This is a genomic window from Agrobacterium tumefaciens str. B6, from assembly GCF_001541315.1.
Taxonomy (GTDB): domain Bacteria; phylum Pseudomonadota; class Alphaproteobacteria; order Rhizobiales; family Rhizobiaceae; genus Agrobacterium; species Agrobacterium radiobacter.
This window is the reverse complement of sequence record NZ_LMVK01000011.1, coordinates 1-57,671: the sequence shown is the minus strand read 5'-3', so window position 1 is coordinate 57,671 and position 57,671 is coordinate 1. Positions and strand designations below refer to the sequence as shown.

49 protein-coding genes and 2 pseudogenes (1 of these 51 running past the window's edge) are annotated in these 57,671 nt (G+C 58.9%); 36 read left to right on the top strand and 15 right to left on the bottom strand.

Annotation, left to right across the window (positions count from 1 at the left end; all coding sequences use genetic code 11):
• The 15 genes from ASB65_RS09830 to ASB65_RS09760 all read left to right on the top strand — a co-directional run.
• Positions 1 to 123, top strand: the final stretch of a protein-coding gene (locus ASB65_RS09830) for a nitrilase-related carbon-nitrogen hydrolase (protein ID WP_060723843.1). 1,629 nt of this gene lie to the left of the window's left edge; only the last 123 of its 1,752 coding nucleotides appear in the window; its start codon lies beyond the left edge, outside the window; it ends in the stop codon at positions 121 to 123.
• 11 nt (positions 124 to 134) lie between these two features.
• A complete protein-coding gene (locus ASB65_RS09825) occupies positions 135 to 1,289 on the top strand; it encodes an iron-containing alcohol dehydrogenase (RefSeq protein WP_060723842.1) in 1,155 nt (384 codons plus the stop codon).
• Between the two features lie 421 nt (positions 1,290 to 1,710).
• A complete protein-coding gene (locus ASB65_RS09820; RefSeq protein WP_060723841.1) occupies positions 1,711 to 3,294 on the top strand; it encodes an ABC transporter substrate-binding protein in 1,584 nt (527 codons plus the stop codon).
• Positions 3,295 to 3,369: 75 nt separating this feature from the next.
• A complete protein-coding gene (locus ASB65_RS09815) occupies positions 3,370 to 4,350 on the top strand; it encodes an ABC transporter permease (protein ID WP_060723840.1) in 981 nt (326 codons plus the stop codon).
• Entirely contained in the window at positions 4,350 to 5,267 is a 918-nt protein-coding gene (locus ASB65_RS09810; RefSeq protein WP_060723839.1) for an ABC transporter permease, read from the top strand. Before ASB65_RS09815 ends, ASB65_RS09810 begins: the two co-directional genes overlap by 1 nt.
• Entirely contained in the window at positions 5,267 to 7,105 is a 1,839-nt protein-coding gene (locus tag ASB65_RS09805; protein WP_060723838.1) for an ABC transporter ATP-binding protein, read from the top strand. The genes ASB65_RS09810 and ASB65_RS09805 overlap by 1 nt, the downstream gene beginning before the upstream one ends.
• Positions 7,106 to 7,165: 60 nt before the next feature.
• Positions 7,166 to 7,927 (top strand): DeoR/GlpR family DNA-binding transcription regulator, encoded by a 762-nt coding sequence (locus ASB65_RS09800; protein ID WP_003509648.1) that lies wholly within the window; start codon positions 7,166 to 7,168, stop codon positions 7,925 to 7,927.
• Positions 7,920 to 9,209 (top strand): Zn-dependent hydrolase, encoded by a 1,290-nt coding sequence (locus ASB65_RS09795; RefSeq protein ID WP_060723837.1) that lies wholly within the window; start codon positions 7,920 to 7,922, stop codon positions 9,207 to 9,209. Before ASB65_RS09800 ends, ASB65_RS09795 begins: the two co-directional genes overlap by 8 nt.
• Positions 9,206 to 10,171 carry a phosphotransferase family protein gene (locus ASB65_RS09790; protein WP_065695362.1) on the top strand — a complete coding sequence of 322 codons (966 nt, stop codon included), beginning with the start codon at positions 9,206 to 9,208 and terminating at the stop codon, positions 10,169 to 10,171. Before ASB65_RS09795 ends, ASB65_RS09790 begins: the two co-directional genes overlap by 4 nt.
• A 49-nt stretch (positions 10,172 to 10,220) precedes the next feature.
• A complete protein-coding gene (locus ASB65_RS09785) occupies positions 10,221 to 11,156 on the top strand; it encodes a choline/ethanolamine kinase family protein (protein ID WP_003509644.1) in 936 nt (311 codons plus the stop codon).
• The gene (gene hisN / locus ASB65_RS09780) at positions 11,156 to 11,944 is read left to right on the top strand and encodes a histidinol-phosphatase (protein ID WP_060723835.1); all 789 of its coding nucleotides are present in this window, start codon (positions 11,156 to 11,158) and stop codon (positions 11,942 to 11,944) included. Before ASB65_RS09785 ends, hisN begins: the two co-directional genes overlap by 1 nt.
• Before the next feature lie 8 nt (positions 11,945 to 11,952).
• A complete protein-coding gene (locus ASB65_RS09775; protein WP_060723834.1) occupies positions 11,953 to 13,344 on the top strand; it encodes an ethanolamine ammonia-lyase subunit EutB in 1,392 nt (463 codons plus the stop codon).
• Between the two features lies 1 nt (position 13,345).
• Positions 13,346 to 14,152, top strand: a complete 807-nt coding sequence (gene eutC / locus ASB65_RS09770) for an ethanolamine ammonia-lyase subunit EutC (protein ID WP_080868580.1) — start codon at positions 13,346 to 13,348, stop codon at positions 14,150 to 14,152.
• 270 nt (positions 14,153 to 14,422) lie between these two features.
• Positions 14,423 to 16,006 carry a Na+/H+ antiporter gene (locus ASB65_RS09765; protein WP_060723833.1) on the top strand — a complete coding sequence of 528 codons (1,584 nt, stop codon included), beginning with the start codon at positions 14,423 to 14,425 and terminating at the stop codon, positions 16,004 to 16,006.
• A 251-nt stretch (positions 16,007 to 16,257) separates the two neighbouring features.
• Complete coding sequence (locus ASB65_RS09760; RefSeq protein ID WP_060723832.1) at positions 16,258 to 17,322, top strand: class I SAM-dependent methyltransferase; 1,065 nt, start codon at positions 16,258 to 16,260, stop codon at positions 17,320 to 17,322.
• A gap of 102 nt (positions 17,323 to 17,424) precedes the next feature.
• Here the strand turns inward: ASB65_RS09760 and ASB65_RS09755 are convergent, their stop codons facing one another.
• The 11 genes and pseudogenes from ASB65_RS09755 to ASB65_RS09705 all read right to left on the bottom strand — a co-directional run.
• Positions 17,425 to 17,670, bottom strand: coding sequence for a hypothetical protein (locus ASB65_RS09755; RefSeq protein WP_003509633.1), 246 nt, complete (start codon positions 17,668 to 17,670; stop codon positions 17,425 to 17,427).
• 43 nt (positions 17,671 to 17,713) lie between these two features.
• Complete coding sequence (locus tag ASB65_RS09750; RefSeq protein ID WP_003509631.1) at positions 17,714 to 18,061, bottom strand: cupin domain-containing protein; 348 nt, start codon at positions 18,059 to 18,061, stop codon at positions 17,714 to 17,716.
• 55 nt (positions 18,062 to 18,116) lie between these two features.
• Positions 18,117 to 19,442 carry an NAD(P)/FAD-dependent oxidoreductase gene (locus tag ASB65_RS09745; protein ID WP_003509630.1) on the bottom strand — a complete coding sequence of 442 codons (1,326 nt, stop codon included), beginning with the start codon at positions 19,440 to 19,442 and terminating at the stop codon, positions 18,117 to 18,119.
• Between the two features lie 12 nt (positions 19,443 to 19,454).
• Positions 19,455 to 20,345 carry an ABC transporter permease gene (locus ASB65_RS09740; RefSeq protein WP_003509628.1) on the bottom strand — a complete coding sequence of 297 codons (891 nt, stop codon included), beginning with the start codon at positions 20,343 to 20,345 and terminating at the stop codon, positions 19,455 to 19,457.
• A 41-nt stretch (positions 20,346 to 20,386) separates the two neighbouring features.
• The gene (locus tag ASB65_RS09735) at positions 20,387 to 21,337 is read right to left on the bottom strand and encodes an ABC transporter permease (RefSeq protein WP_060723831.1); all 951 of its coding nucleotides are present in this window, start codon (positions 21,335 to 21,337) and stop codon (positions 20,387 to 20,389) included.
• 129 nt (positions 21,338 to 21,466) lie between these two features.
• Positions 21,467 to 23,128, bottom strand: coding sequence for a peptide ABC transporter substrate-binding protein (locus ASB65_RS09730; protein WP_060723830.1), 1,662 nt, complete (start codon positions 23,126 to 23,128; stop codon positions 21,467 to 21,469).
• 137 nt (positions 23,129 to 23,265) lie between these two features.
• Positions 23,266 to 24,597: an NAD(P)/FAD-dependent oxidoreductase gene (locus ASB65_RS09725; protein ID WP_003509622.1), complete on the bottom strand. Its 1,332-nt coding sequence runs from the start codon at positions 24,595 to 24,597 to the stop codon at positions 23,266 to 23,268.
• Position 24,598: 1 nt separating this feature from the next.
• Entirely contained in the window at positions 24,599 to 25,312 is a 714-nt protein-coding gene (locus tag ASB65_RS09720; protein ID WP_060723829.1) for an SDR family NAD(P)-dependent oxidoreductase, read from the bottom strand.
• Positions 25,309 to 25,794: a MarR family winged helix-turn-helix transcriptional regulator gene (locus tag ASB65_RS09715; protein WP_060723828.1), complete on the bottom strand. Its 486-nt coding sequence runs from the start codon at positions 25,792 to 25,794 to the stop codon at positions 25,309 to 25,311. The genes ASB65_RS09720 and ASB65_RS09715 overlap by 4 nt, the downstream gene beginning before the upstream one ends.
• A gap of 301 nt (positions 25,795 to 26,095) precedes the next feature.
• Positions 26,096 to 27,733 carry an ABC transporter ATP-binding protein gene (locus tag ASB65_RS09710; protein ID WP_060723827.1) on the bottom strand — a complete coding sequence of 546 codons (1,638 nt, stop codon included), beginning with the start codon at positions 27,731 to 27,733 and terminating at the stop codon, positions 26,096 to 26,098.
• A gap of 150 nt (positions 27,734 to 27,883) precedes the next feature.
• Positions 27,884 to 28,150, bottom strand: a pseudogene (locus tag ASB65_RS09705) (6-phosphogluconate dehydrogenase (decarboxylating)); the annotation flags it as partial.
• A 413-nt stretch (positions 28,151 to 28,563) separates the two neighbouring features.
• On the opposite strand from ASB65_RS09705, the gene ASB65_RS09700 reads away from it, so the two are divergent.
• The 11 genes from ASB65_RS09700 (at position 28,564) to ASB65_RS09650 (ending at position 42,755) form a co-directional block, all read left to right on the top strand.
• A complete protein-coding gene (locus tag ASB65_RS09700) occupies positions 28,564 to 30,333 on the top strand; it encodes a diguanylate cyclase (RefSeq protein WP_060723825.1) in 1,770 nt (589 codons plus the stop codon).
• Between the two features lie 398 nt (positions 30,334 to 30,731).
• Positions 30,732 to 31,940, top strand: coding sequence for an MFS transporter (locus ASB65_RS09695; RefSeq protein ID WP_060723824.1), 1,209 nt, complete (start codon positions 30,732 to 30,734; stop codon positions 31,938 to 31,940).
• 369 nt (positions 31,941 to 32,309) lie between these two features.
• Positions 32,310 to 32,819 carry a cytochrome P460 family protein gene (locus ASB65_RS09690; protein ID WP_003508332.1) on the top strand — a complete coding sequence of 170 codons (510 nt, stop codon included), beginning with the start codon at positions 32,310 to 32,312 and terminating at the stop codon, positions 32,817 to 32,819.
• Positions 32,820 to 32,991: 172 nt separating this feature from the next.
• Entirely contained in the window at positions 32,992 to 34,740 is a 1,749-nt protein-coding gene (locus tag ASB65_RS09685) for a cytochrome c biogenesis protein DipZ (protein ID WP_060723881.1), read from the top strand.
• A 46-nt stretch (positions 34,741 to 34,786) separates the two neighbouring features.
• On the top strand, positions 34,787 to 35,545 hold the full coding sequence (locus tag ASB65_RS09680; RefSeq protein ID WP_060723823.1) for an alpha/beta hydrolase: 759 nt from the start codon (positions 34,787 to 34,789) through the stop codon (positions 35,543 to 35,545).
• A 201-nt stretch (positions 35,546 to 35,746) separates the two neighbouring features.
• Positions 35,747 to 36,793, top strand: coding sequence for an alpha/beta fold hydrolase (locus ASB65_RS09675; protein WP_060723822.1), 1,047 nt, complete (start codon positions 35,747 to 35,749; stop codon positions 36,791 to 36,793).
• Positions 36,794 to 36,887: 94 nt separating this feature from the next.
• Positions 36,888 to 37,628 (top strand): response regulator, encoded by a 741-nt coding sequence (locus ASB65_RS09670; protein ID WP_060723821.1) that lies wholly within the window; start codon positions 36,888 to 36,890, stop codon positions 37,626 to 37,628.
• Positions 37,625 to 38,941, top strand: coding sequence for an ATP-binding protein (locus tag ASB65_RS09665; protein WP_060723820.1), 1,317 nt, complete (start codon positions 37,625 to 37,627; stop codon positions 38,939 to 38,941). The genes ASB65_RS09670 and ASB65_RS09665 overlap by 4 nt, the downstream gene beginning before the upstream one ends.
• A 149-nt stretch (positions 38,942 to 39,090) precedes the next feature.
• A complete protein-coding gene (locus tag ASB65_RS09660) occupies positions 39,091 to 39,507 on the top strand; it encodes an organic hydroperoxide resistance protein (RefSeq protein ID WP_060723819.1) in 417 nt (138 codons plus the stop codon).
• Positions 39,508 to 39,817: 310 nt separating this feature from the next.
• Positions 39,818 to 41,236 (top strand): aldehyde dehydrogenase family protein, encoded by a 1,419-nt coding sequence (locus ASB65_RS09655; RefSeq protein WP_003508316.1) that lies wholly within the window; start codon positions 39,818 to 39,820, stop codon positions 41,234 to 41,236.
• Positions 41,237 to 41,432: 196 nt separating this feature from the next.
• Positions 41,433 to 42,755, top strand: a complete 1,323-nt coding sequence (locus tag ASB65_RS09650) for an epoxide hydrolase family protein (protein WP_060723880.1) — start codon at positions 41,433 to 41,435, stop codon at positions 42,753 to 42,755.
• Between the two features lie 153 nt (positions 42,756 to 42,908).
• Here ASB65_RS09650 and ASB65_RS09645 read toward each other — a convergent pair whose 3' ends face one another.
• The 4 genes from ASB65_RS09645 to ASB65_RS09635 form a co-directional block, all read right to left on the bottom strand.
• Positions 42,909 to 43,112, bottom strand: a complete 204-nt coding sequence (locus tag ASB65_RS09645) for a hypothetical protein (protein ID WP_003508314.1) — start codon at positions 43,110 to 43,112, stop codon at positions 42,909 to 42,911.
• 151 nt (positions 43,113 to 43,263) lie between these two features.
• A complete protein-coding gene (locus ASB65_RS28685) occupies positions 43,264 to 43,434 on the bottom strand; it encodes a hypothetical protein (RefSeq protein WP_162993044.1) in 171 nt (56 codons plus the stop codon).
• Positions 43,435 to 43,501: 67 nt separating this feature from the next.
• Complete coding sequence (locus ASB65_RS09640; RefSeq protein ID WP_060723818.1) at positions 43,502 to 44,482, bottom strand: alpha/beta fold hydrolase; 981 nt, start codon at positions 44,480 to 44,482, stop codon at positions 43,502 to 43,504.
• A 19-nt stretch (positions 44,483 to 44,501) separates the two neighbouring features.
• On the bottom strand, positions 44,502 to 45,020 hold the full coding sequence (locus ASB65_RS09635; RefSeq protein ID WP_060723817.1) for a Dps family protein: 519 nt from the start codon (positions 45,018 to 45,020) through the stop codon (positions 44,502 to 44,504).
• 415 nt (positions 45,021 to 45,435) lie between these two features.
• Here ASB65_RS09635 and ASB65_RS09630 point away from each other — a divergent pair, with 415 nt between their 5' ends.
• The 10 genes and pseudogenes from ASB65_RS09630 to ASB65_RS09585 form a co-directional block, all read left to right on the top strand.
• Complete coding sequence (locus tag ASB65_RS09630) at positions 45,436 to 47,730, top strand: FdhF/YdeP family oxidoreductase (RefSeq protein WP_060723816.1); 2,295 nt, start codon at positions 45,436 to 45,438, stop codon at positions 47,728 to 47,730.
• Positions 47,731 to 47,980: 250 nt separating this feature from the next.
• The gene (locus tag ASB65_RS09625; RefSeq protein ID WP_060723815.1) at positions 47,981 to 49,561 is read left to right on the top strand and encodes an ATP-binding protein; all 1,581 of its coding nucleotides are present in this window, start codon (positions 47,981 to 47,983) and stop codon (positions 49,559 to 49,561) included.
• Complete coding sequence (locus ASB65_RS09620) at positions 49,554 to 50,210, top strand: response regulator transcription factor (RefSeq protein WP_060723814.1); 657 nt, start codon at positions 49,554 to 49,556, stop codon at positions 50,208 to 50,210. Before ASB65_RS09625 ends, ASB65_RS09620 begins: the two co-directional genes overlap by 8 nt.
• A 66-nt stretch (positions 50,211 to 50,276) precedes the next feature.
• Entirely contained in the window at positions 50,277 to 50,651 is a 375-nt protein-coding gene (locus ASB65_RS09615) for a response regulator transcription factor (RefSeq protein ID WP_003508307.1), read from the top strand.
• 312 nt (positions 50,652 to 50,963) lie between these two features.
• Entirely contained in the window at positions 50,964 to 51,431 is a 468-nt protein-coding gene (locus tag ASB65_RS09610; RefSeq protein WP_060723813.1) for a hypothetical protein, read from the top strand.
• Position 51,432: 1 nt separating this feature from the next.
• Complete coding sequence (locus ASB65_RS09605) at positions 51,433 to 52,680, top strand: oxalate decarboxylase family bicupin (protein ID WP_060723812.1); 1,248 nt, start codon at positions 51,433 to 51,435, stop codon at positions 52,678 to 52,680.
• 110 nt (positions 52,681 to 52,790) lie between these two features.
• A complete protein-coding gene (locus tag ASB65_RS09600; protein ID WP_003508280.1) occupies positions 52,791 to 53,903 on the top strand; it encodes an FAD binding domain-containing protein in 1,113 nt (370 codons plus the stop codon).
• Between the two features lie 94 nt (positions 53,904 to 53,997).
• Entirely contained in the window at positions 53,998 to 54,807 is an 810-nt protein-coding gene (locus ASB65_RS09595) for a cyclase family protein (RefSeq protein WP_060723811.1), read from the top strand.
• A gap of 741 nt (positions 54,808 to 55,548) precedes the next feature.
• Positions 55,549 to 57,426, top strand: a complete 1,878-nt coding sequence (locus tag ASB65_RS09590) for a TRAP transporter large permease subunit (protein WP_003508278.1) — start codon at positions 55,549 to 55,551, stop codon at positions 57,424 to 57,426.
• A 65-nt stretch (positions 57,427 to 57,491) separates the two neighbouring features.
• Positions 57,492 to 57,671: pseudogene (locus ASB65_RS09585) on the top strand (hypothetical protein); the annotation flags it as partial.

Genomic DNA, 57,671 nt, shown 5'->3' with positions numbered 1-57,671 from the left:
GCTGCTGTCGTCGATACCACCAATCTCGACACGCCCTATCCGACAAACATCGTCAGGCGAAAGGACCTTGTCGTCATGCGTCAGCCGCATCATTATCAGCCTCTGGTCAAATGGCACCAGTGAAAGGCGGCCCGATGTCCTCATTCACCTTCACAACCGTCCCGCAGATCATCGCGGGACCGGGCTCCATCGCACGGATTTCGGAGCTTCGCGCCCTGCTCGGGTCGCGGGTTCTGGTGGTTTCGGACGACGGGGTCGTGAAGGCAGGGCTCGCTCAGCCGGCCCTCGCCCACCTTGCGGAAACCGGCGCTGAAACGTCAATCTTCGCCGGCGTTATCGCCGACCCACCGGAAGCCATCATTCACGCCGCCCTGGCGCAGGCGATCGAATTTGGCGTTACAGGCGTGCTGGGCATCGGCGGCGGCTCATCACTCGATGTCGCCAAGCTCGTCGCCCTTCTCGCCAGAAGTGGCGAAGCACTTGAGGATATTTACGGCGTTGGCAAGGTGACGGGTGGCCGTCTGCCGCTGGTGCTTGTGCCGACAACAGCGGGGACCGGATCGGAAGTCACGCCCATTTCCATCGTTACCACCGGGGCAGATCAAAAACAGGGGGTTGTATCACCGGTCCTGCTGCCGGACGCCGCTGTTCTCGACGCGAACCTGACGATCGGTCTTCCGCCGGCTGTGACCGCAGCGACGGGGATTGACGCGATGGTCCACGCCATAGAAGCGTTTACGTCCGCCAGTGCAAACAACAATGTGGTTTCCCGCGTTCTTGCAAAGGAAGCTCTCCGTCTTCTCGGGGCAAACATCACAATAGCGGTTGAGAACGGAGCCGATCTCGCCGCCAGACAGTCGATGTTGCTAGGTTCCATGTTGGCCGGGCAGGCCTTTGCCAATTCGCCCGTCGCGGCCGTACATGCTCTCGCCTATCCGATCGGCGGCCGCTACCACGTTCCCCACGGTCTTTCCAACAGCCTGGTACTGCCGCACGTGTTGCGCTTCAATGCACCAGCGTGCGGCGATTCTTATGCGGAACTGGCACCGTACCTTTTTGCGCATCTCCAATCTGCCGACCAGATGGAGCGTCTATCCGGATTCATCGAAGGACTCGCGATGCTGCCCGCGCGCCTTAATCTTCCTGTACGGCTGAGGGATGTCGGAATTCCAAAGGAGGGAATTCCTCTGCTGGCTGAAAACGCAATGGAGCAGACCCGCCTGCTGGTCAACAATCCGCGCGAGATGTCGCTATCGGATGTTGCCGGCATCTACGAGGATGCTTGGTAACACCGCTAAACGCCACCGTAACCCGCACAAAAATCTGCATGCAGCAAGACGTGCTGCTCGGCATTGCCCCGAAAACTGCCTGTTCGCTTTGAATAGGGCCTGTATAAAAACGAAGTCTTCACCCAAGCTCCAGAAGCACCCCCGCCTGCAGGCGCCGGTGATCTTTGTCCCGCGTGCCGTCTGGCCACGGGCAGCAAGGATCAGTGTCTCTAAAGGGGAACAGCCACGCTAGCGCTTTCAGCGGTCGCGCCTGTCGACTAATTCTTTCTCAATCGACCAATAAATGGTCAAATCCCACAAATCACACTGACCACAAGCTGGGTTTTGACGGAAAAATCGAATTGGCACGCCTTTTGCTTATGACTGATTTGACCGTTTTGACTGATTTGACGGTTTGCTCAAAATAGAAAAGGGGAACTCGATGGGTTCAGAATTCAGTCGCCGCCGCTTCCTTCAAGGCTCTGTTGGCGCCGCCGCCGTCGCCGGCTATATGCAGATCAATCCTGACTTTTTCATTTCGTCGGCTTTTGCACAGGCTGGCAAGACGATGACCTTCCTGTCGGCTGAAAACATCACCGGCAACTGGGACCCGACCGCTCACACCACACTGTCGCAGAAGAACATCGAAGGTTTCGTGATGGGTTTCCTCACCCGCACGCCAATGAAGCTCGACGACCCAGGTGCGGTCGTCTACGAATTGGCAACCGACATCAAGCTGCTTGATCCGCACCGTCTTCAGATCAAACTGCGCGAAGGCATCGTGTTCCATGACGGCAAGCCGTTCAAGGCGGAAGATGTCAAGGCAACCTTTGAATATGGTTCGCGGGCGGACCGGCCGGCACAGTGGTATCCCGGCCCCACCGAAACCCTGAGCATCGAAACACCTGATGACTTCACCGTCATCATCGACACATCGAAGGGCGGCTATCCGGCCCACCTCTTCATCTTCCTCGCATCCTTCCTGCCGATCATGTCAGCCAAGGATATAGCCGGCGGACCCGGTGGACCACTCTCCCAGCGGCTCAACGGGACCGGCCCGTTCAAGTTTGTCGAACAGCGCGGCAACGACACCGTGATGGAGGCCTATGACGGCTATTTTAAAGGCAAACCCGCCATTCCCGGCATCAACTTCACCTTCACCGGTGACTCCACCACCCGAATGCTGTCGTTGATGAATGGTCAGGCTGCGATTGTCGAGCGGCTGGAGCCGGAACAGGTGGACTCGATCAAGGACAATCCAGCGATATTCATCAACAAGGTCGTTTCGGTCGAAAACAAGTATCTGTGGTTCCGCTGCTCGAAACCACCTTTTAACGATCCGCGTATCCGTCTAGCGGCCTGCCATTCAATCGATCGGGACATGATCATGGAGTTGATGGGGTCGGCCGGCCACGCCTCATCCAACTTCGTATCGCCGGTCAAGTTCGGCTACGTCGATCTACCCGACTATCCGAAATTCAACCCGGAAAAGGCACAGGCCCTGCTCGCCGAAGCCGGTTTCCCGAACGGCAAAGGGCTACCGCCGCTCGAATACATTACCTCTGTCGGTTTTTACCCGAAGACCAAGGAATATGGCGAGATGATCACGGCCATGTTGCAGGAGCAGGGCTTCAACGTCAGCCTAACCGTCCTTGAGCCCGCAGCCTGGAACGAGCAGCTTTATCATCGGCCCGGCGGCGGCCCGGGGCACATGGTCGATTGCGGCTGGTCGACGGCCTCTCCGGAACCGGACCTCGTGCTGCGCACCCATTTCCACTCCACTTCTCACCGCATCTGCGGCATCGAGGATAAGGATATCGATGCCAGTCTCGACAAGGAGCGTTCGGCACCAACTTTGGAGGAACGCAAGAAAATCCTCGAGGAGGAAACCATGCCGCTCATAGCCTCAAAAATGCCGGCGCTTTCCTTGTTCACCTCGGTAATGATCCACGCCATGCAGAAGGACTTTGAAGGCATGTACATCTATCCGGACGGATCGATCGACGCCGCCAAACCAGCTGCCTGACGGCATTCATGTGCACGCCACCTTTCCTGAGGGGGCGTGCAGACTTTCACGTGAGTTTCCGAGCGGAGTGGCTGAATGTTTGCCGTGAACTTCCTGGTGCGGCGCCTTTTCCAAGGCGTCATCATCATATTCCTCGTCTCCCTGCTGATCTTCACCCTGTTGCGGGTGGTGCCGGGAGATCCGGTGCGCCTCATGGCGGGCGGCATGGCGCCCGAGGCGCTGATTGAGAAGATCGCGACTGATATGGGCCTGCGCGATCCCATCCCCGTGCAATTCGGCCGGTATATGAGCGGCGTCGTTCGCGGCGATCTCGGTCAATCCTTCGTGCGCCCGGCGAACGGCGCGTCGACAGGTGGAGCCACATTCAACGACACGACCCGCGGCGAGCGCGCAAAGGTCTTCGACCTGATTTTCGACGCCCTGCCAATGACGCTCCAGCTTGCTGCCGTTACACTGGTGATCGCGCTGATCTTTTCGGCGATCGTCGGCATTGCCGGTGGACTGTCGATCGGCAGATGGCCCGACAAGCTGGCATTCTACATTTCCTCGGTCTTCATCTCACTGCCGAATTTCTGGCTCGGCATCGTTCTGGCACTGCTCTTCTCAGTCAAGCTCGGCTGGCTGCCAGCGATCGGCTATCAGGGCTTTGCCTATACGATACTGCCTGCCATCGTACTGGCGGTCGAATTGTCGCCGGTCCTGATCCGCACGCTGGTCAGTTCCGTGTCGGGGCAGATGATGGAGCCCTATGTTTCGGTCGGACGCGTGCGTGGCCTGAGCCAGGCTCGGATCATTTCCAACCACGCGCTGCGCAATGCCTCGGTACCGTTGCTCAATCTGCTCGGCGTGCAGTTCTCGGGCCTTCTCGGCGGCGTCATTATCGTCGAATACATCTTTGATTATCCAGGACTGGGTCTTCTCACCATCAACGCCGTGCTGCAGCGCGACTTCCCCCTGATCCAGGGCATTGCCATCGTCACCAGTGCAATTTTTGTCCTGATCAACATCATTGTCGATCTCGTCGCAACCACCATCGATCCGAGGCTTGAATATTGATGTCCATCACATCGGCACTCAACACCCCGCTCATATCGAAGGCCGCAGGCCGCTCGATTGCACGGCGCATCTTTGACCGCGCCGCCTCAACGCCCGGTTTTCGCATCGGCCTTGCAGTCTTCCTCCTGCTTGCGATCGCAGCCGCTCTTTATCCTGAAATCAGCGGTATCGACCCCACCAAGATGGATGTGAAGGCGCGCCTCCTGCCACCGCTTTTCATCGGAGACAACTGGAGCTGGGCCCATCCGCTCGGCACTGACCAGATCGGCCGCGACATGCTGGTTCGCTCGCTTGTCGGCCTGCGCTATTCTTTCCTGATCGGCATCGTCTCTGTTGCCGTGACGCTCATCATTGGTTGCGCCCTCGGAACCATCGCCGGATATTTCGGCGGCCGCATAGACATGCTGATCATGCGTCTTACAGACGCGCAGCTTTCAATACCGATGATCATTCTGGCGATCGCCGTCCTTGGTGTCTCACGCCCGACAATTCCCGCTATCGTTCTTGTCCTCGGCCTGTCGAGCTGGCCGGTCTACGCGCGCATCATGCGCAGTATCGTGATGACGGAGAGACAACGGGAATACGTGCGCGCAGCAAGGCTGGGTGGCTCGACCGATGCTCGCATAATCATCGGCTTGCTTCTGCCGCTGCTGCTCCCGCCGGTGATCTTTACCTCCGTGCTTGATGTGGCCCGAATGATGATTTTTGAATCGACCCTCGGCTTCCTCGGCCTGGGCGTCCAGCCGCCGACCCCGACCTTCGGCAATATCATCGCGGATGGCCGGAAGTATCTTCTCAATGCCTGGTGGATCGCCACCATGCCCGGCGTGTTCCTTGGCCTGACATTGACCAGCATCAATCTTATCGGTGCGTCGCTGGAGCGCGCCCGAAACACCATTCACGGAGGGTCAGAGTGATGAACCAGCCGCTTCTCCAACTCACGAATGTCACTGTTACCGCTCGACGTGGGGTCGAGGCGAAGATCATCCTTGATGATATTTCTTTCAGCATTGCGCCGCGCGAGATCGTTGGCGTCGTTGGTGCCAGCGGTGCTGGTAAAACGGTCTTGTCAAAAGCCGTCGTCAACTGGCTGGAAGCGCCGCTCGCCCTGCAATCCGGAAGCGTGCTCTTCGAAGGAAAGGATATTTACGGCATCACTGAGAGCGAGATGCGCGTCCTGCGCCGGCGTGTCGCCTATGTTGGCTCCAACCCGATGGGCGCCCTCGATCCAACCTTGCCAGTTGGTTCTCAAATCGTGGAGAAGCTGCGTGCCGTCGTGCCAGGCACCTCCCGGCAGGAAGCGGAAAAGAGAACAATCGAGTTGCTTGAGGCGGTCCGCATTCCATCTGCCCGCAGCCGTTTCAGCGATTACCCCTCGCAATTCTCCGGTGGCATGATGCAGCGCGCCCTGATCGTCGATGCTCTGGTTACCAATCCTGCGCTTCTCATCGCCGACAATGTGACTCAACCGCTCGACGTCACCGTTGCCGCTCAAGTCATCCGTCTGATGAAGGAACTGACTTCGAGCTTCGACACGGCCGTCTTGTTCGTCTCCTCTTCCCTGCCGGTTGCCCGGGAAGCCTGTGACAGGATGCTGGTGATGGAGGAAGGCCGCATCATCGAGGAGCAGGAGACCGAGCGGCTGATTGCGTCGCCTGCCCACGCCTACACGAAGGACCTTGTCCAGCAGACGCCGAAGATCTGGATCGAGAAAAGCGAAATCCCGCGCCTGAACGACAAGCGCGAAACAGTCTTGAGTTTGCGCGACGCATCGCAAATCTACAAGGTTAGAAAGAAAACCGGCTTTGGCGGTTTCAATCACGTGCGGGCCGTCAGAAATGTCACCTTCGATGTGCGCCGTGGCGATAGCTTTGCAATTGTCGGTGAGTCCGGCTGCGGCAAATCCACACTGATGCGGCTTCTCAGCCGGTTGGAATTGCCAAGTTCCGGCCAGGTCCTGTGCGGTGACAATGATATCGCAACCCTTAGCGGCAAGGAGCTTCTTTCCTTCCGCAAGAAGCTGCAGATGGTTCTGCAGGATCCGTTCGGCTCGCTTCCGCCACGCACATCTGTGGGCAGGATGCTGGAAGGCCCGCTTCGCACTCATGGATGGATAGACGGCGCCAAGATTCGCGAACGCGTACTCAAGGTGATGGGCGAAGTCGGCCTGTCCTCCGATCTCTATGAAGAGCTGCCGATAGGGCTGAGCGCCGGCCAGCGCCAGCGGATCAATGTCGCGCGGGCGCTCGTTCTGGAGCCGGAAATTCTCATTATGGACGAGACGTTGTCTGCGCTCGACCAGACGGAACAATTCAAGCTGCTCGATCTTTTCCAGAAACTGCAGAAAGAATACAACCTCACCTACATCTTCATCTCCCACGACCTCGCGATGGTCCGCAAGGTTTGCAACCGTGTCGCTGTGATGTACCTCGGCGAGGTCTTCGAACTGGCCGACAATGAGCGGTTGTTCTTCGATCCTGGCCATCCCTATACCATGGCGCTTCTAAGCGCGATGCCAACGCTTGAGGAACGCCGTTACCAGCCGGAAGATTGCCTTCTCGAAGGCGAACCGCCAAGCCCGATCAATATTCCCACCGGTTGCAGCTTCAAGTCGCGCTGTCCGCGTGCGATGGAAAAATGTGGCAGCCTTCAGCCTGTTCTGACTGTGCGAGGCAGCCAGGATTTCGCCGCCTGCCATCTTGTTCCGTCAGTCGCTGGCGGTGATACGCAGACACCTCAAATGGCTTCGGCCTGAACGTGGTCGCGGTCCCAGCAAGGGGATTCCGGCAGTCGCTAGCATTCAGGGTACATTTTCATGAGTTTCACGGAACATCGCCTCAAGCTTATCCTCGACACGCTGAAACAGACCCAGCGCGTCAACGTGAAGGAACTCGCCGATCATCTGCAGGTCAGCCAGGAATCAATCCGGCGTGACCTGAAGGAGCTTGAATCACGCGGTTATGCCCGCCGGGTCTATGGCGGAGCAGTTCTCGACCAGCAGGAAAGCGACCAGCCCTTTACCGAGCGTCTGCGCGTCGCATCTCGGGAAAAGGCAAGGATCGGGGAGGCAGCGGCGGCCTTGGTCGAGGACGGGATGAAGGTGTTCATCGACACCGGTACGACCACCCTTGCCTGCCTGAAACATCTCGAGAACCGCAAGGATATCACCGTCGTCAGCAATTCTCTCGCCGTCGCTGCCCATTTCTTCCACCTGCCGCAGGCAAGTGTTCGCGTGCTCGGGGGGCGGATGCGGCCCGAATACCAGGCGACTTACGGACATGAAACCGTGGCAGCTCTGAAAGAGCACTTCTTCGACCTGGCCATCATCGCCATCAGCGCCATCCATTCTGATCGAGGCTTCATGGACTTCGGCGAAGACGAGGCCGTTTTGCGCCGCGTAGCCAAGGCGCAGGCCAAGCGCTCGGTGGTCGTTGCCGACAGCTCGAAATTTGGCCGTCTTGGCTCCATTCACACCTTTGGCCTCAACGGAATCGATGCCGTCGTAACCAGTGGCGTGATGGCCCGGGAATTCTCGGAACAATTCAATCAATCAAATGTGGAAATCATACATGCCTGACGTTCTCTCCTCTCCTGCCCCGATCAATCCCCAGCGTCTTCAGTCGCTGATGGAGGCCGTGTCCACCTTCGGCGGTGGTCCTGACGGATCGATGACCCGCCTTACGCTTTCCAGAGAAGACGGCATGGCACGCGACTGGCTGGGCCGATGGTTTGCCGACAACGGTTTCACGCAGTCCATCGACGCAATTGGCAACCAGTTCGGCAAGATGACGCTGGCTGGCGCCAACGCTCCGGTGATCATGGTCGGATCTCACATTGACAGTCAACCGAACGGCGGGCGCTTCGACGGCGCGCTTGGCGTCATCGCGGGCTGTGAAGCCGTTCTCGCGGTGACCGAGCGCCTCAAGGCTGAGGGCCGAATTTCCGCCTGCAACTTTCAGATCGTCAACTGGACCAATGAAGAAGGCGCACGTTTCCAGCCGAGCCTTCTGGGCAGCAGTGTCTTTGCCGGGGCAGCGGAACTTGAATGGGCGCTTGACAGGGCTGACGGCGACGGCGTCACGGTGCGCCGATCGCTGGAAGAGATCGGTTATGCGGGAAGAGACAAGATCGAGATCCCCGACGCCCTGATTGAACTGCATATCGAGGGAGACACCTCTCTCAGTAACGCCGGCGAGCGGTTCGGTATCTTCACACGCTTCTGGGGCGCTATAAAATATCGCTTGGCCTTCCTGGGCCGTCAGGCCCACACGGGCGCCACTCCGATGGCAGACCGGAAGGATGCGTTGCTCGCCGCGGCCTATCTGATCGCCGACCTTAAACAAATCTCGACCGAGCATGGCCTCGACTTGCACACCTCGGTCGGCCGACTGGAAGTCTTTCCCAATTCACCCAACGTGGTGCCAGCCGAAGCAGTGCTGTTCATTGAATTGCGTTCAGGCTCGCCGGAGGTTCTGGCGGAAGCTGAGCGCAAGATGAAAATCAAGATCGACGAGGCCGCGCTGAAGGCCGGAGTAACCTCCGAAGTGCGCGCAATCGACCGCCGCAAGGCCGGGAACTTCGCGCCGGGGCTGATTGCTCTGGCTGAAAGTGCGGCAGCGAATCTTGGGTTGAGCGCTCGCCACCTCGATACGATCGGCGGCCATGACTCAGTTGCGATGTCAGCGGTTTGCCCGGCAGTGGTGCTTGCAGTGCACAGCCGTGATGGCGTCATTCATCATCCAACCGAATATACCTCCCCGGAAGACCAGGCCATTGGCACGCAGATTCTTGCCGACATGCTCTACAGGATCGCCTGCGAAGGCCTGCAGGCCGCAGAACTCGTCGAGGCTGCCGAATGAAGATAGTGGGCTCACCGCAAAACCCGTTGGAAGAACGCGCGGAAAATGCGCTTCTTGCATTTTCTGCCGTGGTCGGAGCCAGACCAGCCTACGCTCTGTCAACTGCAGGGGTCGCATCACCGTCATACCACGCCGTCGAGTCGAGCGGCTTTTCAGTGGCAAGCGCAGAAGGGGAAGCGCGCTATTTCCTGCGCCTTGGTGCTGATGAAGTCGCCGACCTCGTCGATGATGAGGTGGCTTTTGCTGCCGGAACCCGTTTTCACAAGCTCGGCTTCTCACCGGAGCCTATCGTCTACGATAGCAGGGCCCGTGCGACGCTGTTTTGCCGACTTGCAGACGGCTGGCGGACGGCCAAGATCGATGACCTTATGCAGCCGGCAAGGGCTGCGAGACTGATTGAGATCCAGAAGACAATCGCAGCCGGTGTTCCCGTCGGTCACATATGGTCGGTTTTCGACGGGATCGACGAGCTATGGTCGATCGTCTCCGCTGGCGATGCCGATCTGCCCGGTGATGCTGAGTGGATGCTGTCCTGGATGAGGCCAATCCGCGAGGCCGTTGCGGCCGCAGGCTTCGATGTGAAACCGGCCCACGGTGATCCGCAGGCTTCGAATGTCATGCTTGGCCCCAACGAGTCTTTGCAACTCGTCGATTTCGACATGGCCGCTGATATCGACCCCTATTATCAGCTCGGCGTGCAGATGAACGAACTTTACCAGTTCGAAAGCCAGATGAAGCCGCTGCTCGAGATGCATGATGGCGCGTTCACCGAAAAGGCGTTCAGTCGCTGCCGTGTATATGCCGCGGCGGACGATCTCTATTGGGCCTTGCGCAGCCTCGTGCTGGAGCTTCGGTCACCACCAAGGGGTGTCGAATTCCTGAAATATGCGGGCTGGCGTTTTCTGCGTTGCCGAATGCTGCTTGGCCAGCCGGACTTCGAAAGCAGACTCCGCGCGCTTTAAGCGCAGCGATAATAACCACGGGCTAAAAAACGATAATGGGAACAAGCCTATGAACGAATTGGGAATGGCACGATCCGATGCCGAACGGGCGCTGGAAGCCGCGATCATCCAGGTGAAACCCTGGAAAGGCAGGCGACTGCGCTACCGTCCGGTCTCCGGAGGCATCAGCAACACCAATTTTCGCATCGAGGTCGAAGGTGATGACCTCGGATATTTCCTGAAGATTCCCGGCCGCGGCACGGAGATGTTCATCGACCGAAAGGCGGCGGCGGCGGCGAGCAAGCAGGCCGAGGCGATCGGCGTCGGGCCGAAGACGTTCGATTACCTCGATCACCTCGATATAGAGATCGCGGAGTTTATCGACGGCCGCCGCGCGTCGACCCATAAGGATTTTGCAGATCCGGCGATCAGAAACGAGGCGGTGCGTGTGTACCGGCAGTTTCACGACGCCCCTGCCCTGCCACTGACAAAAACCGTCTTCGACATGATCGAAGAGCATTTTGATCAGGTGCGGGTACTTGGCGGCCACTGGCCGCTCGACCATGACTGGCTGTTCCGGTCCTATAAGCAGGCGCGTGCAGCACTTGAGGCTTCCGGGCTTGATCTCGTTCCGTGCTTCAACGATCCAATGCCGGGAAACTTCCTGATCGGCGACGACAAGTCGATCAAGCTCATCGATTTCGAATATGCCTCGAACAATGAACGCCTCTACGATCTGGCGATCTGGAGCGGCGAAATGTTCTATTCCGAGGACGTCGACTGCGAAATCATCGAGGAGTATTTCGGCTTTTACAACAAGGCATGTCACGCCCGCTTCATCGTGCATAAGGCGCTGGCCGACATCAAGTGGAGCACCTGGGCGATGGTGCAGAACAGGATTTCGACACTTGATTTCGACTTCTACAAATACGGGATATGGAAACACATGCGCGCCCGCTCGATCATCCATGATCCCCGCTGGCCTCTTTTCCTGAAAGCGCTCTGATGACCAACAACGATACCCACCTGCAAGATACCGCGCCTTACATCGCCTTTGCCGAAGCGCTCGCCGACGCCGCACGCCCGCTGGCGCTTTCCTATTTCAGGACTCCATTGGACGTGATCTCAAAACTCGATGACAGCCCGGTCACGATCGCCGACCGCGCAATTGAGAAACATCTTCGCGCGATGATCGAGGCGCGTTTTCCAGAACACGGTATTTATGGCGAGGAGTTTGGCGTCAAGCAAGGCGACGACTTTACATGGGTGCTAGACCCGATCGACGGCACAAAGAGCTTTATCACCGGCTTTCCTCTGTTTGGCACGCTCATTTCACTAGCCTATCAGGGAAAACCATACTGTGGCGTAATCGATATTCCCGCAACCGGCGAGCGGTGGCTGGGGCGGCCGGGAAAAACGGTATTTGCTGGAACGCCCGCACGAACCAGCAGCAATGAAAGCCTTTCTGACGCCCGCTTCTATACGACCTCACCCGACATGTTCGAAGGTGCCGAGACTGATTGCTTCGAGCGCCTTTCCAGAGCAACGAAGCTGAGACGCTTCGGAGGTGATTGCTACATTTATGGCCTTCTTGCATCTGGGCATTGTGAGATCGCGCTCGAAACGGGTCTGCAGCCCTATGACTACATGGCGCTCGTGCCGATCGTGACGGGCGCCGGCGGCTCAATCACCGACTGGCAGGGCAACGCGCTGTCATTTCATTCGGATGGCCGGGTTTTGGCGTCGGCTAACACAAAGCTCCACGACAACGCCCTGACACTCCTCAACCGGTAATCCATTCCATGCCCTACACTACGACGATCGAGAAAACTGTATTCCGTTTTGATAACCTGAAAGTTCTCATGGCGAAGGCAACGCCAGAGCGCTCCGGTGACCAACTGGCAGGAATCGCCGCCGAAGGTCCGGTCGAGAGGCTTGCTGCACAAATGGCGCTGGCCGATCTGCCGCTCAAGGCATTCCTGGGCGAAGAACTGATTTCGTCCGATGAGGACGAGGTGTCACGGCTGATTGCTGAACGGCATGATGCGGCGGCGTTTGCGCCGGTCTCCTCGCTCACCGTAGGCGAATTCCGCGAGTGGCTGCTGAGACCCGAGACGACGCAGGATCAGCTTGAGGCGGTGACGTGGGGCCTGACGCCGGAAATGGTCGCCGCGGTGTCGAAAATCATGCGGCTACAGGATATGATCGCAGTTTCGGCCAAGCGCCGTGTCGTGACGCGTTTCCGAAACACCTTGGGGCTCGCCGGCCGACTTTCCACACGGAATCAGCCAAATCATCCAACAGATGACAGCCGCGGCATCATCGCCTCTGCGATCGACGGTCTCCTCATGGGGTCCGGCGATGCCGTGATTGGTGTCAATCCCGCAACCGATGCAACGGATGATTACATTCGCATCGTCTCGCTGCTTGACGAATTGCGGGAAAAACTGGCTATCCCCACTCAGACCTGCTGCCTTGGACATGTCACAACAGCGATGCAGGCAATGGAAAGATCCGCGCCTGTCGACCTTGTCTTCCAGTCTGTGGCCGGTTCAGAAAAGGCCAATCGCGGTTTTGGCATCGATCTGGCGCTCCTTAAGGAAGCGCATGAAGCGGCACGATCGCTCAAACGCAGCCCACCCGAAGCAAACGTCATGTATTTTGAAACAGGTCAGGGAGCGGCTCTTTCCGCCGACGCCCATTTCGGCGTCGACCAGCAGACGATGGAGACGCGCGCCTATGCGGTTGCCCGCGAGTTCGACCCGCTGCTCGTCAACACGGTCGTCGGCTTCATCGGACCGGAGTATCTCTTCAACGGCAAGCAGATCATCCGAGCCGGCATTGAAGACCATTTCTGCGGAAAGCTCCTCGGCCTGCCGATGGGTGTGGACGTTTGCTATACAAATCACGCCGACGCTGATCAGGAGGATATGGATACGCTGCTTACCCTGCTTTGCGCGGCCAACGTCAACTTCGTCATCACAGTTCCTGGCGCTGACGACATCATGCTGAACTACCAGTCTCTTTCCCATCACGATGCCGTCTATTGCCGCGAGACTCTGAAGCAGCCACCCGCACCGGAATTCGAGAAATGGCTGTTTGAGATTGGACTGACTGATCGCCACGGGGCGCTGGTTGGTGAGCCTATTGCGCTGTCCAATTATGTCCGAAACAGCGAACTGATGGGAGCCTGATATGGTAAAAATGCTCAAACCAGCAGCCAGCGATAAAACTCTGGGCCTCAAGGACATGACCGATGCGCGTGTTTCGCTCGGCCGCCATGGCGCGGGCCTTCCGACGCGCGCGCAGCTCGCCTTTCTTCTCGACCACGCGCGGGCGCGTGAAGCAGTCTGGACAAGCATCGACCGGTCCTCGCTGGCGGATAGGCTCGCTCGCCTTGGCCTTTCTGTTGTCAATGTTGAGAGCATGGCACGTGACCGCAACATCTATGTGCGGCGGCCTGATCTCGGACGGCAGCTTTCGGAAGAATCTGCGGCACTGCTGAAACATAAAAGGACGATCGAGGGTTATGATGTCGCAATCATCGTTGCGGACGGCCTCTCGTCCAGCGCAGTTGACCTTAATGCGGTGCCTTTGATCGAGGCGCTTGTGCCGAGGCTGGCATCTCTCAACCTTTCGGCCGCGTCAATTGTCCTCGCTAACCAAGCGCGCGTCGCGGTTGGCGATCCCGTCGGTGAGGCGTTAGGTGCAAAATTAACGATCGTGCTTGTGGGCGAACGTCCGGGACTTTCAGCTGCCGACAGTCTCGGTGCCTATATCACTTATGGCCCGAGGTCTGGAAACCCGGATTCCAGCCGCAACTGTGTCTCCAATATAAGGGATGGCGGCTTGCCGATCCATGAAGCTGCAGAGATTATTACCGCCCTTACGCGAGATATGATGAGCACCCGCGTCAGTGGTGTAGGTCTCAAGGCTGCGATCGCGGGGCTCCTTAAAAACCAGAACGGTTCCGCGCCGCCCAAAGAGCTAGTACTCGTTTGAAGCCCTGAGATTGCGAAGCCCTATTGAACCTGGCGTTTGCAATGGATTCCAAGGGATTTTCTCTGGAGGGTGGTAATGCTCCAGAGCTGTATAGGACAAGGCCCTGTGTATCTCAGGGCTTTCTTTCGCGTTGTAGCCGTTCCCGCCACTGGGCGTCCCCCAACCTTCGCTCAGTTGCCTGAAACTCCGTCGAACCAACAGAAATTAAGGCCGTTGCATTTTCACGGAACTCGTCATTTGATACCTGTCCGACGCGGATTGGGGACGCATATGGACGGCACGCATCTTTTCGAACTCGTGATCGCGATGTTTCTCGCCATTATCGTGCTGCACTACATCGCACACCGCATGGGCCTGCCGCCGTCCGTAGCGCTTTTGGTGGGCGGGGGAACGTTGGCATTCGTCCCCGGTTTGCCCACCATCTCCGTCAATCCGGAACTGGTTCTGGTGATATTTTTACCGCCACTGCTGCTCGACGGAGCCTGGTCGATCGCCGTGGATCGCCTGAAACGACACGTCTTCGGAATTGCATCTCTCGCGATCGGCGCAGTGCTGTTCACAACAATCGTCGTTGCGGTTGTTGTCCACTTCCTGATGCCGTCCCTGCCGTGGGCTGCCTGCGCAGCCCTTGGTGCCATCGTTTCACCTCCCGACGCAGTTTCGGCACGGGCCGTGCTCGAACGGGTGAAGATTCCGAGACGCCTCCATATCCTTCTGGAAGGAGAAAGCCTCCTGAATGACGCCAGTGGACTCGTACTCTTTCGTTTTGCCGTAGCGGCTGCGGCTGGCGGTACGTTCAGCACAACAGACGCACTCGGTGAATTCATCTTTCTGGCCGCAGGTGGCGCCGCAATCGGCGCGGTGGTCGGCTTCGCATGGGTAAAGCTTGTCCGGCATCTGGGTGACGAATATCTGATGATCGCCGCGACGGCTATTCTGTCGTGGGCCGCCTATCTTTTGGCGGAACGGATGCACACATCCGGTGTGATCGCCACGGTGACCGCGGGGTTGATTGCATCATGGCATCAGCACACGGTGCTGTCTGCAGCGACACGCATGCGCGGCACGTCATTCTGGAACGTCCTTGTTTTCCTGATGGAGGCAATGGTTTTCATCCTGATAGGACTGTCGCTACGTGACGTCGTTGAACGTGGCGGCGGCTTTGGCTCACTGGTTGGTTCCATGGCCCTCCCCGCGGTGACGGTCCTCGTTACGCTCGTCATCGCGCGGTTCGTGTGGATATTCGTATCGGATTTCGTCATCGGGTTATTTCATGGCTTGAAACTCGCTCGCTCCACACCCCTCGGAGCAGGAGGGGTAACAGCGCTGGGTTGGGCAGGCATGCGCGGCGTCGTCACGCTGGCGCTTGCTCTCAGCCTGCCGGAGGATTTTCCGGGACGCGACTTCATTCTGGTCATGGCATTCGCGGTCATCGTGGGAACCGTTCTCATACAGGGAACGACGCTTGGATGGATTATCGCGTGGGCGGGGCTCGGCAATATCGAACCGGAGCGTGCACCGATGACAATGAGCGAGGCCGAAGCCTCCATGGCGCAGGTCCAGTTCGCAACTGTTCAAGCGCTTGCCCATGATGAAAACGGAGAGCTTATCCATCCCCAACTCCTGAAGAGATACGAACATCGACTGACGGCAAGCGTCAAATATGCCGAAAGCACCGAGAAATATTCGCCACTTCTTCATGCCCACTTCGATGTCGTTCTCCAAGCTGTCGCTGCCGGCAGAAGAGAACTCATTCGTCTGCGACGCGAAGGGAAGATCGATGACGAAACACTACGAGAGCTTGAGCATGATCTCGATCTTGAAGAGCTCAGCGCAATTTCTGCGAAGGCGTGACTGGGGGTCGACTCCCAGTGCCATCTCCCAGCGAACCTTATTACTTCGAGCCAGTTTACGACGTCCCCAAACCGTCGACCATCGCCCGTGTGGGTGACCCTGGACAGGAGCGGACTACCGAAAAGGGCGATAGTCGTTCGCGTGACAATTTCGGGGCATTCGGCTATGTTACATGGTCTACGAGCATTCACTGACGCAATCAATTTGCGGTCAGCCTTTGCCCGCCAACGAAGCTTATTGGGGGGAATGCGATGACACAGCTCGACGAAACAAAACTACATTCTTTCATTGGCAAAATGCTGGGCGACCTCGGAGGAGCCTTCAGCGTTCCAACTGTCAGGATCGGTTTGAGATTGGGCCTCTTCGATGCGCTGCATCGCGTCGGACCGGTAACCTCCGCAGGCCTGGCGGCGGCTTCTGGCGGTCTTTCTGAGCGATATGTCAGGGAGTGGGCGCTGGCACAGGCTGCGAACGGGTACATCGACTACGACAGCGGTTCCGAGATGTTCAGTCTTTCACCCGAGCAGGCGATGGTTTTCGTCAACAAGGACAGCCCCGTCTATCTGGAAGGCGCTTTCGATCTGGTGGCCGCGATGATCGAGGGAGAGCCAAAGGTTGAGCACAGTTTCCGGACCGGCGGCGGGGTGCGGTGGGGAGACACTGCGGGTTGCCTGTTCTGCGCAACGGGCGCGTTCTTTCGGCCGGGATATGTGAACAATATCGTGCAATCGTGGCTGCCTGCCCTTCAGGGCGTGGAGGACAAACTGGTGAAAGGGGCCAAGGTGGCCGATGTCGGCTGTGGCGTTGGCTTCTCGACAATTCTTATGGCCGAGGCATATCGCAACGCCAGCTTCATCGGCTACGACTTCCACGAGCCATCCATAGAAGAGGCGAACAAACATGCCCGAAGCCATGGAGTGGACGACCGAGTGAAGTTCGTCGCGGCGACGGCCAAAGACATCAAGGATACGGATTTCGATCTCATCACCAGTTTCGACTGTCTGCACGATATGGGTGATCCGCGTGGGTGCGCGGGGCACATGTCGCGCATTCTCAAACAGGACGGCACCTGGATGATCGTCGAGCCCATCGCGGGCGACGGCCCCAAGGACAATATGAACCCTGTCGGCCGCCTCTACTACAATGCGTCCACCATGATCTGCGTGCCGACGTCGCTTGACCAGGAGGTGGGTGAAGGATTGGGCGCGCAGGCTGGGGAAGCGAAGCTTTCCGAGGTCATCCGCTCGGGTGGCTTTACCCACGTCAGGCGGGCCTTTACGGGGCCTTTCAACATGGTGCTGGAGGCGCGGGCTTAGGAGGTTTCGCAGGTGGGGAAAGCGTCGCGTCGATATTGAAAACCTCGCGTCGCTGGCCTTGTCGGCACGGCAAATAGGAATAATAAGGCTATCGGCGACAGCTTAGACGAACAAGCCGTCTGCGACCGCGAAACCGCTTTTTTGCAAATCGCTCAGTGTGGTGTCGAGGAACTGGATCGAACCGCCATCCGGCGACGCGACCAACAGTTCATTTGCCGAAACCACCGTTGTGGCCGCCAGCAAAGCGGCCTTGGATACAAAAAGATCGCTGGTGAATACCAGAGTGTCATCGGCCCGCAACCGATGCACGATATCGGCGCCGTGCACCCCTGCCGAACCAGAACGCATCGGCACCGCAGCGTGCAAGGTTGCTGGAAGAGACGGCAGATTGTTAAGGCTTCGGAATAACCGTTGCCAGCTTGCGAAACGGCGACAGGATTTCGAGACGGCTTGGAACCCCCTTGGCGATGCTGACGATCGAGCCCGGACCAATCTTCACAGGATCGGCGTCCGCCTGCGAATAGATCGCCTCGCCCTCAACCACCACAAAGGTTTCTTCAAGTTCGCGGCCAGGGTAGTTGTAGATGCCGGGCTCCGCCCTCCAGACGGCGACGATCGTACCGTTCTCGATGTCGTCCTGCCATATCTGGCGGCGGTAGGAGCCGCTGCCTCGTCCTTCGGCCGGCATGGCTGGAACAAGGTCCACATCGTCGGAAATATTGAAAATCGGCATTGTCATGAACATTCTCCTCGCTAGGTTTGATTTAGGGTTCGTCGGATTAAAGCTTGGCGCGTCACGCATGGGGCGGAAGCTCCCTGCCCGCGAGCCTTGTCGCGATATTATCGCGCAGGCGGTAATATCTTAGGGTCAGGGCTGGCGCGAAATTCATGTAGAACGGTGCGGATTTCAGCGGCTCCAGTTTCAGGGCCAATCCGTTTTCCGGCTTGCCGAGCGCCCATTCCGAAAGGATGGAACCGAGCATCGAGCCTGTTGGCACGCCGCGACCGGAGAGACCTGTCAAAGCCACGACGCCCGGTGCGAGATCATAAAAGCGTGGAACGGTGCGATATTGCATGTCCAGTTCGCCAAACCAGACATAGTCCCAGCGAATATCCTCTGTGATCTGGGGATGCAGCCATTTCAGCCGCTCGCTCATGACCTGTTTTGTATAGATCATGTCCCGCCCACGGCGCCCCATGGGAAACATCGAAGCCACAATCCGGCCTTCGGCATTATATTTATACACATAGATGTCACCACGGCCGTCGTGGATCGTCGTGTTCTGTGGCAGGACGGAAAGGCGGGTGTCTGCGGACAGGATTTGCGATGCGGCAACGAAGACGCGCTGAATCTTGAAGGTGCGGTCGAGCTTCGGCCACCCGCCCACAGTGTAGGCACCGGTGGTGAAAATTACTTTCGATGCAACGACCTCGCCGTACTCCGTCGTTACTTTCCAGCCGCCACCTGCCTCGCGCTCGCACCCTGCTACGCCCGAGCCGGTGAATATCCTCCCGCCTTCCTGGAGGACTGCCCTGCCAAGTCCTCTGGCATAACCCAGCGGATTGAGATGGCCCGCCTCCTCGTGCAGCCACCCCCCATGGAAACGCGGGCTCCCGGTCACCGCGGCCACTTCATCCCGGTCGAGAAGCCGGGTTCTGGCGCCGACCTGATTGTAGGTCTCGACCTTGCGTTTCAGCTCCTCCATCGCACCTTCATGCGGCGCGCCCATCACATAACCCCTCTGCACCCATTCGCAGTCGATCTGGTAATCGCGGATCATCTGTGAAACGCGATCATTCGCCCGCGTCTGCCGTTCGATGAGCCGTTCCGCCCAAGGTTCGCCAAGCATCTTGCGCAGTTCAGGCAGGCTGTAATGCGTAAAGGTCGGAGTGCAATGCCCGGCATTGCGGCCGGAACCTCCAAAACCGATTTCCTGCCGCTCCAGAAGAACGACGTCAACGCCGGCCCTGGCCAGTTCGAGCGCGGTAGTGAGACCAGAGTACCCGGCACCGACGATGCAAATATCGGCTTTGATGCGACCGGAGAGAGGTTTCGTCAGCGGCGCGGAAGCGGCCGTCGCATACCAGAGCGTGACGTCAAAGGGCGAGAAAGAAGCCATCAACCCGCACTCTCAATTCAGATCGCTGCGGGCATCGAGCGCGTCGCGAAGTCCGTCGCCTATGAAGTTGAAACTCGTGACGGCGAGTGTGATGGCGACACCGGGGACGATGGCGAGCCAGGGCGCCTTGTCGAGATATTGCTGGGCACCGTTCAACATGTTGCCCCAGCTTGGCAGCGGCGGCTGAATGCCGTAACCCAGAAAACTGATGTAGGCCTCAAGAAGAATGGCGCGCGCCACCGTCAACGTCGCCGCGACGATGATGGGCCCGGCAGCATTTGGCAGTAATTCCCGAAACATGATCCAGCCATTGGGCAGACCAAGCATCCGGGCTGCCATCACGAAGTCTCGCTCGCGCAAGGAACGGACCTCTGCCTCGACCAGACGTGCAATCTCCATCCAACTCGTGACGGCAATGATGACCGTGATCATGAACGGGCTCGGCTTGACGAAAGCTGCCAGTGCCAGAAGCAGGAAAATGCTCGGGAAAGAAAGAAACGCATCAACGAAGCGCATCAGGATTGCGCCGACGCGACCGCCGTAATAACCGGCAACGACACCGATGACTGTCCCGATCACCGTCGACAGCACCATGGCGAAAAACCCGACAAGCAACGAGATGCGGCCGGCATTGAACAGTCGCGCCGCGATGTCGCGCCCGAGGGGGTCCGTACCGAATATGTGGTAGCCGGTCATAGGCGGCGCAAAGCGCGCGCGCAGATCAATGAACAACTCGTCGTAAGGCAAGAGATATGGGCCGACAACGCAGGCAAAGATCATGATCGTGATCATGATGACGCCAAGAACTGCCAGCTTGTGGCGGGCAAAGCGGAGAAGCGTACGGTTCTGCCACCAGCGGAAGCGTGGCACGGCGCGGGTGGGTTGGAGTGTGGCAGCGGACATGGTCTTTCCTTCCGTTGATTGCGGTGCTCGCCGGTTAAGTCCTATCCGAGCCGGATACGGGGATCGACGAGAGCGACCATCAGGTCAGCGAGCAGGCTGCCGAGCAGCACGAGGATTGCGGAAAACATCAAAAGGCCCATGACCACCGGATAGTCATGATAACCAAGGCTATCGAGGAAGAGACGCCCCATGCCCGGCCAGGTAAAGACGGTTTCCGTAACAAGCGCACCTCCGAGGATCGTCGGGAGCTGAAGGCCGGCAAGCGTGATCATCGGCAGGAGGGCGTTACCAACGACATGTTTCATCAATACCCGACGTGGCGACAGCCCCTTGGCCCGCGCGGTGCGGACGAAATCCTGATTGATGACGTCAAGCGTCGCGGTCCGCATATAGCGGCTCCAGACGGCGATATTGACGAGGGCTAGCACCAGGCTCGGCATGATCAGGTGGATCGCATAGTCGTAGAATGACTGGTCACCGATGGTGTACATGTTGCCCGCAGGCAGCCATTTCAGCCGCAGCGCAAAAACATAGATCGCAACCAGGCCGAACCAGAAAGTTGGAATGGACAGTGCGATCATCGCGCCGACTGTCGCGGTATAATCGAACAACGTATAACGCTTGGTGGCACCCTTGATCCCGATCCACGTACCGACAAGGATCGAGACGACCGTCGATGAGATCATCAAAAGCAATGTCGCGAAAAGATGTCCGGAGATAATGTCGAGAACCGGGCGCTGGTCGCGATAGGATTTACCCCAATCACCCTGCAGTAATCGCCAGGCCCAATCCAGATACTGGATCGGCAAAGGCCGATCGAGGCCCATCTGGTGGGCGATGCGGTCGAGAGCTTCCCGCGTCATGCCCGGCGTGAGAGCAAATTGCGACAGGGGCCCGCCCGGCGCAAGATTGAGGATCGCAAATCCAATAATCGAAACAAGCAGCAGGAGCACAAGGCTCTGCCATATGCGGTGTAAAAGAAAGGTCAGCATGGGTGAGACTCCAGGTCGCATCGTGGACAGGCATCAAGCCCGTCCACGAATAGCCGTCAGTGCACCGGCTGTTTCAAAGCCGGCGCGTTCCACATATCTCGGAGCAAAGCCCCGTTTCGTGGCTCGCCTTTACGCCAGATGCCAGGTCGCAACGTTCCATGTGTCGATGCGCGTATTGACGTTCGGCTTGACGTTCTCGATACCCTGCTTGTGGCCGCGGACCGTCGCATATTGGAACAGCGGCAGAAGCGGCATTTCCTTGCGCATGATCTCTTGAATTTTCAGGTAAACCGCCTTGCGCTCCTCCGGCACGAAGAGGCTGCCGCCTTTCGCGAGAAGATCATCAACTTCCTTGTTGGCAAACTGCCAGGTGTTCTGGCCCGAACCGCCTTTCGCCGGGCTCGACGTCGAACGGAAAAAATCAGATGTATCGGGGTCGGGCCCGGTCAGAAAATCGAGACCAACAATAACGGAATCGAATTTCGACAACATCCAGTAGTCGCCCCACATGACAGCCGGCGGCAGGTTGGAGATGGTCATTTCCACGCCGATATCCTTAAAGGATTGCTGCATGTATTGCTGCACCTGTTCGCGGATGTGATTGCCCGCTGTTGTCGAGCAGGTGAAGGCAAGCTTCACCCCGTCCTTCGCGCGAACACCATCGGCACCGGCCACCCAGCCCGCATCATCCAGAAGCTTCTTCGCCTTTTCGATGGAATATTCATGTTTGGGCAAATCCGGATTGTAATAGAATGACTGCTGGGGGACGTAGCTCTCCGTGGGAGTTGGCAAACCGTAATAGAGCGCCTCTATGATCGACTGTTTGTCGATTGCGGCGTAGAGAGCCTCCCGGACAGCCGGATCCTTGAATTGTGGCCGCTCCATGTTGAAGGAGAGCGATTCAATCGTTGAACCGGGTACGACATTGACAACCTTTCCGGAAAGATCCTTGGCCTCGTCATAGTGGTCCGGCGTGATCCACTGCAGACCAACAACGTCGATATCGCCTGTCTTGAACTGGGTGTACAGAACATTGAGGTCAGGGACATATTTGTAAATCAGACGCTCGACATGCGGGCCGTCACCAAAATAGTCGGTGTTGGCTTCAAGAAGGATGTAATCGCCGGCGACGCGTTCCTTCCATTTAAAGGCTCCGGTACCGACAGGTGCGTTGTTATAGGCGGCTGTGTTGCGGTCGGCTTCCGCACCGAGAAGATGTTTCGGGGTCATGAAGGTGGAAGCAAGGATAGACGGATAGGGCGCAAAGGGCTTCTCCATCTTCCAGGTGATTTCCGTCGGGGACACGACGCTCAGGTCACGGACGAATTCATGTCCGGTCTTGCGCCACGACCGGAAATTCGGATCGACGAGAAGCTCAAGTGTGAACTTGACATCTTCGGCGGTAAACGGCTTTCCATCGTGCCACTTGACGTCGTCACGAAGCTTGACTTTCCAATTGAGACCATCGGCGGAAATACCGCCGTTTTCGACTGTTGGGACCTCCGCTGCTAGCGCGGCGACGAAGGCGCCCTTCTCGTCCACGTAAAACAGCGGGTCAAAAATGCTGAAGTGGATCCCTTCATCCACTTCAATGTGGGGCATATGCGGATTGAAGACAGTGGGTTCCTGAGAGAAGCCGACGGTCAGCTGGCCTTTGGCAGACTTGTCCTGCGCCATGGCGCGGGAAAAGACCGGAAGTCCGGAAAGGACGACACCGGATGCACCAAGTGCAAAAAGGCCGAGTGCCTGGCGGCGGGTGGTATTGATAAGCGGCTTGTTCTGGTCGGACATTTTTAGTTCCCCTTGATCCGATGGTTGAACATGACGATTATTGTTTCTTCCGCCTCTTTGGGCAGTTTGGCTCCCTTCGACAGTTGCCTGCCTTGTGCTTTGACATGACGGCTTGCGCTCGGCCCCGTGGCGTCACCCTAGAATCCGCTGACGAGTTTGATCTTCGAGCCATCGCTAAAGCGGCTGAACCGAAAATCATGGCGATCAACGATCGGGTTACGGCCGGTTACAATGTCGGCCATCAACTTTCCGGCCGCGGGCCCTATTCCAAACCCGTGGCCTGAAAAACCGGTCGCGACATGGAAACCCGGAATGGCGTCAACGGCGTCGATGACCGGAATGGCGTCCGGCGTTACATCGATCATGCCTGCCCAGCGCTGCGAGATTTCCACCTTTTCGAAAATCGGAAATGCCTGTTTCAGCTTCGCCAGAGCGCCGTCCGTCATCGCTTTCGACGGAACCGGATCGAGCACGCGGTTATATTCGAAGGGCGACGGCTCATCGAGATTCCAGCGACGCGGTATGCGCCATTCATCGTAGAACTTGCCCGTCAGACGCAGATCGAGCGAACGCCACTCGTGCCGCAAAGCAGGCAGGAATTTCAACGCGTAGCGGAAAGATGCCGGAACGATGTCGACGATATTCTGAAAGCCGTTTGCGATCGTATATCCACCATCCAGACGCTTGCGGATAGCAAAACCATTTGACCAAATTGCCTCTTCCGGCCCGCCCTCCAGCGGCTTTGTCCGCAGCACAGAGTTCATGACCTTGAGCTGCGGTAAGTCGAGCCCGTTATTACCCAGGAAGAGGCTGGACCATGCGCCTCCTGCCATTACCACAGCCTTGCAGGCGATTTCGCCACGCTCCGTCACCACGCCGGAGACCCTTCCACCTGAAAGCTGGAGGCCGCGCACTGCGCATTCTGTGAGGATAGCGGCGCCCCGATCGCGTGCCGCTTCCGCAATCGCGGGCGCTGCCCGCTGCGGCTCCGCGCGGCAATCACCGGCGGTGTAGAGCGCACCGGCAATATTCATGTTGGATCCAGGATATTTTGACTTGAATTCCGCCGCACTCAGCATGCGACTCTCAATCTGGTAGCCCTCAAGATTGTGGTTCCAGCGTTCGTGCTCGGCAAATTCCCGTTCATTGGCGCAGGTGAAGACGATGCCGGATTGTTTAAAACCCGTCTCCCGCCCGGACCGGCGATTGAGGTCGGCCCAGATGCGAAGCGCCTCTGCCATCAGGGGCACTTCGCGCGGGTCGCGGCGGGAAATACGCACCCAACCCCAGTTTCGGCTCGATTGCTCGTGCCCGATGCCGCCTTTTTCACACAGGGCAACTCGCAGCCCCTGATCGACAAGTTCGAGCGCGGTAGAGGTGCCGATGATGCCGCCGCCTATGACAACGACGTCGACTTCTTTCGGTAATTCCGCATCCCCATGAACGGGAACGACATAAGGACCGGGCATGTCAGAAAAACTCCTCAAGCTGGCAATTAATGGCGAACTCGGCAACGGAGGCCTCGTTCGGAAGGGACAGCAGCATGGCAATGATACGGGCGAGATCCGCGGGCTGGGTCATCTGCGCGGCCGGCCGCTCGGACAGGACCGCAGCCATGTCGGTTGCCACAAATCCGGGGCAGACGGCGGTCGCGCGCACGCCCTTGTCGAAGCCCGCCTGCCGAACGGCGTGCGAGAGGGCCACGGCGGCAAATTTGGACAAGGAATAGCTGCCCGACGATGCCGACTTGACGCGCTTGCCCGAGAGAGATGCGAGGATAATCACTCGGCCACGACCGCTTTCGCACAATGGATCCCATGCGGCCTTCACAAGCCTCCGCGGCGCCTTGACGTTCACGGAAAACATTGCATCGATATCGTCGTCGTCAGCTTCGATCACGGTCTTCGGGATCATGATGCCCGCATTCGCCACGATGGCATCGATGCGACCGAACCGCTTAAGGGCATCTTGCGTCCATCTTTTTTCAGCAACCACATCATTCGCATCGTAAGTGAAGAGATGAACTTTTTCTTCGTGACCTGCGGCCCAGGAAGGCAGCGCGGGGGTGCGCATACCAAGTGAAACCCGCCAGCCTTCCTCCAAGAGGGTTGCGCCAATTTGATCGCCTATGCCGCGGCTTGTACCGGAGATGAGAGCAACGCGTTGTTCCGATCGATTTGTCATGAAAGCCCCACGATATGCCGATAGGCCCGACGCAAGATGTCGATCACCTGTTTCTGTTCGTCCTCTGGAATGAAGCTGAAGAAATCGCGAGACTGCTGCGGAACGATCTCACGAACTTTCACGGCGAGTGCCGCCCCTGCTTCGGTGATATAAAGTTCCTGCTCGCGGCTGTCTTCCTGCGACACTTCCCGGCGGATGAGGTCATGTGAAACCATCTGGTCAATAATCCTGCCCATGGCCGAACGGTCACGCATCGTGAGATGCGCTATCACCGAAGGGCGGATGCCAGGATAGTCATCAACGAGCAGCAGGGTCGTGATTTTTCCTGTTCCCTTCGCCACATCCAGTCCCTCCAGCCGGTCATCGAGATCGCGCGACACGGCAAGATTGATCGTGCGGATGTAGAAGCTCAACGTGTCTTCGAGAACATCGAGATTGATGTCGGTCGGTGATACGGGCGGTTTCGCAGTTGGCTTATGCATGAGTTTTCCGATCGAATGGCCACAGGACAGCAGTTGCGGGTACGCTTTCCGGGCGCGCCACAGTGCAGGTTTCGGCCATGTCGTATTGCAGTTTTGTGACTATATGAAATGACAGTTAGTGGACAAATGCAACTACTTTTCCACAAATTATGAAATTTATTTATATATTTCATTGCCTTATATCAACGTGTTAAAGCGCCGTCGGACCAGGCGAAATCCGGCGGTCAGAGCGTTTGGAATTGGCGCTCGAGACAAATAGACGTTAGGGCAAACTGCCCGGACGTCTAAATTGTTACATGGCCTAGGCCGTAGCCGCCGGCTCCCAGTCTGCGCCGGGTATGGCCGCAACGAGTTTCTGCGTATAGGGGTGCGTGGGCGATCGGAAGATTTGGGTGGGCGGCCCCTGCTCCACCACGGTTCCCTTGTGCATGACAAGCACATCATCGCAAATCTGGCTTGCGACCCTGAGATCATGGGTAATGAAGATCATCGCCACCTTCATTTCTCTTTGAACATGGGCCAGAAGTTGCAGGACCTGCGCCTGTATGGACACGTCCAGCGCAGAAACGGCTTCGTCGGCCACCAGAACAACCGGGTCGAACATCAGGGCGCGGGCAATACCGATGCGTTGGCGCTGACCGCCGGAAAACTCGTGCGGAAAACGGTCATAGGCCTGCTCGTCCAGACCAACGAGCTTTAGAATTCCAAGGGCCTTTGTTCTCGCTTCGTGCAAGGCCATTCCATGAGCCAGCGGACCAACCGTCAGAATTCTGCCGATGGTGTGGCGCGGATTGAGCGAAGCAAACGGATCCTGAAAGATCATCTGAATATAGGGCCGCAAGGATCGAAACGCGCTTTCGTCCATCGCAGCTATATCGCGACCGTCGAAGCGAATGGCGCCGCCATCCGAGTGAAGCAACTTCAGCAAAACGCGCCCAAGCGACGACTTGCCCGAGCCGCTCTCCCCGACAACACCGAGTGTCTGCCCTTTTCTCAGCTTGAAGCTGACGCCGTTCACCGCCTTGACGCTCCGGGCCTTGCGGAAAAACGAGCCGGAACTGCGGTATTCCTTTTCGAGGTTTTCCACTTCGAGAACAACGGGAGCGCCTTCGTCAAGCGGGCGCTGTGCGTTGCGCATGCGCGGCACAGCAGCAACCAGCCGCTGCGTGTAGGGGTGAACCGGGCTGACCAGAACCTGATCCGCCCTTCCCTGCTCGACGAGATATCCCTTTTCCATTACCACAACACGGTCGGCAATTTCCGCAACCACACCGAAATCATGGGTGATGAACATCACGCTCATGTTTTTCCGCTTCTGGATTTTTCGGATAAGGTCCAGGATCTGCGCCTGCGTGGTAACATCAAGCGCAGTCGTCGGCTCATCGGCAATCAGGACATCCGGATCAAGCGCCAGCGCCATGGCGATCATGACACGCTGCCGCTGTCCGCCGGAGAGGCGGAATGGATATTGCAGTCGCATCAACGACGGGTCGGGAAGGCCCACCTCCTCCAGCAATTCCAGAACCTTGGCGTTTCGGCTCTGCGGCGTTCCGGCCCCATGGGCTTCCAGGACTTCTGATATCTGGTCGCCGACGGTCATCAACGGGTTGAGCGCGGAAAGCGGATCCTGAAATATGATCGAGACCGCCTGACCGCGTAAAGGCCGGATTTTTTCCTCTCTGGCCGAGAGGATGTCCATTCCTCTAAAGTGGATTTCGCCGGAACTGACTGTGATGACCGGCGACAAAAGTCCCATGATCGTACTTGCGGTAACGGACTTGCCGGATCCCGACTCGCCGATGATGCAAAGGATTTCCCCAGCGTGAAGGTCGAACGAAATATCCTTGACCGCGTGGCTGCGCTCCATTCCCGGCGGCAAATCCACCGTGAGATGACGAACGGACAGCACCACGTCGGCCGACGTGGCTGAATGCGACATAAGTTCCCCTTGTTTTTTGTAACTTTGTTCGCGTTTGCCCGGCATATCGCGCCGGAGACAAAATAGTGGACTATATCCACTATCTTGTCCAGTAGCGGCTTCCGCCTGAAGCCGGCCCGTCCGATCGTTACTTGTCCATGGCCTGCGCGCCTATTTTGCCTTTTCCAAATGGCCACCAAAGGCATTGCGCATTGCCGAGAGCACTTTGCCGGCAAATTCGGCCTCACCGCGTGACGAGAAGCGCTCAAACAGCGCCGATGCCAGCACGGGAGCCGGTACGCCCGTTTCGACGGCCGCCTGCAGTGTCCAGCGCCCCTCGCCGGAGTCCGAAACCCGGCCACCATACTGGTCTAGATCAGGGTCCTGCTTCAGGGCCTCGGCCGTCAGATCGAGCAGCCACGAGCCGATGACAGACCCGTCTCCTACTGTGCTATGCGCTATGGGTGTTTCATTCACCGAGACGAACGGTAAAGCGCCGTTTTACCAAACTCCCGCGTTCCCCCAAAAGCAGGTGAAGACGATCTGGCTGCACGCTATGTCCTGCATGGGCCAGTCAACGAAATACGAACGCAGAATGCAGTACCACGCGCATTATCATGTGGCGCATGTCCACATCGGATGCGGCCTTACCAGTAAGCTAGGTACTGGCGAAATGGCACACAACTAAAGATTTGGTAATTTAATCCACACAGCGCGTTGGACATTTTGGACTGCGGGACTAAGAGGTAGCCATAGGGGATCAGACAGACTTGGCGAAATGATTGGTCAAACCCACAAATTGGACCCGCCGCACCCGGTCGTGATACCGTGCGGCAAGATTTGGCACCACCATGCGACTTGGCACCATCACAAACCTGGCTTATGCCGTGACGCTGATACTGACGACAGTATCAGCCACCACATTCATTTTGTCGGCAAGAAGCGCGTCTCAAGAGCGCGCGACAATCGAGTCTCATCTCGAATTAAACGATCTTGCCGAGGAACTGATGATCATCGCGGACGAGCGCGCCGAAGAGGCACGTCTTTACGTTATGCGAGGCGACGAGCAGCATCTGGCAAAGTTCTATGTCGACGAAGATCAGGAAAACCACCTCGAGAAAGCCTTGGATAAACTCTCCGCGCTCGGTGCCTCGCCGCAGGAAGAAGGATTGTTTCAGGATATACGAAAGAGCGCTGACAGGCTGGATGCGATGGAGCGAGGGGCCATCGCTTCTTATCGCTCCGGGCGCCAGAGTGATGCGCAACAGGTCCTGTTCGGCGACGAGTACTATCAACTGCATACGAGTCTGCTGAATACCGTTGCAAAGGTGAGAGAGACCGTTGCGGCACGCACGCAGGCGACAGTCGACCAGGCCAAAAGCCGAAGTGATTTCTACGGATCTATCGCCAAGGTGATGCTTGCCCTGACCGCACTGATGTTTTTGGCCGTATTGTACTTTGTCCTCAGCAGACGTGTTGCCGCGCCCCTTATCAGAATGAGCAATATCGTCATGCGCCTTGCCCGGCAGGACTACAGTATAGAGGTACCAGACGAAGGGCGACGTGACGAAATTGGAGAAATGAACCAAGCCATTCGCATCTTCCGCAGCAACGGGCTGGAACGGGAACGGCTTGATGCAGAGCACCGCAGGAACCAACGCATCAAGGACCTAATCCTCCAAATGATGCATCGAATTCAGGCGTGCCAGAATCAGGATGAATTGTCCGACGTCGTTGCGAAATTCATGCCGCAGATTTTCCCCGCTATCGCGGGCCGGCTGCTTGTGCTCAAGGAAAACAGTACACTTCTCCAATCGACCGGAAAATGGTCCGACCCTTCGTTTTCCGCGCCCGAGTTTTTGATCGATGATTGCTGGGCTCTGCGTCGCGGACGCCCCCACACCAACAACCCGGACGGGGACGACGTCGTCTGCCATCACCTCCAGGGAAATTTCGGAACCGGTCTCTGTATACCGCTGACCGCCTTGGGGGACACCGTAGGCCTGTTGTACCTCGAAATTCCCGCAAGAAACGAAACGCTGGAGACAGAGCGACTTTATCTGGAACTCCTCGCCGAGAATATTGGTCTTGCCGTCGCAAACCTCCAGCTGCGGCAGCGGCTGCTTGGCATGGCCAGACAGGATGCCTTGACCGGTCTCCTGAACCGTCGGTCTCTTGATGAGGCGCTGAACAGGCATATTGAGAAGCCAGACGATTCACTCGCCTGTCTCATGCTTGATATCGACCATTTCAAGCGCTTCAATGACCGCTTTGGCCACGATGCCGGTGACGCGGTGATGCAATATGTTGCCCAAGTCCTTTCCGAAGCCGTCGGCGAGCTGGGTGAACTATTCCGTTTCGGCGGCGAGGAATTCACTGTGTTGATGCCGGCTGCGGGTATTGAAGATGCCATCAAGGTTGCGGAGAGACTCCGGCGTGCAGTCGAACGCGCGCCATTCAACTATCGCGGTCGCCTGCTTGACCCGGTCACCGTATCCGTCGGTATTGCAACCGCACCGGCGGGAGGGACAGTGAGTAGCGTGCTGGAACGAGCAGACGCCGCACTCTTGAACGCCAAACAGAGCGGTCGCAACAAATGGGTATCGTCCGACGCGATGTGAGCCAAGGGGCTTGGCACAACGAGGCCGTAAATAAACGCCTCATGCCACGGGCGTCGACGGTGCCTGCCAGCGCCCTTTGGAACTCAAAACTGGACACCTGTCCGACCAACGGCAGGCCATGACCTGGAACCCTAAATGCCAAGGACAGCGAAAACGTGCCGTTCGCCCGTCTGTGCCGTGCCGTATGATGGCTTAACCAACATAACGGGCTCCGTGAACTGAAAAATATCGAGATCAGCGGCAATTACCGTGAGGCGCGTGATCCACTCGCGGGCCGAACGCCTCCAAACGTTGTGCAACGCACAAATTTCGGAGGAATAGGCATGAAATTCGGATTTTTAGATACATATCATCCGAAAAAATTCGTCTAAAACTCTCTCAACTCAAGGAGAGAGACCATGACGGACACGACATCAGAATTTGATGGGGCAACAATTGGCCTAGAGGCCGCCGAGCAACCCGCATGGACCGCTGCGACCTGGTTCGCGGTTCTTTCGATGGCGGCCACCAGCTTTGCGCTGGTATCGGCCGAGTTTCTGCCAGCGGGATTGTTGACGCCCATGGCGCGCGATCTTGGCATCACCGAGGGTACGGCCGGGCAGGTTGTTACGGCTACAGCTTCCGTGGGCGCCGTGACGGCCTTGCTGAGCAACGTTCTCATCGGCAAATTAAACCGCAAGAGCGTGCTTGTCGGTCTTAGTGCGCTGGCGATCGGCTCCAACATTCTCGCGTCATTTGCGAGCGATTTCTGGCTATTGTTGGTGGGCCGGGCCGGACTGGGTATCGCGCTCAGCGGTTTCTGGGCGCTTTCGGTTGCGGTTGTTGCACGGCTCGTTGGCGCAAATTCGACCGGGCGCGGCATGGCTATCGTCACCCTCGGCGTTTCGCTTGCCACCATCGCTGCCCCTTCAATGGGCGCCTTGATCAGCGACTGGCTGGGATGGCGCATCGCCATGTCGATGACGGCGGGGCTTGCCGTAATTGCGATGCTGCTGCAAATACTCAGCCTGCCGTCGCTGCCGGCAAGTACGAGCAACAGTCTTTCCGATGTTCTGCGGCTGACGCGGCGGCGCAGCGTTCAACTGGGGATGCTGGCAATCCTGTTGCTGATGACGGGGCATTTCGCCGGTTCGGTCTATGTGCGTCCCTTCCTCGAACAGGTGACGCTGCTTGAGACCACGCCGATTGCCCTCGCCCTGCTCGGCTTTGGCGTCGCTTCGGTGATCGGCAATGTGCTGGGGGGCCGGATGGCTGACACCAGTATCCGCCTCGCACTCATCGTTACCGCCGCCCTGATGGCATTTGCGACGATCGCCCTCGTTGTCTGGGGTGTTCATACCGGTGCCGCATTTGCCCTCGTCGCCCTTTGGGGCCTTGCCTTCGGCATGGCGCCCGTGGTGCTGCCGACCAACCTTTCCCGCGGCGCACCCGACGCCCTGGAAGCAGCAGGCAGCCTGATGGTCGTTTCCTTTCAGGTGGCCATCAGTATCGGTGCGGTTTTCGGCGGCTATATCGTGGATTCCTACGGTGCCACTGCTCCGCTGGCTCTGACCGCGATCCTGGCTGCATCCACGGTCGCTCTGGCCTTGCTGCAGCGTCCTGATTGATTGTTGCCTTTTCCTCCTCGCACCCTTTGGAGGCAAGGCACCTGATTACGCGCAATTGTGCTGGCGTTGCCTGACGCCAGCACGCATGTTTTTAACGCTCCCGGCCCCCCCGCTCTCGGTATCGCACTGTCGTTCCTGCGCATCTGCATGCCGCCACACCGGAAATGTTTCTTGACCGGCGACGCTGGTTTGCTGTCGCAAGCGGCGAAACCACGAATCAACGCGTCGCGGAAAGGCTGATCTCGCCACAGGCTTGATGGGTACATTCCCTGCTACGATCTGATACATAAATGCGGGTTTCATGAAACATGCCGGATACCTGCGGCGCAGACCATTGCCTGATCTTTTTCGGATCAGGCAGGATGTTTCATGAAGAGCCAGATTTTCTTTGCCGTCGTTCTCTCGGTTGCGGGAGCAGGTTTTGGGGCCGCTTATTCGAGCTTTGCGGACACGCCGCCGGAAAACGCCTCTCCCATCTATGGCGTCACTCTTCCCGAAGGATATCGTGACTGGAAGTTCATCGCGCCCGCGCAGGAAGCGCCGCCGCTGGACGAGCTTCGCGCTGTTCTGGCAAATGATATCGCCGTCAACGCCTACAAGAGCGGAACCCTGCCCTTTCCCGATGGCTCGATACTGGTGAAGCTTGCCTATAAGCGGCAGCAATCCACGGAGTTTCCTCCGGCCACGGTGCCGGGAGCAGCAACAACCGTGCAGGTGATGGTGAAAGATTCCAAGAAATATGCCGGCAGCCACGGCTGGGGCTTCGGGCGGTTTGTCAACGGCAAGCCGGTGGATGCCGCACAGCATGAGACCTGTCTCTCCTGCCACGAAGGCAACGTCAAGGACCATGATTTCGTCTTCACGCGCTATGCGCAGTGACGAATGACGGGCTTCGCTTTCGCGGCCGTGCGCCGCTGGCGGCTTTTACACTCGAATACAAATTCACCGAAGCCCCGACACATCAGGGATACGTGAGGCCGGGAAATTGGCGCCATCACCGGGTCGCCTTCGCCGCCCGGAGCCCCGAATTCCTGCCTGAAAGGACAAGATGATGACGTTTCTGGTCATTGCCTATCTCGGAGGGGCGCTGACAATTCTCAGCCCCTGTATCCTGCCCATCCTTCCCTTCGTTTTTGCGCGGGCGGGGCAACCGTTCCTGCGCAGCATGCTGCCGCTGCTTACGGGAATGGCGGCAACCTTTTGCGCCGTCGCGACGCTGGCGGCGGTGGGCGGCAGCTGGGCAATCAGCGCCAATGAATATGGCCGGCTCGCGGCTCTTGCGCTGCTTGCAATCTTCGGTGTCGGCCTGATTTCGCCCCGCGCGGCCAGCATCATCACCCGCCCGGTCGTCGAACTCGGTAACCGGCTCGCCAATGCTGCCGGCAAGCCCGGGTCAGTACCGACGATTGCGGGCTCCCTGATACTCGGCATCGCCACCGGCCTTTTATGGGCACCCTGCGCGGGACCAATCCTCGGGCTTGTCCTGACGGGGGCGGCCCTGAAGGGGGCCAATCTGGAAACGAGCCTGCTGCTTGCCGCCTATGCCGCCGGGGCTGCGACCTCCCTTGCCGTTGCCATCCTCATCGGCGGCCGGGTATTTGCGGGTATGAAGCGGTCTCTGGGTTTCAGCGAGCGGATCCGCCAAGTGCTTGGCGCGGCGGTGCTTGCCGGCGTCACGGTCATCGCGCTCGGTCTGGATACTGGTTTCCTGTCGCAGATTTCCTATGCGAGCACGGCATCCTTCGAACAGCAGGTGCTCGATCGGCTCCGCACCACCAAAGCGCCTGAAGCGGCAACGGCGGCGGGTGCCAGCGCTGCTGCGGCCCGGTCGGAGCTGCCGGTTGAGGGCAAGGCTCCATCCCTCGACGGCGCCGTCGAGTGGCTCAATTCCCCGCCCCTCACGCCTGAACAATTGCGTGGCAAGGTCGTCCTCATCGACTTCTGGACCTATTCCTGCATCAACTGCATCCGCACCATTCCCTATGTGCGGGCCTGGGCAGACAAATACCGCGATCAGGGCCTTGTCGTCATCGGTGTCCACGCACCCGAATTCGCCTTTGAAAAGAAGATCGACAATGTCAGGCAGGCCGTCGCCGGCTTCAAGATCGATTACCCGGTGGCAATCGATAATGATTACAAGATCTGGCGCGCCTTTGATAACAGCTATTGGCCGGCGCATTACCTGATCGATGCCAAGGGCCAGATTCGCTACCACCATTTCGGCGAGGGCAACTACCGGCAGACGGAAGAGGCGATCCAGGACCTGCTGCGTGAAGCCGGTAGTAGCGCTTCCTCCAGTGCCCCGGTGAGCCCGGAGGCGACAGGGGCTGAAGCCGGTGCGGATATCGGGCACATGCGCTCCGGCGAAACCTATATCGGCTACCGACAGGCTGAGAATTTTGCATCCAACGAGGCGGTGCGCGCGGACACGCCGCGCGACTATTCCGTCACGACGCCTTCTCTCAACGAATGGGGACTTTCCGGTACCTGGACGGTTGGCGCGGAGGCGGCCACACTTGATGCGGCTGATGGCGGCATAACCTACCGCTTCAGCGCCCGTGACCTGCATCTGGTCCTTGGGCCGGCAAGCGCCGGAAAACCGGTTCGTTTCCAGGTCACCATCGACGGGCATCCGCCGGGCGCAGATCACGGCGCCGACACGGACGCCGAAGGCAACGGCGTTGTTACCTCAACCCGTCTTTACCAGCTCGTCCGCCAGTCCGGCACCGTCGAAGCGAGAACCTTTGCCATCCGCTTCCTCGACCCCGGCGTGCAGGCCTATGCCTTCACGTTCGGCTGAACCTGCATTTTCCTTCCCTTTCCCATCAAACCAAAGGAAAAACATGATGCACCGTCGTCTCATGCCAAAATTCGCGATTGCCATCGCAACCGCACTGATCGCTTTTGCCGCACATGCGGCGGAGGTGAAGAATATCGTCATAGTCCATGGCGCGCTGGCCGATGGTTCGGCCTGGCGCTGGGCGACAGAGGTCCTTCAAAGCCGAGGTTTCAACGTCACGATCGTGCAGGAACCCATCACTTCGCTTGCCGATGATGTGGCGGCCACCAACCGTGTCCTCGATCTCCAGCAGGGCCCGAGCCTGCTCGTCGGGCACAGCTACGGCGGCATGGTGATTTCGGAAGCCGGCAATCGACCGGACGTGGCCGGGCTGGTCTATGTCGCCGCTTTCCAGCCGGAGAAGGGAGAGAGCCTTCTCGACCTCGCCGGCTCCAAACCGCCGGCCGGCAACGGCATCAAGCCGACGAAGGATGGCGCGTTCCTTTACCTCGATCCAGCCGTCTTTGGACAAGATTTCGCCGGCGATCTGCCGCATGAGGATGCAACCTTCATGGCAAGAAGTCAGGTCTTCGCCGCCAAGGCCGCCTTTGCCGCCAAAGCCGGCGAACCCGCCTGGAAAACCAAAAAAAGCTGGTCGATCGTCGCAACGCAGGACCGGTCGATCAACCCCGAGCTCGAGCGTGACATGGCCAAGCGCGCTGGCAGCACGGTGACCGAGATTGCGGCAAGCCATGCGGTCTTCGCCTCCCAGCCCGATAAGGTTGCAGACGTCATCGAACAGGCGGCCCGGGCATCCTCAAAGTAAGCGCACCTTCGTAAGATCAAATGCAGCCGCCCCGGATGTCGGGGCGGCTGATTGCGTTGGAAGGGCGAGCCAAATGTATCAGTCTGTATCCGGAATGCGCCCTGCTACAAAACCATTCACATTCGCCTCCCTTGGGACACATCGAGGATACACGCACCCCGTTACCTGTCCGGCATCCAACACGGACAGGAGAGATAGCAAATGACTTCCGAGATCAATTTCCAACGCCGCCGCTTCTTCGGCATTGCTGCAATGACGGTTGCCGCCGTCGAATTCGGGGCCACAGGCCTTGCTCATGCCAAGGGCGAAGCGCCTGCGCCTCAGCCGTCAACCGGACGCGACGGAGCGACCTACTTTGGCGCCCTGAAGCAGGTTGAAGCGGGTGTACTCAGCGTTGGTTACGCAGAAGCTGGCCCCGCAGACGGCCCGGTCGTGCTGCTGCTGCACGGATGGCCCTATGACATCTACAGCTATGTCGATGTCGCGCCCATCCTTGCATCGGCTGGATATCGGGTGCTCATCCCCTATCTGCGCGGATATGGCACGACCCGTTTTCTCTCGGACGACACGGCACGCAACGGACAGCAGGCGGCGCTTGCGGTCGACATGATTGCCTTTCTCGACGCACTCGGCGTCAAACAGGCCGTCGTGGCCGGTTATGACTGGGGCGCTCGCACCGCCGACATCATGGCCGCACTCTGGCCCGAGCGTTGCACCGGGCTCGTGTCGGTCAGCGGCTATCTTATCGGCAGCCAGGAAATCAATAGAAAGCCACTTCCGCCCAAGGCGGAACTTTCGTGGTGGTATCAGTTCTATTTCGCGACGGAGCGCGGCCGTGCGGGTTACGCAGCGAACACCCGGGACTTCGTGCGCCTGATCTGGCAGACGGCATCTCCGACCTGGAAATTCAGTGACGAGACCTTCAATCGTTCGGCCCCCGCATTCGACAATCCCGACCATGTGGCCATCACCATCCATAACTACCGCTGGCGGTTGGCACTGGCAGACGGGGAAGCCAAGTACGATAAATACGAGCGCCAGCTTGCGAAACTTCCCGTCATCACCGTGCCGACGATAACCTTGGAAGGCGACGCAAACGGTGCTCCGCATCCAGACCCTTCCGCCTATGCATCGAAGTTTTCCGGCAAATACCAGCACCGCAACATCAGCGGCGGCATAGGCCACAACCTTCCGCAGGAGGCGCCAGAAGCTTTTGCCAGGGCTGTTCTGGACGTCGCAAAGCTTTAAACTTGCCGAAGCCCGCGAACCGTTGTCTTACTAATGTGACAGCGGGGCGCGCGGTAGCGGGCCACTCGAACCGTCCGGACGACGAAGGCATCCAATGGACCATATCGACCATATTCTCGTCGTGGACGACGACAGGGAAATCCGGGAGCTGGTCTCCAGCTACCTGAAGAAGAACGGCCTGCGTACGAGCGTGGCGGCCGATGGACGGCAGATGAGAAGTTTTCTCGACGGCAATACCGTCGATCTCATCGTGCTCGACGTGATGATGCCTGGCGATGACGGGCTGGTCCTATGCCGTGAGCTGCGAGCGGGGAAACACAAAGCCACGCCGGTCCTGATGCTGACCGCCCGCGATGACGAGATGGATCGCATTATCGGGCTCGAAATGGGCGCCGACGACTATCTGTCGAAGCCCTTCGCTGCCCGTGAGCTTCTTGCGCGGATCAAAGCCATCCTGCGCCGCACGCGGATGCTGCCTCCCAATCTGCAGATCAGCGAGGCCGGGCAGCTCCTGACCTTTGGTGACTGGCGCCTCGACACGGTGGGCCGTCACCTGCTCGACAGGGAGGGCACGACCGTGGCCTTGAGCGGCGCTGAATACCGGCTTCTCAGGGTCTTCATCGATCATCCCCAGCGTGTCCTGAACCGGGACCAGCTGTTAAATCTCACCCAGGGACGCGATGCCGAGCTTTTCGACCGGTCGATCGATCTTCTCGTGAGCCGCGTGCGCCAAAGGCTGGGGGATGACGCGCGCGAACCCGTCTACATCAAGACGGTGCGGGCGGAAGGCTATGTCTTTGCGGTGCCCGTGGAGATTTCGGAGCCGAGGATATGAACGGCCCGCGCCTGCTCGCCGGCTGGTGGCCGCGCTCATTGCGGTCCAGACTTTTCATCATCCTTTTTGCCGGCCTCGCCATTGCCTACGGCCTGTCGTTCAGCATTCTCTTTGCCGAACGATATATGTCGGCAAAGGCGGTCATGCTCGGCACTCTGGAGCAGGATCTGGCGGTATCGATCGCCATCATCGACCGCCTGCCTGCGGAAGAGCGGGCGCAATGGGTCCATCGCCTGAGCCGCAGCAATTATCAACTCGTCCTCGGCCCCGGTCTTCCCGGCGTTTCCGACATGTCCGGCCGTGGCGCTGAAATTGCGCAGAGGATCGAGGAAGCCGCAGGACACCGTTTTCCCGTCAGGGTCGAGTCCATTCCCGGCGACGGCAAGCGGCTTCAGGCGCATCTGACGCTGTCGGACGGCTCGCCCCTGACAATCGACGTGACACCGCGCGGCGTGATGCCCCTGGCGGAATGGCTGCCTTATGTCTTCGCCGCGCAGATGGCGCTTCTCCTCCTCTGCACCTGGTTTGCAGTGCGACAGACGACCAGACCGCTCAGCGCGCTGGCTGCGGCAGCCGAAGCGCTGGATCCGGGGGAAAAGGGGTTGCCGATGAGTGAGAGCGGCCCAAGCGAAGTTGCCCACGCCGCCCGCGCGTTCAACGCCATGCGCGATCGCGTCGCGCAATATCTCGAGGAGCGTGTCCAGATTCTTGCGGCGATTTCGCACGACCTGCAGACGCCCATCACCCGGATGCGGTTGCGGGCCGATATGGCAGACGATACGCCGGAAAAGGAAAAGCTGGTCAGTGACCTGCGTGAAATCGAACGCCTGGTGCAGGATGGGATCGCTTACGCACGCAGCGCTCACGGCAATGGCGAAAAATCCTCCCGTATCGATCTGGCCTCTTTCATCGACAGCATCGCCTACGACTATCAGGATACCGGAAAAGCCGTAACAGTTGCCGGCATGGTGCGCGGCACCGCGTCGACAAAGCCACATGCATTGCGAAGAATCCTGACGAACTTCATAGATAACGCCCTCAAATTCGCCGGCAGCGCCGAGATTAAAGTGGACCGGCGTGGTGAAGGCACCGTGGTCATCACGGTGCTCGATCGGGGGCCGGGCATCCCCGACGAGATGCTGCAAAATGCCATGCAGCCTTTCTTCCGGATTGAAACATCGAGAAACCGCGACACGGGCGGAACAGGTCTCGGACTGGCGATCGCGCAGCAGCTCGCCGGAACGATCGGCGGCTCGGTTCGCCTCTATAACAGGCAGGGCGGCGGGCTTGCGGCCGAGGTGGCCTTTCCCTGACAGGGATGCGGGTCGACGATAACCAGTGACAAAGCGCCGATACTTTTCGATACAGTTTCGCAGTTTCCGGAAACATGCCGGATACGCTGATCCATCACAAAGCTCCTATCACGAAACGCCGCAGCAGCGGCAAATGAAAGGAGCCTCCCATGACCAAGATCGAAACTGTTCTTTATACCGGCAAGACCCACACGACCGGCGGGCGTGACGGATCGGCGCAAAGCGATGATGGCGCGCTGGGCATCAAGCTCTCGCCTCCGGGCAGCGGAAAGCCGGGCACGAATCCCGAACAGCTTTTTGCAGCCGGCTGGTCGGCATGTTTTATCGGCGCCATGACAAAGGCGGCGGCGAAACGCCAGCTCCGGCTTCCCGCCGACACCGCCGTCGATGCGGAAGTCGACCTCGGCACGACGGGCGGCGAGTTCTTCCTGCAGGCTCGCCTGTCGGTCAGCCTGCCCGGGATCGATCGTCCCGTAGCACAGGCCATCATCGAGGATGCCCACCAGATCTGCCCCTATTCGAAGGCAGCCAGGGGGAACATCGATGTTACGCTCAAGCTCGCTTAAGCCGATTGTTTCCGCCCGTGCGTTTGTCGTCGCCATCGTGTTTGCGGCGATATTCGCAGCACCATGCGTATATGATGCTACATCCGACGAGCCCTCGCCGCTTGCAGGACTTCTGGGCGCAGTTTCATCGATGTGACCACAAGGGACCGGCCCGGCGCCCGCCGCAGCCGTTTTCGCGTCTCAACTTCTTCCTGCCATCCCTCTGATCAACTCAAGGAAGCCTGCCTGCTCCCCATGCGGCGCGCCTCCAGCGCGTTCCGCGGCGGCCAGACGAGCCGGATTTCCAACCATCTTAAACGAGGCCAGATCAATGCGATCAATTGAACACATCTATGTCGACGGTAAATTTGTGGTGCCAGACGGCAATGAACGGCTGGACCTTTTCAATCCGGCAACGGAAGAAAAAATCGGCGATGTCCGGCTTGGCAACGCCGATGATGCAAGGGCCGCAGTGGAAGCCGCGAAACGCGCTTTTCCCGCCATGGCAACATCCACCAAGGCGCAGCGTATCGATATGCTGCGCAGCCTGCGCGATACGATCGCAGAGCGACCGGATGAGCTCACGCAGGTCATGACCGAAGAATACGGCGCGCCCGCTTATTTCACGGCTTTCTCCGTTCAAAACGCAGCGTCGATTTTTGATGTTATGGCTGAGACCGTGGCGAACTACGACTTTGACCGGGTCGTGGGCAAAAGCACGGTCACGATGCTGCCGCGCGGCGTTCTCACCGCCATCACGCCCTGGAACAGCAATTTCGGTTTTATCGCCACCAAGCTTGCGCATGCAATCGGTTCAGGCTCGTCCCTCGTCATCAAACCGGCCGAACAGAGTGCGTTTCAGACGGATATTCTGGTGAGAAGGCTGCATCGGGCCGGCCTGCCGGCAGGGGTTTTCAACATTGTCAACGGCACGGGTCCGGTGGTCGGTGCGGCGCTGACGCAGGATCCCGACGTTGCGACCATCAGCTTCACCGGTTCCACCCAAGCTGCAAAGATCATTCAACGCGCGGCTATCGACGGCATGAAAAGAGTGGTTCTGGAGCTGGGAGGAAAAGCACCCACCATTATCCTGCCGGATGCCGACCTCGACAAGGCCATACCTGTCGCCCTGATGTCGGGCTTTGCGAACAGCGGCCAGGCCTGCGTCGCGGGTACCCGCATCCTGGCTCCGCGGTCCCGTCTCCCCGAGATTGCCGAGCGGTTGAGGATGGCGGCTGAAAAATTCAAAGTTGGCGATCCCCGTGATCCGGAGGTTCGGGTAGGCCCTCTCGCCAGCCTTGCCCAGTGGGAGAGGATTCAGACTTACATCCGGCTTGGTGTCGAAGAAGGAGCAACCCTGCTGACAGGCGGAACCGGACGACCGGCCGGGATTGAAAAAGGATGGTTCGCCCGCCCGACAATCTTCGCAGATGTCACGAACGAAATGCGCATCGCCCGCGAAGAAATCTTTGGTCCCGTCCTGTGTCTTCTCGCCTATGAAGACGAAGATGAGGCCGTCGAAATCGCCAATGATAGCGACTACGGATTGCAGGCCTATGTGCTTGGATCCGACCTCAGACGTGCCGAACGCATCGCCGCAAGGCTTATGGCCGGCCGCGTCGTCATCAACGGCGCACCGCATGATCCTCGCGCGCCCTTCGGCGGTTTCAAGCAATCCGGTATCGGCAGGGAGATTGGTGCCTTCGGTCTCGACGGCATGCTCGAACCGCGAGCCGTTCTCACCCCGTAACGCGAGAAGTCTGCAGCGCCGATCCCGGCGCACTCCCGTTCTGCTTCAGGCCGACTTTGTATCCACAAGTGTCAGCCGTGCGAAAACCGACGTTTGGTGACGCAACAGCAGGTCGAAAGAAACAGCCGGGATACGATCAACATCTACCTGTTTCGGACGCGAAATGGTCGCGGAACACATCGATATGGAGAGAAATATGACCGACGTCCTTCACCCTGCAAAAGGCGGAAACAACACCGCGATTGTCCTTGGGTCTGCAATGACCGTGTTGATGGCCTTCACTCCTGCCTTGGCAGTTGAGACTGTCAAACCCCCCCAATCCGAAACCGCCTCTGCCGACGACAGCATTCGGCCGTTCCAGGTTCATGTCGATCAGTCACAGATTGACGACCTCAAGGCGAGGATCAGGAATGCGCGCTGGCCGGATAAGGAAACCGTTGGCGATATTTCCCAGGGCATCCAGCTGGCGCGGGTTCAGGATCTCGTCCGATACTGGGGCAGCGACTATGACTGGCGAAATGCCGAGAAAGAACTCAACGCATTGCCGCAGTTCATCACCACGATCGACGGCGTCGACATCCACTTCATTCATGTCCGCTCACGCCATCCCAACGCCTTGCCTGTCATCCTCACCCACGGCTGGCCGGGTTCAATCTTCGAGTTCACAAAAGTTATCGGCCCGTTGACGGACCCGACCGCTTATGGCGGCAAAGCCGAAGACGCGTTCGACGTGATCATTCCCTCCATCCCCGGCTATGGTTTTTCAGGCCATCCGACCGATCTGGGCTGGGGACCGGACCGTGTTGCTCGCGCCTGGGACACCCTTGTGAAGCGCCTCGGCTACACGCGTTATGTTTCCCAGGGCGGCGATCATGGTTCGGTCATTTCCGATGCGCTTGCCCGGCAGGCGCCAAAGGGTCTGCTCGGCATCCATCTCAATATGCCGGCCACCGTTCCCGGTGCGCTCATGAAAGCCATCAACAGCGGTGATCCGGCCCCTGCGGACCTGTCTGCGCCGGAACGAAATGCCTATGACTCGCTCAAAGAGTTTTTCGGCAGGAACGCTGCCTATGGCGCAATGATGGTCACAAGACCCCAGACGATCGGCTATTCCCTGTCGGATTCACCTGTCGGTCTCGCATCCTTCATCTACGAGAAATTCGCGCAATGGAGCGACAGCAATGGCGAGCCCGAAAGCGTGCTTTCCAGGGATGAAATGCTCAACGACATCACGCTCTACTGGTTGACCAACAGCGGCGCGTCCGGCGCGCGCTTCTATTGGGAAAACAACAACAACAACTTCAGCGCGGACGCCCAGAAAACCAGGGACATCAAGATCCCCGTCGGCATCACCGTTTTCCCGAAGGAAATCTATCAGGCTCCGGAGAGCTGGAGCAGGCAGGCCTATCCATCGCTGACCTATTATCATCAGGTCGATCATGGCGGACATTTCGCCGCCTGGGAGCAGCCCGGGATTTTCTCAAGAGAGCTTCGTGACGCTTTCAGAAAGCTGCGCTGAGAGACGTCATTCTGGAAGCGCGGTTCCCGGGCCGCGCTTCACCACATCCTCGTGTTGCTGTCCGATTTAACGCTTGGGCGTTTCTGCACCAAAAAAGCCGTCGCTCGACACCAGTCGAGGAACGGCTTTTTCCGTATCTGAGGCCAGAAGATTTCAGGCCGCAACCGCGACACGTTCCGCCATCCACTGATCCAGCGCAGATCGCAGCATTGATCCGGACACGGCGTCCGTGGAGGCGATCCTGATCAGGTATTTTGCGGCGTCAACGGCTATCGAGCAGCCGATCGGCAGGCGGTTCTCTGCGCAGAACTCATTCAAAACCCTGCGGATCGACAGAAGCGACACTGCGTTGGTCATCTCGGATCTCCATCATGAATAACGATATTGCGTCACTTGATGGAGAAGCGTTGTGTCGAGAGTTTTCCATCGAAACCGAAAACGGTACCTCGATGTAGTCAGACTGGTTGCTGATACAATAAGCTACCGTCGAGGACGGCGATCGCATCGATCAGTCCTGAAATTTCGTTTCGTCGCTCGACGGCTCCGGGTTCGCATCGATCCGGTTTTCCGCCTCGGCTTGCCGGGACAGAGGAAGCTCCAGCTGAATATCCTCCATCTCGGGCAGGCTTGCGATGCCGTCACGAAGGGCAAGGTCTTCATAAGATGGTTTGAACGGCATCGGAATCTCCTTCCGCGCGAGAAATTGGCCGCCATCCGCTTTTTCCGGCGGCGGCCGTTTCAGGTGATCAGCTCTTCACAAAGGCCAACAGATCCGGATTAATGACATCGGCATGGGTGGTCAGCATGCCGTGCGGATACCCCTTATACACCTTCAGCGTACCATTCTTCAGCAGTTTGACCGACAATTCGGCAGAATCTGCGATCGGCACGACCTGGTCGTCATCGCCGTGGAGAACGAGCGTCGGCACCGTGATCGCCTTCAGGTCTTCCGTCTGATCGGTTTCCGAGAAGGCTTTTACACCGTCATAATGGGCCTTGGCGCTACCCATCATGCCCTGACGCCACCAGTTCTGGATGACACCGGGATAGACTTTGGCATCCGGACGGTTGAAGCCATAGAACGGACCGGTCGGCACGTCGAGGAAGAACTGGGCGCGGTTTTCGGCTACGCCCTTGCGGAAGCTGTCGAAGACTTCGATCGGCAGGCCGCCGGGATTGGAAGGCGTCTTCAGCATCAGCGGCGGAACGGCGGAGACGAGCACGGCCTTGGCAACGCGGCCCTGCGGCTCGCCGAATTTGGCGACGTAACGCGCGACCTCTCCGCCGCCGGTCGAGTGGCCAATGTGAACCGCATTCCTGAGATCGAGATGTTCGGCAACGGCGGATGCATCGGCGGCATAATGATCCATGTCGTGGCCGTCGCTCACCTGCTGGGAACGGCCGTGGCCGCGACGGTCATGGGCCACGACGCGGTAACCGTTCTGGGCGAAGAACAGCATCTGCGCGTCCCAGTCGTCGGAGGACAAAGGCCAGCCGTGATGGAAGACGATCGGCTGGGCATCCTTCGGACCCCAGTCCTTGAAATAGATATCGACGCCGTCCTTGGTCTTTACGAATGATCCGGTCATTGGAAATGCTCCTTCGTTGCGGGATGGGATGGATTTTGAAAAGGCTGTTGATGGCATGGCCATCGCGGTGGAAAGAGCGGCGCCGGCCAGCAGAACATGCCGTCTGGAAATTGCGAGCTCGATAGGATTGTCGGTCATTTCGGTTTCCTGCCTGGTTTCAGCGGGCGCGGCGGGTGGTTTCAAACAGGAACCAGGTGCGGCGCTCGGTCTCGTCGATCCAGTTTTCGATCAGGCTGGTAGTGGCGTGGTCGTTGAGGTCGGAGGTGAGGCTGTGCGTTTGCCGCAGGATGGCGGTAAGCTGCTTGTTGTCCTCACGCAGTTCGGCAAGCATATCCTCCGGCGTGACGAAGTCGGCGTCATTATCAAGGAGACGCTGCAGGCGACCGATATGGCCGATGGAGCGGATGGTCGTGCCGCCGATCTTGCGCGCCCTTTCGGCAATGTCGTCGGTCATCGCAAAGATCTGCGCGCCCTGTTCGTCCAGCAGCGTGTGATAATCACGGAAATGCGGACCGGAAACATGCCAGTGGAAATTCTTGGTCTTGATGTAGAGCGTGAAGACATCCGCCAGCAGCGCGGTCAGCGCAGCGGCGATGTCGCGGCTCGCTTCAGCGCCAAGGTCGGTCGGCGTTGCGAGTGGAAGCTTGCGGTTTTTGGCGGCTGTGGTCGTGTCCATGATCGTTCTCCTTTTGCAATCGACCGCCCGTTGTTGAGCGCCCCTGTTGCGGCTGTCTGATCGGCACAGAGGATAGAAAGAAGGATGGCTCGGGAGAAATCGGCTGCTGGTACAGTCCACCCGATACCTAAGTGTAGTTTCGGCAATTTCGAACCCGGGATAGTTTTCGCCTGTCGCCCCGCCCCAGGGCGATTGGCTCGCAGAAGCCATCGTCTCCGGTGTCCCCCTCCCCCGGAGCCGCGGATCTCCTCCCGATCCGCCAAGGCCGCCCCCGCCGCAGGAGGCGGCCTTTTTTTCGTTTCGGCCTCGGACCTGCAGGCAACCTATGCCTGAGTATTATGTTTACTCTTTCGCCGTTGCGTTAGCCTCAGCGGGCACGACAATCGTCAATCTGCAAAATCGAAGGAATTCCAACATGGCGGAAGAACGGCCCGAAGGTATTGAAAAATACGATCACCCAGCCGGCGGCTGGGATGCATTGAAAGCCGTTGCGAAAACGCTCGCGCACCAGCAGATCGTCGCGCAGGGCACGATGACGCTGCTCAAGGCCAATCAGCCCGAAGGTTTCGACTGTCCCGGCTGCGCCTGGCCCGACCCCAAACACACCTCATCCTTTGAGTTCTGCGAAAACGGCGCCAAGGCCATCACCTGGGAATCGACGGCGAAACGATCCGGACCCGAATTTTTCGCCCAGCATACGGTTTCCGAACTGTGGCAATGGACGGATCACAAGCTGGAGGATGCCGGCCGGCTGACCCTTCCCCTGCATTACAATGCCGAAAGCGATTGCTATGAGCCAATCGCATGGGACGACGCCTTCAATCTGATCGCGCAGGAACTCAACAAGCTCGACGACCCCGACAAGGCGGAATTTTATACATCCGGCCGGGCGTCCAACGAGGCCGCCTTTCTCTATCAGCTTTTCGTGCGCGCCTATGGGACGAACAATTTCCCTGATTGTTCCAACATGTGCCACGAGGCCACCAGCGTCGGCCTTCCGAAATCCATCGGCGTCGGCAAAGGCACGGTGACGCTGGAGGATTTCGATCATGCCGATGCGATCTTCAGCTTCGGCCACAATCCCGGCACCAACCATCCGCGCATGATGACGACGCTGCATAATGCCGCAAAACGCGGCGTGCCGATCGTGGTCTTCAATCCGCTGAAGGAACGGGCGCTGGAACGCTTCGCCGCGCCACAGGACCCGATAGAAATGGCGACGCTCTCTTCGACGCCCATCGCCTCCGCCTACCATCAACTGCGCACCGGCGGCGATCTCGCAGCCCTCAAGGGCATCATGAAAGCGGTGTTCGAACTGGATGCGGAAAACCAGAAGGCGGGTGGTGCCGGTGTGCTCGACCGAACCTTCATCGAAGAACACACCGACGGTCTCGACGCACTGCGCGCCGACATCGACGCTACCTCCTGGGACACCATCTGCTCCGTCAGTGGGCTGACGAAGGAGGCGCTTGAAAGCGCTGCCCGGATTTATGTGAACGCCTCCAATGTCATCATCTGTTACGGCATGGGCATCACGCAGCACGCCAAGGGCACGGGCAACGTGCAGCAGATCGCAAATCTGCTGCTGCTGCGCGGTAATATGGGCCGCCCGGGCGCGGGAATTGCGCCCATTCGCGGCCACTCCAATGTTCAGGGCGACCGCACCGTCGGCATCACCGAAATCCCGAACAAGGCGCTGCTGGACGGCATGGAGCGAGCATTCGGTTTTCGTCCCCCTGCGGAAAAAGGCCACAATGCCATAGAGGCCGTCGAGGCGATCATTGCCGGCGAGTCCCGGGTGCTAATCTGTCTTGGCGGAAACCTCGCCGTCGCCATGTCGGATACCGGCGCGACCTTCAAGGGCATGCGCAACCTCGATCTCGCCGTTCACATCGCAACAAAACTAAACCGCTCGCACCTTCTCACAGCCAGGACATCGCTGATCCTGCCCTGCCTTGGACGCACCGATCTGGATACCCAGTCCTTGGGCCCGCAGGCCGTGACAGTCGAGGACTCGATGTCGATGGTGCATGCCTCTCGCGGTTTCCTGAACCCGCCCGGGGAGCTGGTCAGGTCGGAGCCGGCCATCATCGCGGGCATCGCCAAAGCGACAATCGGCAGCCGCCATGGAATAGACTGGGATTGGCTGATTGCCGATTACGACCGGATCCGTGACAAGATCGAAGAGGTCTTTCCCGATTTCAGGGATTTCAACAGCCGGGTTCGGGTAAAAGGCGGTTTTCGCCTTGATGTCGCGGCCTCCTTCCGCCGCTGGAACACGCAGAGCGGCAAGGCCAATTTCCTTGTCGCCACAGGACTTGAGGAAGATCCGCTCATCTCCAATCCGGACGCCCTCGTGCTGACCACGATCCGCAGCCACGATCAGTACAATACGACGATCTATGGCATGGATGACCGTTATCGCGGCGTCTTCGGCCGAAGGGACATCATCTTCATGAACCGGCACGACCTTGCGGAGCGCGGCCTGAAGGATGGTGATCGCATCGATATTCACGGCATCGGCCCAGAAAATAAAGACCGACACCTCGTTCAGGGTTTCACCGCCGTCGAATACAATATCCCGAAGGGGTCGGCCGCAGGCTATTATCCGGAAACGAATGCGGTGGTGGCGCTCGGCCATTATGACCGCCTTTCCGGAACGCCTTCCTACAAGGGTGTCCCGATCACGGTGAGCCCGGCAGCCGCCTGACGACCGAAGGCCCGGCGCGCAACGCAGCGGTCGTTGCGCGCTCTTCTCCCCACCGTTTGGGTTGGACCTCACCTCGGGCCATCAGGCATGGCCTGTGGATGACCGGCCATATATGCGGATTTTTCGATATAGCGCCGTGCCGTTTTACCGCTATCCTGATGTTTCGACGACGGTGGCAACCAAGACCTATGTATAGGTCAGGTTGTGCTGAAAAAACCGTATTGTCGGCAAAAATCGCATCGGGGGAACAATGTCGATTGCGTCAAGGATGTTTCGCGCGCGCGAGCCGGAAGGCCGAGCCCACCATCTGGCCTTTGGCCTTGGGGCGCTGGCACTGGCGGCCGCGGTATTTTACGTCGATACCTATACCGACATAGAAGGCGCGATCGCGGTGCTCTATGTCATCACGGTCCTTTTGGCCGCGCAGACTGTAAGCTGGTCGGGACTGATCGCGATCTCCTGTGCCTGTGCAATTCTTTCCCTCCTGTCCTATGCAACGACCCACGCGCAGGATGCGGATTTCCAGTCGGCCCTTCGGTTGGTTGTCGCCCTTGCGGCACTTGCCGTCACGACCATGCTGCTTTTGAAAACGGAGACCGCCCGGCTGGCAATGCTATCCGTCAATGCGGCGCTGAAGGAAAGCGAGGAGCGTTATCGCTCCATTTTCGACCGCACGCGCGTCGCACTCTGGGAACGCGACTATTCGAAGCTTCACGCCCTGCTGATGGGCCTCAAGCAGCGGGGTATCACCGACATACGGGCCCATGCGCGCGCTAACCCGGGTTTTACGCAGCAATGCATCGATCTCATCACGGTTGTTGCGTCAAATGAAGCCGGAAAGGAAATGCTGGGTTACGATTCCTCTATCCGCGGCACCCTCCAGCAGTCGGTCGTTTCTTCGTCCGGCAAGTTCGTCGATGTCCTGCAGGCGATCATCGACAATCGGCGTGTCTTCGAAGACAAGGTGGTGGTGCGCACCGACACCGGCGAAGACAAGCTGGTGCTTCTTTCAATCAGTTTCCCCGCGGAGGCGGCCTCCTTCAACCGTGTGGTGGTCAGCATGGTGGATATCACCCAGCGCGAAATGGCGCTGAAGGCGCTGGCCGAGGCACAGGCGGAGCTGACAAAAGCCTCGAAGGCGGCAGCCGTCGGAGCCATGTCCGCATCGCTCTCCCACGACCTGAACCAGCCGCTTGGCGCCATCATCGTCAATGCGCAGACATTGCTGCGGTGGCTCGATCGCGATCCGCCGGATATTGCCGCCCCCCGCCGCTCGGCCGAACGCATGATCCGCGACGGGCAGCGCGCCAGTGAAATCATCCAGAACACGCGCAGCCTGCTCGCCCATACGAGCGGCAAGATGGAAACCTTCGACCTCGATGAGTTCATCGATGAAACGCTAAGCCTTCTCGAACATGAGCTGGAACGCAGCGGAACCACGGTGCATGTGGAAAAAACGGCCACACCACCGATAACAGCCGTCAGGATCGAATTGCAGCAGGTCCTCATCAACCTTCTCACCAACGCCATTCAGGCCATGGACGAGGCGGGCACCGGCAATCGCACCATCACGGTGCGGAAGGAGCGCGAAGACAGGGACAATATTCATATTGCGGTTCACGACAATGGGCCGGGTTTCCCGGTGCAGATGAAGGAAAAGCTGTTTTCGCCGTTTTTCACGACCAAGGAGACGGGAATGGGCATGGGGCTTTCCATCTGCCGCACGACACTGGAAGCACGGGGCGGCAGGCTTACCGGTGACAATCATCCTCTCGGCGGGGCGGTCTTTACCATTTCCATGCCGATCAGCCAGGAGATGGAACATGCCTGAGCCACGCAAGACGACAAAGGAGCCGCCGTCACCCATCGTGTTCATCGTCGACGACGATGTGTCGATGCGCGAGGCGCTCACCGATCTTTTCCGCTCCATGAAATTCGATGCCGAAGCTTTCGACAGCGCCGCCGCCTTTCTTGAAAAAGCCAATCTGAACCGGCCTGGCTGCCTGCTGCTTGATGTGCGGCTTCCGGGCATAAGCGGCCTTGATTTCCAGATGCAGCTGGAACGCGTCGGCAACCGGATGCCGATCATTTTCATGACCGGCTTCGGCGATATCCCGATGAGCGTGCGGGCGATGAAGGCCGGCGCTGTCGATTTTCTGACCAAGCCCTTCAAGGAACAGGACATTCTGGACGCCGTCGCGGCCGCGATGGAGCGGGATGCGTCGCGCCGCCGCGAAAGCGCCCAGAACGAGGCCGTCACCTCCCTTGCCGAACAGCTGACGCCAAGGGAACGCGAGGTCATGGGCGCCGTTGTCCGCGGCCTGATGAACAAGCAGATCGCCTACGAGCTCGGCATCAGCGAAGTCACCGTGAAACTGCACCGAGGCAATGTCATGCGCAAAATGGAAGCGAGATCGGTTGCCGACCTCGTGCGGAAAGCGGAGCTGATCGGCGAGAAGTTCAGGCCACCTGTATCTTAGTATGGTATCTTTGAGAGCGGCATGGGCGCATAGAGAAAGAAAGAAAAACAGAAAAGGTCGCTTTCATTGCCCCCCGTTCCCGTCATTGCCGTCGTCGACGACGATCCCGCCATTCGCGAAGCCATGGATGATCTCATCATGTCCTTCGGTTACGAATGCCGCCTGTTTGTTTCTGCCGAACAATTCCTGGAATCGAAGCAGCAGGCGGACATCGACTGCATCGTCGTGGATGTCAAAATGCCCGGTCTTTCCGGCATCGAGCTGCAGAGCGAGTTGAACCGGCGCGGTAACCACCCGCCGATGATCTTCGTCACCTCCTATCAGGATGAGCGCACCCGGAATGCAGCCTTGAACGGCGGCGCTTTGGCCTTTCTCGGCAAACCGGTCAATATCGTCAGTCTGATCGGATGCCTGGAATCCGTTCTCGCCCGGCCGTCCTGACGGCTGACGCTTTGCCACAGGGCGAGTGAGCCAGCCTATATCCACGCGCAGACAAGCCTTCCATTGCTCTGGCTGCATCTCTTCCAAGTGAAATCCGTCGTTATTTCATGCCCCGACGCCCTGCCGTCCGGGCAGGCATTGCCGTTGAGCGGATGCCTCTCGGCGCTTATCCCGCCGCCAACACCTTCCGCTATACGAACTAGACCTCTGTATAGATGCCGGCTCCGCTTCTCCGCCGTAGCCTTTGCTCCAGTCAAGCGCTTCCCCTCCGAACGTTCCTGACGACACCATCACCCTTTTTAGGAGCAGGGCATGACCTCCATCAGCAAGAATGCGGACGAGCAGAGACCCTGTCGTCTCAAAGTCGCAGCGGTGTTGGCACTGGGCACGGTTGCCGTGCTTGGTGGCAATGCTTTCCTGATCAGGAATGGCGAACCGGCGCTTGCGGCCTCCGAAGACGTCGCATCAGCCAGCGCCTTCCGCACCCTCACACCACAGGCGATCGACAGGCTGGGCGGACTTTCCGCTCCCGCGCCGGCGCTCAGTGAAACGTCCGAAGGCGCACAGGCTGTTCCGGGACTGGACAAGACATCCTGCGTCGCCACCCGCGCCGCCCAGAAAACGGACCGGCACGACGTGCTCGATCCAAAAGCTTTCTGCCAGCTGCAGCACCGCCTCTTCAATGCCGAGCTGATCGACCGCATCGCCGTGCTCCAGCTCGCATCACAGACCCGCTCTTTCGACACCTCGGCCCAACTCGCCATGAACAAGGAGTTCTGAAATGGAAACGTTGACCAGACGCGCAGTCCTCGCAATCGGCGCCGTCGGCGGCACCGCCCTTGCCGCCAGCACGGCCGGGGCAGCCTCTTTCGGCAATCCCGACCAGCCCGCCGAGGGAGCAATCAATGCCAATGCCGCGGGTCTCGGCGATCCCGGCCCGAAGAACCCTGCGATCAACGATCAGTTTCCATCTTTCCAGAGCCCGCCGGCGACCGATGTGGGCGACATGCAGCTCTTCTGGGGCTCGTTCAACAACGCCGCCAAGCGTATCCAGAACGGCGGATGGGCACGTCAGGTGACCAAGTCGGACTTCGCGATTTCGGATGCCGTGTCCGGCGTCAACATGCGGCTCGGACCGGGCGGCGTTCGTGAGATGCACTGGCACCGTGCCGCAGAATGGGCGATCATGACCAATGGCCATTGCCGCATCACCGTGCTCGATACGCAGGGTCGCGCCTATGTGCAGGATGTCGAGGCCGGTGATCTCTGGTATTTTCCGGCCGGCTACCCCCATTCGCTGCAGGGACTTGGCCCTGAAGGGTGCGAATTCGTCATCGTGTTCGACGAAGGCGACCAGTCCGAATATGGCACCCTGCTTCTGACGGACTGGCTGGCGCATACCTCACCCGAACTGCTGGCCAAGAATTTCGGCGTCGCGCAGGACGTGTTCCGGAACATTCCGCTGCAGAACCTCTGGATTTTCCAGGGCAAGGAGCCGGGACCGCTCTCCAGGGATCAGGAAGCCGTTGCCGGCGCGGGACTTCCCCCATTCCCGTTCACCTATAAGCTCGCGGCATCAAAACCGCTGAAGGAAAATGCTGCCGGGGTCATTCGCCTTGCGGATAGCAGCGCCTTTACCGTGTCCAAAACCATCGCCGCCGCCATCGAAACGATCAAGCCCGGCGGTGTGCGCGAAATGCACTGGCATCCCAATGCGGACGAATGGCAATACTGGATCAAGGGTGAAGGCCGGATGACCGTGTTCGACGCGGGCCCGCGCAGCCAGACCGCCGATTTCCGCGCCGGCGATATCGGTTACGTGAAAAGAAGCCAGGGCCACATCATCGAAAATACCGGGAAGACCGACCTGCAATTCGTCGCGGTCTTCAAGACCGCCGAATACCAGGAGGTCAGCCTGTCGTCCTGGCTGACGCATACCCCACCGGCGCTGGTGGCCCAGCACCTCAACGTCAGCGTCGAAGACGTGGCGAAATTTCCCGCAAACCAGCCGGCGATCATGCCGGGCTGAACATCCTGTCCGCCCATTGACCGGCGTTTCGGCATGTCCGATCCGCCGGTCTTTTCTCACCGAGACAAGGCGCGACGCCGCAAAACCAATATCGAAAGACAGGAACGGCCATGAAACCATTGACAATCCGCATCGCCGGCGGCTCGCTTGCCGGTCTTTTCACGGCGATATTGCTTCAGCAGGACGGGCACGATGTGAAAGTCTACGAACGCTCCTCGTCCGGCCTCGGCGGGCGTGGTGCAGGACTGGTGCCGCAGCAGGACCTGTTCGAGGTTCTGGACCAGATCGGCTGCGAAGACGTCACCCATGTCGGTGTGGTTGCGAAGGAGCGCATCTACCTCGATGCTGGCGGCCGCGTGGCCCAGCGCCAGAAGACGCCGCAGATGCAGATTTCATGGGACTATCTCTTTGAGCGCGTGTCCTCCCGCCTCCTCGCCGATACCTATCTCCTGGGACACCATGTCGACGCGGTTCGGGAAGGCCCTGATGGAGTGATGCTGTCCTTCGCCGACGGCAGGCAAGAGCGCGCTGATCTCGTAATAGGCGCGGATGGCTTGGGTTCGGCCATCCGCAAGGCGGTCAATCGCCATTCGGAAAACGCCTTTGCGGGTTATGTCGCCTGGCGCGGGCTGATACCCGAAACCAGATTACCGGCCGATGCGTCCCTGCTGCTCGACCGCTTCGCTTTTTACATCACACCCGGAATTCATGTTCTGGGTTACCTCGTGCCGGGGCCACTTGGTGAAACACAACAGGGACAGCGCCGTTACAACTGGGTCTGGTATCGTACTACACCAGCCGATGAGCTTGGCCGAACCTTCACCGGCCGCGACGGCAGGCATTTCGAATATTCGCTGCCCCGTGGCGAGCTCGCCGAGCAGCGCCGCGAGCAACTGCGCAGGGACGCGTCCTCCCTTCTGCCGCCGCAATTGGCGCTTGCGGTGGAAGCGGAGGAAAACCCATCGATCCAGGGCATTTTCGACTATGAGGCTGAACAGATGGTGTCGCCGCGCATGGCGCTGGTCGGAGATGCCGCCTTTGTGGTTCGCCCTCACACCGCGATGGGCGTTTCCAAGGCCGCGGGAGACGCAATGGCGCTGCGCGACGCCCTGCGGCAAACGGACGATCTGCCCACCGCCCTTTCACGATATCAGAGAAGCCGCCTGCCGGTGGGCAAGGCAATTGCAGCTTATGGGCGGCGGCTTGCCGAAACCGCCATCTGAACACGGGTCAAAAATCAGGGACGGTCCTGTCTTGCTTCACCCCATCTTTGCGCTACGCTTGCGATCAGGGATTTCTCAATGGAGGGACTGAGGAATGTGCAACCACTGCGTGATCGAGAACGTGAAAAAGAACATGCTGTCACGACGCCTGCTGTTCAAGGGCGCCGTGGCCGGTGTAACGGCGGTGGCGGCAGGCAGCCTCGCGGCTCCGGTGCTTGCGCAAACACCCGGACGGGTCATCGATCTCACCCACACCTATGATTCCACATTTCCCACCTTCGACGGCAAACCGGGCATAGAATACGAATGGGCAGCTGATATCACCAAGGACGGTTATCAGCTCCACAAGCTCACCATCTACGAACATACCGGCACACATATCGATGCGCCGTTCCACTTCAGCGCCGACGGCGCGAGCGTCGATCAGCTGGAGCCGCAGAAACTTGTCGCGCCGCTGGTCATCATCGACATCACCGACCGCGCAAAAGAGGATGCCAATTCCACCATCGAGGCTGAAGACATCGAGCGCTGGATATCTGCAAATGGCGATATCCCGGCAGGCGCGATCGTCGCCCTGCGCTCCGGCTGGGCAACCAGAGTGAAGAGCCCCTCATTCCGCACCGACGACGCCGGAAAATTCGCCTTTCCCGGTTTCGGCAAGTCGGCAACCGACCTTCTGCTCAAGCGCGACACGGTCGCGATCGGCGTCGACACGCTTTCGCTGGATCCGGGCAACTCTGCCGATTTCGCCGTTCACAATTCCTGGCTTCCGGCCGGGCGCTACGGTATCGAAGGCCTCAACAACCTCGAGGCTTTGCCGGTCAAGGGCGCAACCGTCGTCGTCGGCGCGCCGGCACATCGTGGCGGAACCGGCGGTCCGGCCCGGATTCTGGCCCTGATCTGAAAGCAGCATGGCGGGCGGCCCGGATGCACCAGCGGCTCACCTGCTGCATCAGATAAAGCCGCTCCGAATCCGCCGCGGTTGTTCGGGAAAAGGCGGGGCGAAACATCGCCCCGCGCCTGACAGGAAGAATGCCGGGCGGCGGCATCGCTGAGAACATATCCCCTTGCCGCAAAACCTCCGCACGGGAGGATTTCAAGAGATAATCAACGCCCGGATTGCCGGTTAGAGAGTGCTCAGCCGCACCACCGTCATTTTTCCCAGTTCGACCAGTGGTCGTCACGTCAAGGCCCTTCCCCATCCCAGCCAGTTCAAGGCTAAGCAGAAATGTATTCCGGCTCTCCGTGGCGCGACGCAGGCACCCGCGTGTATGGCGGCCTGCCCCGGTCGGGCCGCCACGATCTGCATTGGCTGGCCTTTGCATCAGGTGCCGTGCTGCATGGTCATTACCGGCGAATGAAGGTCGACACAAAGTATGATCCACTATATGGACCTTGTAGATGCGCAAATAAACTGCACAAATCCGTCTATTTACTGTTGATTTCACAAATATTCCTGTGTATCCCGGATACATGGTTTTGTAGTGGTCCATATTGTGGAGGCAATATACCGATACATTCAGACTTTTGGAGGGGTCTGGCCAGTCTGGCAATAACAGCTATCCTGATGTCGCGGTCGTGGCATGGACATCCTGTTTTGCTGACATCTTATTGCGAAGGTTGTTCTGTGGGAGAGGAGGCCCCGATGACCATGACCGCAGACGCGAATGACGACGTATTTGTACTCGATGGCGAACTGTTGCACACCGGACCGGTAACGGGCTCGTGGTTCATGCGCCCCATCGAGGCCGTGGCGGCCGTGCTGCTGGCGGTGATGATCGGCCTGCTTCTGCTGGGCGTGACGTCACGTTATGCCCTGCATCTGCCGATTGTCTGGATCGACGAAACGGCGTCCTTGTGCTTCCTGTGGTTTGCCATGCTGGGCGCGGCGATTGCCATCGATCGCAGTGAACATCTGCGCCTGACGCTGTTTCTCAACATGTTCCCGCAACGTGTTCTGGGCTATATCAATTCGCTGGCGCTGGTCCTGGTGGCGACATTTCTTGCAGCAATCATCAAGCCCGCCATGGAATACGCCATCGAGGAATGGGTGGTCACGTCAGCGGCGCTGAATATTCCGATGTCGTTTCGCGCTGCGGCGCTGCCGGTCGGCGCCTGTCTCATGCTGCTTCTGGTACTCAACAATCTTTTCCGGCGGGAAAAGCTGCGCGATATCATCACGGCCCTTGTAACCGTCGCGGTTGCCTCCGGCCTGCTCTATCTGGCATCGCCGATGCTGGAATCCCTCGGCAATTTTAATCTGGCGATCTTCCTCGGCCTGTTCGTTGCGGTATTTCTGGTGCTGGGCGTGCCGATTGCCTTCTGCTTCGGCCTTGGAACCCTCGCCTATCTGACCTTCACCACCTGGGTTCCGACCATTGTGATGATCGGGCGCATGGACGAGGGCATGTCCGGCATCATTCTGCTGTCAGTGCCGGTCTTCGTGCTGCTGGGCTGCGTGCTCGATGCCACCGGCATGGGCAGGGCGATTGTCGAGCTTCTGTCCTCGATGTTCGGCCATATCAGGGCGGGCATGTCCTATGTGCTGCTCGGTTCTCTGTTTCTTGTCTCCGGCATTTCCGGCTCCAAGGTTTCCGATATGGCAACCGTCGCACCGGCGCTGTTTCCGGAAATGAAGCGCCGTGGCCACAAACCCAAGGAAATGATCGCGCTTCTGGCCACCGGCGCCGCCATGGCCGATACGGTTCCGCCCTCCATCGTGCTGATCGTTCTGGGTTCGGCGGCAGGTGTGTCTATTGCCGGCCTCTTCACCTCCGGTTTCATGATTGCAATGGTACTGCTTCTGGTGCTGGCCGTTCTGGCCCGCTGGAAGGCGCGGCATGAAAACATGGAAGGTGCAAAGCGCACCCCATGGCCGCTGGTGGGCAAGGCAGCCCTGATTGCCGCCCCGGCACTCGTTCTGCCCTTCCTCATCCGCAGCCTAGTGGGCGGCGGTGTCGCCACGGCAACCGAAGTGTCCACTATCGCCGTGCTCTACGCCATGATCATCGGCGCGGTGCTTTATGGCGGCATCAGCCTCAAAAAGCTCTATTCCATGCTGGTGGAGACGGCGGCCCTTTCCGGGGCGATCCTGCTGATCCTCGGCTGCGCATCGGCCATGGCCTGGGGGCTGACGCAGAGCGGCTTTGCCTTCCAGCTGACCGCGATGATCACCGATCTGCCGGGCGGCTGGATGACCTATATGGTCGTGTCGATCCTGATCTTCATGATCCTTGGCTGCGTCCTGGAAGGACTGCCGGCGATCGTTCTGCTCGCGCCGATCATGTTCCCGATCGCCCGTACACTTGGCATCAACGACATCCATTATTCCATGGTCGTGGTGGTTGCCATGAATATCGGCCTTATGGCGCCGCCCATCGGCATCGGCTTCTATATCGCCTGCAAGATCGGCAACGTCTCGCCGGATGAAGCCATGGGCGCCATCTGGCCCTATCTCGCGGCCATGGTCATCGGCCTGCTGCTGATCGCCGCAATCCCCGGCTTTTCGACCATTCTGCTCTAAGACCGTGGCGGGCCCCCCCCCCCCGCCGATGAATGATACCTGCTTTATTTTGGGAGGAGAAAGCAATGAATATCAACAGACGTACCATACTCGCCGGCGCCGGTTCCGCCGTACTGGCCACCGCCTTCGTGTCGCGCGCCCGCGCTGCCCAATACAATTATAAATATGCCAATAATCTGCCTGCGGCGCACCCGATGAACATTCCCCGCTCCTTTTACACATCTCAACCCCCCCCCCCGCCGCCC

What these genes read in the sequence shown, in the direction of transcription:
- ASB65_RS09730 (WP_060723830.1), bottom strand. Translation starts at nt 23,128, where the DNA reads ATGTCCGACCAGAACAAGCCGCTTATCAATACCACCCGCCGCCAGGCA.
- ASB65_RS09650 (WP_060723880.1), top strand. Translation starts at nt 41,433, where the DNA reads ATGACCGACGTCCTTCACCCTGCAAAAGGCGGAAACAACACCGCGATT.
- ASB65_RS09790 (WP_065695362.1), top strand. Translation starts at nt 9,206, where the DNA reads ATGAAGATAGTGGGCTCACCGCAAAACCCGTTGGAAGAACGCGCGGAA.
- ASB65_RS09690 (WP_003508332.1), top strand. Translation starts at nt 32,310, where the DNA reads ATGAAGAGCCAGATTTTCTTTGCCGTCGTTCTCTCGGTTGCGGGAGCA.
- ASB65_RS09695 (WP_060723824.1), top strand. Translation starts at nt 30,732, where the DNA reads ATGACGGACACGACATCAGAATTTGATGGGGCAACAATTGGCCTAGAG.
- ASB65_RS09590 (WP_003508278.1), top strand. Translation starts at nt 55,549, where the DNA reads ATGACCATGACCGCAGACGCGAATGACGACGTATTTGTACTCGATGGC.
- ASB65_RS09825 (WP_060723842.1), top strand. Translation starts at nt 135, where the DNA reads ATGTCCTCATTCACCTTCACAACCGTCCCGCAGATCATCGCGGGACCG.
- ASB65_RS09750 (WP_003509631.1), bottom strand. Translation starts at nt 18,061, where the DNA reads ATGACAATGCCGATTTTCAATATTTCCGACGATGTGGACCTTGTTCCA.
- ASB65_RS09600 (WP_003508280.1), top strand. Translation starts at nt 52,791, where the DNA reads ATGAAACCATTGACAATCCGCATCGCCGGCGGCTCGCTTGCCGGTCTT.
- ASB65_RS09670 (WP_060723821.1), top strand. Translation starts at nt 36,888, where the DNA reads ATGGACCATATCGACCATATTCTCGTCGTGGACGACGACAGGGAAATC.
- ASB65_RS09720 (WP_060723829.1), bottom strand. Translation starts at nt 25,312, where the DNA reads ATGACAAATCGATCGGAACAACGCGTTGCTCTCATCTCCGGTACAAGC.
- ASB65_RS09745 (WP_003509630.1), bottom strand. Translation starts at nt 19,442, where the DNA reads ATGGCTTCTTTCTCGCCCTTTGACGTCACGCTCTGGTATGCGACGGCC.
- ASB65_RS09795 (WP_060723837.1), top strand. Translation starts at nt 7,920, where the DNA reads ATGCCTGACGTTCTCTCCTCTCCTGCCCCGATCAATCCCCAGCGTCTT.
- ASB65_RS09655 (WP_003508316.1), top strand. Translation starts at nt 39,818, where the DNA reads ATGCGATCAATTGAACACATCTATGTCGACGGTAAATTTGTGGTGCCA.
- ASB65_RS09765 (WP_060723833.1), top strand. Translation starts at nt 14,423, where the DNA reads ATGGACGGCACGCATCTTTTCGAACTCGTGATCGCGATGTTTCTCGCC.
- ASB65_RS09660 (WP_060723819.1), top strand. Translation starts at nt 39,091, where the DNA reads ATGACCAAGATCGAAACTGTTCTTTATACCGGCAAGACCCACACGACC.
- eutC (WP_080868580.1), top strand. Translation starts at nt 13,346, where the DNA reads ATGGTAAAAATGCTCAAACCAGCAGCCAGCGATAAAACTCTGGGCCTC.
- hisN (WP_060723835.1), top strand. Translation starts at nt 11,156, where the DNA reads ATGACCAACAACGATACCCACCTGCAAGATACCGCGCCTTACATCGCC.
- ASB65_RS28685 (WP_162993044.1), bottom strand. Translation starts at nt 43,434, where the DNA reads ATGCCGTTCAAACCATCTTATGAAGACCTTGCCCTTCGTGACGGCATC.
- ASB65_RS09635 (WP_060723817.1), bottom strand. Translation starts at nt 45,020, where the DNA reads ATGGACACGACCACAGCCGCCAAAAACCGCAAGCTTCCACTCGCAACG.
- ASB65_RS09645 (WP_003508314.1), bottom strand. Translation starts at nt 43,112, where the DNA reads ATGACCAACGCAGTGTCGCTTCTGTCGATCCGCAGGGTTTTGAATGAG.
- ASB65_RS09785 (WP_003509644.1), top strand. Translation starts at nt 10,221, where the DNA reads ATGAACGAATTGGGAATGGCACGATCCGATGCCGAACGGGCGCTGGAA.
- ASB65_RS09740 (WP_003509628.1), bottom strand. Translation starts at nt 20,345, where the DNA reads ATGTCCGCTGCCACACTCCAACCCACCCGCGCCGTGCCACGCTTCCGC.
- ASB65_RS09680 (WP_060723823.1), top strand. Translation starts at nt 34,787, where the DNA reads ATGCACCGTCGTCTCATGCCAAAATTCGCGATTGCCATCGCAACCGCA.
- ASB65_RS09640 (WP_060723818.1), bottom strand. Translation starts at nt 44,482, where the DNA reads ATGACCGACAATCCTATCGAGCTCGCAATTTCCAGACGGCATGTTCTG.
- ASB65_RS09630 (WP_060723816.1), top strand. Translation starts at nt 45,436, where the DNA reads ATGGCGGAAGAACGGCCCGAAGGTATTGAAAAATACGATCACCCAGCC.
- ASB65_RS09605 (WP_060723812.1), top strand. Translation starts at nt 51,433, where the DNA reads ATGGAAACGTTGACCAGACGCGCAGTCCTCGCAATCGGCGCCGTCGGC.
- ASB65_RS09735 (WP_060723831.1), bottom strand. Translation starts at nt 21,337, where the DNA reads ATGCTGACCTTTCTTTTACACCGCATATGGCAGAGCCTTGTGCTCCTG.
- ASB65_RS09805 (WP_060723838.1), top strand. Translation starts at nt 5,267, where the DNA reads ATGAACCAGCCGCTTCTCCAACTCACGAATGTCACTGTTACCGCTCGA.
- ASB65_RS09715 (WP_060723828.1), bottom strand. Translation starts at nt 25,794, where the DNA reads ATGCATAAGCCAACTGCGAAACCGCCCGTATCACCGACCGACATCAAT.
- ASB65_RS09755 (WP_003509633.1), bottom strand. Translation starts at nt 17,670, where the DNA reads ATGCGTTCTGGTTCGGCAGGGGTGCACGGCGCCGATATCGTGCATCGG.
- ASB65_RS09775 (WP_060723834.1), top strand. Translation starts at nt 11,953, where the DNA reads ATGCCCTACACTACGACGATCGAGAAAACTGTATTCCGTTTTGATAAC.
- ASB65_RS09610 (WP_060723813.1), top strand. Translation starts at nt 50,964, where the DNA reads ATGACCTCCATCAGCAAGAATGCGGACGAGCAGAGACCCTGTCGTCTC.
- ASB65_RS09625 (WP_060723815.1), top strand. Translation starts at nt 47,981, where the DNA reads ATGTCGATTGCGTCAAGGATGTTTCGCGCGCGCGAGCCGGAAGGCCGA.
- ASB65_RS09815 (WP_060723840.1), top strand. Translation starts at nt 3,370, where the DNA reads ATGTTTGCCGTGAACTTCCTGGTGCGGCGCCTTTTCCAAGGCGTCATC.
- ASB65_RS09710 (WP_060723827.1), bottom strand. Translation starts at nt 27,733, where the DNA reads ATGTCGCATTCAGCCACGTCGGCCGACGTGGTGCTGTCCGTTCGTCAT.
- ASB65_RS09800 (WP_003509648.1), top strand. Translation starts at nt 7,166, where the DNA reads ATGAGTTTCACGGAACATCGCCTCAAGCTTATCCTCGACACGCTGAAA.
- ASB65_RS09700 (WP_060723825.1), top strand. Translation starts at nt 28,564, where the DNA reads ATGCGACTTGGCACCATCACAAACCTGGCTTATGCCGTGACGCTGATA.
- ASB65_RS09810 (WP_060723839.1), top strand. Translation starts at nt 4,350, where the DNA reads ATGTCCATCACATCGGCACTCAACACCCCGCTCATATCGAAGGCCGCA.
- ASB65_RS09620 (WP_060723814.1), top strand. Translation starts at nt 49,554, where the DNA reads ATGCCTGAGCCACGCAAGACGACAAAGGAGCCGCCGTCACCCATCGTG.
- ASB65_RS09665 (WP_060723820.1), top strand. Translation starts at nt 37,625, where the DNA reads ATGAACGGCCCGCGCCTGCTCGCCGGCTGGTGGCCGCGCTCATTGCGG.
- ASB65_RS09685 (WP_060723881.1), top strand. Translation starts at nt 32,992, where the DNA reads ATGACGTTTCTGGTCATTGCCTATCTCGGAGGGGCGCTGACAATTCTC.
- ASB65_RS09725 (WP_003509622.1), bottom strand. Translation starts at nt 24,597, where the DNA reads ATGCCCGGTCCTTATGTCGTTCCCGTTCATGGGGATGCGGAATTACCG.
- ASB65_RS09675 (WP_060723822.1), top strand. Translation starts at nt 35,747, where the DNA reads ATGACTTCCGAGATCAATTTCCAACGCCGCCGCTTCTTCGGCATTGCT.
- ASB65_RS09820 (WP_060723841.1), top strand. Translation starts at nt 1,711, where the DNA reads ATGGGTTCAGAATTCAGTCGCCGCCGCTTCCTTCAAGGCTCTGTTGGC.
- ASB65_RS09760 (WP_060723832.1), top strand. Translation starts at nt 16,258, where the DNA reads ATGACACAGCTCGACGAAACAAAACTACATTCTTTCATTGGCAAAATG.
- ASB65_RS09595 (WP_060723811.1), top strand. Translation starts at nt 53,998, where the DNA reads ATGTGCAACCACTGCGTGATCGAGAACGTGAAAAAGAACATGCTGTCA.